The following is a 56790-nucleotide window of genomic DNA, read 5'->3' on the forward strand; positions in this document are numbered from 1 at the left end:
GCCTTGAGCAGTGATGTCTTGCCGGAACCGTTCGGGCCCAGCACCGCGAGAAACTCGCCGGGGCACACATCGAGGTTGAGGTTCGACCACAGCGTGCGGTCTCCAAAGCGAAGCCCGGCGCCTCGCAGGGAGACGACCGGGTCGCTGGGATGCTGATGGTGCTGCGTCACGCGGTGAAGACCTCGCTCAGGGCGTCAATGTTGGCGGTCATCCAGCTAATGTATCCCTCGCCATCGGGCAGAGTCTCGGTGAACGAGACCACGGGCACATCGGCTGCCTCGGCGGCATCCTTCACCTCATCGGTGATGGGGCCACTCGTCTGCTCATTGTATGCGAGCAGAGCGATGTCGCCCGACTCGACGAGATCGAGCATCTCCTGCATCGCGGATGCCGAGACATCTGTGCCTTCTTCGACGGCTTCGCTGAAGGCCTCCGGCGTCTTGTTGTCGAGACCGGCATCTTCGAGCAGGTAGAGCGGCACGGGCTCAGTGATCAACACAGACGTTCCCTCAGCGGTGTCGCCGATCGCGTGGAGAGACTCGTGCAGGCTCTCGAGCTGCGCCGAGAAGTCGCTGTAATTGTCGTCAAACGTACTGGCGTTGTCCGGGTCGATGTCGCTCAACTCTTCGGCGATGTGCTCAGCGAGGTGGTCCATGGCGTCGAAGTTGTACCAGACGTGCTCGTTGAAGCCCTCGATGTGGTCGTGGCCCTCGTGCCCTTCTTCGCCTTCGTGCTCGTGGCTGTCCTCGTCGCCATGCTCGTGCTCATCAGCATGCTCGTGCCCTTCGGCGTCGGGCATGAGGCCCGAAAGCTCAGAGGCGTTCAGGATGGCGGGGTCAGAGTCCCCGATGAGGGCATCCATGAAGCCGTCGTAGCCTCCGCCATTCTCAATCACGATGTCGGCCTTGCTGACCGCGAGGCGATCCTGCGCACTCGCTTCGTACGAGTGGGGGTCCTGCGCACTCGAGTCGATGATGGACGTGACCTCGGCAGCATCCCCGGCAATTGCTTCAGCGATGTCGCCGTACACGTTGGTCGAGGCGACAATCGAGATTCCGTCGCTCTGCTCTGAGGCCGTCGTCGACTGGCACCCGGCTAGGGCGAGGACGACAGCGGGGGCAGCAATGACGGCGGCGAGTGCGTGCTTTTTCATGAGCACCATCTAAGCACTAATGATAATGATTTTCAACATCGGCATGGGGATGCTGGTGGCCTGCACACAGCGAAACGGCGGGCCTCCCGAAGGAGCGCCCGCCGTTCGTTGACGAAGACCTACTTGGTGAGGCCGTCGACGTAGTCCTGGTTCTCAGCGATCCAGTCCTCGACGACGGGTGTGTAGTCCTCGATCTCCTCGTCGGTGTTGTACATGACGTTCTCGAGCGAGAACAGAACGTCTGAGTCCATCGTGAAGTTACTCAGCCACTCGTTGACCTCAGGGAAGTCATCCTCGAAGCTCGTGGTCGTGACCGTGTGGATCGACTCGGCTTCACCGAGGGCCTTCTTCGGGTCCTTAAGATCCTTGATGTCGAAGGCGTCATAGGCCCAGTGCGGACGCCACAGCGTCACGACGATGTTCTCGTCAGCGTCAAGCGCCTTCTTCAGCTCGGCGAGCATCGCCGGGGTCGATGACGTGATGTACTCCATGTCCTCGAGACCGTACTCGGGGATCACGGCGTCCTTGGTCGTCATCGTGAGACCAGCACCCGGCTCGATGCCGATGATCTTGTTGCCGAACTCGTCAGCGTGGTCGGCAAGCTCTTCGAGCGAGTCGATCGGGGCGTCGGCGTTCACGGCGAACGTCAGCTTGGCGTCTTCGTTCCATGCACCGAGGTCGACGATGTCACCCTCGAACTGCTCGAAGTACTTCTTGTGCGTTAGCGGAAGCCAGCCGTCGAGGGCGAAGTCGTAGTCGCCACTCGCGATACCGGCGAACACGGGGCCAGCGTCAGCATACTCAAGCTCGACGTTGTATCCCTTGTCCTCAAGAATCGACTTCCACAGGTACGAGGCTGCTTCACCCTCGGGCCATCCATTGAAGACGCCGATCGTGATGTCGCCCTTGTTTTCGTCGCCACCGGATCCGGAGCCGCCGGCATCACCGGAGCATCCCGTCACACCGAGGACAGCGGCCGTGGCCATTGCTGCAACAGCGAGAATACGCTTCTTCATTCTTTTCCTTTCTACGCCTCGGACGAGCCGAGGGTCACGCTTTTCAGTTGGAGAATCTCGGTCAGCTGATCCCAGCAGCCGGTGCCCGCTTGGGACCGGCTTCGGTGACCTCTTCTGCTTCGTCGGCAGCCTGCTTTGACTCGGCAGATGTCGACTCTGAGCTCTTCGCTCCCTTTTTCTTGTGAGCACCGCCCAGCGTCGCCGTCAGACGGTCAAGAACGATCGCGAGGATCACGACAGACAGACCGGCTTCGAAGCCCAGACCGATGTTGATCGAGTTCAGTGCCGCAATGATGTCCTTACCCAGACCGGGCGCACCCACCATGCTCGCGATGACGACCATCGACAGCGAGAGCATGATGACCTGGTTGACACCGGCCATAATGCTCGGGCGCGCCAGCGGCAGCTGGATCTGCAGGAGGATACGGCGCGGGGACGCCCCGAAGGCGTATCCGGCTTCAACAACCTCCGAGTCGACACCGCGAATACCGAGTTCCGTCAGCCGCACCCCCGGGGCAACGGCGAACAGGATCGTCGCAACGACGCCGGGAACCACGCCCACGCTGAACAGGAAGATCGCGGGGATCAGGTAAACAAAGGCGGGCATCGTCTGAAGGAAATCGAGAATTGGCCGAATGACCTTTGACGCCCCTTCTGACCGTGCCGCCCATATACCCACGGGAATGGCGATGATCACGGCGATGGCCGCGGCGACAAGCGTGAGCGCGAGGGTGTCCATCGCGTGCTCCCACTGGTTGACGCTGTAGATGACCACGAGCCCGGCCGCCGTGCCGACAGCGAAGACCCAGCCGCGCGCAAAGAACCCGATGACCACGATCACGATCATGATCACCCAGAACGGCGGGGTCGCGAGCACCCAGTCGACACCGTCATAGAAACCGCCGAAGATCGCGGCGATCACATCGAAGACGACCGAGAACGTATGGGTGACGAAGTCGCTGAATGCCTCGACCCAGTCACCGAGAGGAAGTCTGAAGTCCATCAGTTGGCACTCCCTTCACTGGCTGCCGTCTCTTCGTCGGCAGCGGCCCCGTCAGCAACGGCGTCTGCAACGGCCTCGTCGCCACCCGTTTCACGCAGCGTCTCGGTCATCGCCTCGACCGGAACGGTCACAGGCGGCTCGACCACGGGGATCTCTGTGGTGGTCGACGGAACATTGCCCAGCGAGGCGAGCAGCGTGACGCGCGGAATCGCTCCGAGCAGTCGGTTCTCATCGTCAATGACGGCGACGGGCAGCGTCGACTCGGCGGAAATTCCGAAGAGATCGACAAGGTGCTGATCGGGCCCGACCGTCGGAGTGTCGTGACGCAGGATCGACATGATGTCTTTCTCGTTGTCTTTGACAGCACGCATCACGTCCCGGTCGCGCACGACCCCGAGGAGCTTCCGGCCGTTGCCGACGACGAACACGGCGGAGGTCTGAAGATCACGCATCGTGCGCAGCGCGCCACGCGGACCAGCCGTCGCCGTGATGACCGAGCGGGCAGGTTCCATGACTCCGGATGCTGTCAGCACACGTGCCCTGTCGACATCCTGGACGAACTGGGCGACGTAGTCGTTGGCCGGGTCGGTGAGGATGTCGTCCGGCGCGCCAATCTGCACGATGCGACCATCGCGCATCACCGCGATGCGATCGCCGAGGAACATCGCCTCGTTGAGGTCGTGGGTGATGAAGATGATCGTCTTGCCGAGCTCCTGCTGCAGCTCGACGAGCTGTTCCTGCATCTCACGGCGGATGAGCGGATCAAGGGCCGAAAACGCCTCGTCCATGAGCAAGATGTCGGTGTCCGCGGCAAGAGCACGAGCGAGGCCCACGCGCTGCTGCATACCACCGGAGAGCTGACCCGGGAGCTTCTGCTCCCAGCCTTTCAACCCGACACGCTCGATCCACTCGAGCGCCTTCTGCCGCCGCTCGTCGCTCGACATGCCCTGGATCTCCAGGCCATACGCGGCGTTCTCCAGAACGGTGCGGTGCGGCAGCAGTGCGAAGTGCTGGAACACCATCGAGACATGCTTGGTGCGCACGGCACGCAGTTCCTTGTCTGGAATGCCCGTGATCGGCGTATCACCGATAGTCACAGAACCAGCACTGGGCTCCCAGAGGCCGTTCAGCATGCGAATGAGCGTCGACTTGCCCGAGCCGCTGAGGCCCATGACGACGAAGATCTCGCCCTGCTTGACGTCGAAGCTGGCATCAATAACGGCAGCGGTGCCCATCGAGGTCAGCGAATCGCGTGATTCACCGGCCTTGAGGCGCTTGATGACCTCTTTGGGGCGCCGACCGAAGACTTTGTAGAGATTCTGCGCTTGTAGCGCGACGGTATCTGACACGTACTCTCCAGGCACGCGACGGAGCAATGTAGTGCGACTCCGTCTGCGGCTATTGTATTTGCGGCCGGGTCGAGAACACGGACAGGTTCACCGTGATCAAGCGGTGACGGCAGCGGGTGGCCACCATGGCGAACTCGGGTGTCTGCCAAGGCCCCGACTGGGTAGTCGGCGCCGATATCCTCGACCATACGCCCTCGCGACTCCGACGTGTGCCGGCATCTCAAAGGCGCGGACTGGTTGAAATGGCCCGAAGGCCACAGATCAGTTTAACCGCCGTCGCACCGCAATGCGACACGCCGCCAAGCCTCTGGTCTACCCAACCTGCACTTTTGATCGCAAAATCCCCGATGATCCGGCAAAAATAGGAGTTACGGCTTTGTTATGTGCATTGTCGACAGGCAGACACTCCGTCACGACAGCCAGACACTCAGTCGAGCAGGAGCGCGGGCTCTTCGATGATCGAGGCAACATCGGCCACGAATCGCGAGACGACATCGCCGTCGACGACGCGGTGATCGAATGATCCGCCGATCGTCGTGACGAAGCGGGGTCGCACCTCCCCGTCCACGACCCAGGGCTTCTGCTTGATCGTGCCCATGGCCACGATGCCCACCTCGCCTGGGTTGAGGATCGGCGTTCCCGTATCCATGCCGAAGACACCGATGTTCGTCAACGTGATCGTGCCGTTCTGCATCTCTGCCGGCTGCGTTTTGCCGTCACGCGCAGTCAGGGTCAGCTGCTCAAGGGCCGTCGCAAGCTCGAGAAGCGACATTGACTGCGCTTCTTTCACGTTCGGCACCAGAAGACCCCTCGGCGTTGCGGCGGCGATGCCGAGGTTGACGTAGTGGTGAATGATGATCTCCTCATCCGTCCACGTCGCGTTAACGCTCGGGTTGCGGCGCACGGCCCACACCATCGCGCGTGCCATGATCAGCAGCGGAGACACCTTGACGCCCGCGAAGTCGGGTGACGCCTTGAGTCGCTTCACGAACTCCATCGTGCGGGTGGCATCCACATCGACGAAGACGCTGACGTGCGGTGCCTGGAACTTCGACGACACCATGGCCTGCGCAATCTGCTTACGCACCCCCTTGACCGGGACGCGCTCTTCGCGATCCTCACTCCAGTCAGGCGTCTCAATGTTGCGGAACACGCTCGCCTGCCCGGCGTGGCGCACGACGTCATCGCGGGTGATCTCACCGGCGAGCCCGGTTCCCTCGACAGCGCTCAGGTCAACATCGAGGTCCTTCGCGAGCTTGCGAATGGGCGGCTTGGCGATGATCGGTCCCGCCGAGGCCGCGGGCACGGATGCTGGCGGGCGCGGCGGTGTGTGCGGGCGCTTCCGGGCGCGACGACGGCTCGCGGCCCCGCCACCGGTTCCGTAGCCAACGAGCACGGACCCCTCACCCGATTCTTCGGGCTCGATCGTCGATTTGGTGTCTGCGGCCACGGCTTCCGCCTCGCGCACGGGCTCTGGCGCAGCATCCGCCCCGCTTTTCTCCACCGTCACGATGGGCGTTCCCACGTCGATGGTGGTTCCCTCGTCGACCAAGATCCGGCCGATCGTTCCCTCGAACGGAGACGGCAGCTCGACGAGTGATTTCGCCGTCTCGATCTCAACGAGAACCTGGTTGAGTTCGATGGAGTCGCCGGCGGCCACCTTCCACTGCACGATCTCGGCCTCAGTGAGGCCCTCGCCGACGTCGGGAAGGGAAAACTCTGACTCACTCATGTGCTCTCCTGATGGCTAGTAGGCGAGAGACCGGTCGACGGCCTCGAGAATGCGGTCGGCGTCGGGAAGGAAGTCGTTCTCGAGCCGTGCGGCGGGGAAGGGAACGTCGAAGCCCGAGACCCGCAGGACGGGCGCTTCGAGTGAATAGAACGCGCGCTCGGCGACCGTCGCGGCGATCTCCGAGCCGACGGAGACGAATCCGGATGCTTCCTGCGCGACGATCAGCCGGCCGGTCTTGCGCACGCTCGCGAGCACCGGCTCGAAGTCGATCGGGGAGATCGATCGCAGGTCGACGACCTCGAGACTGATCCCCTCGTCAGCCGCCAGCTCAGCAGCCTGCAGCGCCGTCGTCACCATGGCGCCGTGGGCGATAATCGTCGCATCGCTACCCTGCCGCACCACACGGCTGCTGTGCAGCGGGGCTCCGTGCGCCGACGTGTCGACCTCGCCCTTCTGCCAGTACCTGCTCTTGGGTTCGAAGAACACGACCGGGTCGGGTGAGCGGATCGCCTCCTGGATCATCCAATACGCGTCGTTCGATGTCGACGGGCTCAGCACGCGCAGCCCGGGGGTGTGGGCGAAGTAGGTCTCGGGGCTCTCCTGGTGGTGCTCGACGGCGCCGATGTGACCGCCATAGGGGATTCTGATGACAACCGGCATCTGCAGCGCGCCGGTGTGCTTGTTCGTCAGTTTGGCGAGCTGCGTCGTGATCTGGTTGAAGCCGGGGAAGACGAAGCCGTCGAACTGGATCTCGCACACGGGGCGGAAGCCGTTCATCGCCAGACCGATCGCCGTGCCGATGATGCCGGATTCCGCAAGGGGGGTGTCGAGCACACGGCTGCCACCGAACTCGGCATGCAGCCCCTCGGTCACCCGGAAGACGCCGCCAAGCGGGCCGATGTCCTCCCCCATGAGAAGAACGTTGTCATCGTCCGCCATCGCGGCGCGCAGCCCCGCGTTGAGAGCCTTCACCATCGGCATCGTTGTGACGGCAGGCTGCGTCTGCTCGTGCGCCTCGGTCTGCCCCTGAAGCGTGTCCGTCATTGCTCTGCACCGCCTTCCATGCTCTCCTCGTACGCGTCGAGCCACTCTGCCTGTTCGACGATCAGCGGGTGGTCGTCGCTGTAGACGAAGTCGAACATCTGGTCGCGGTCGGGGTTGGTGAGCTCGAGGCAGCGCCGACGAGCATCCGATGCGATGTCCTTGGCCTCGGCATCGACCTCGCCGAAGAACGAATCGGGTGCGCCCTGCGCGCGCAGCCAGGTGCCAAAACGGGCGATCGGGTCACGGGCGACCCACGAATCGAGTTCGTCGGCCGTGCGGTACTTCGTGGGGTCATCGCTCGTCGTATGCGCGCCGACGCGGTACGTCTCAGCTTCGATGAACTGTGGACCGTGGCCGCCGCGGGCATTCTCGAGGTGCTGTCGCGAGACCGCGTAGCTGGCGAGAACGTCGTTGCCGTCGACGTGGACGCTGTCGAGTCCGAAGCCCGCCGCCCGCTGAAACAGCGGAGTTCTCGACTGCCTCTCGACGGGCACTGAGATTGCCCACTGGTTGTTCTGCAGGAAGAACACCTGCGGCGTCTGGTAGCTCGCGGCGAAGATCATCGACTCGTTGACATCGCCCTCACTCGTCGAGCCGTCACCGAAGTACACCATGGTCGCTTTGTCTGTCTGGGGGTCGCCGGTTGCGGCCTCACCGCGGAATGTCGTTCCCATGGCGTAGCCCGTGGCGTGCAGCGCCTGCGCCCCGAGCACCAGCGTGTACAGGCGGAAGTTCCCGTTGGCGGGGTCCGTGGGATCCCACCCGCCCAGCGTGACGCCGCGATAGAGGGCCAGGATGCCGAGAGGGTCGACGCCGCGGATCAGCGCGACGGCGTGCTCTCGGTACGAGGGGAAGATGGTGTCCTGCGGGCGCGATGCACGAGCCGAGCCCACCTGCGCTGCCTCCTGCCCGTGGGACGGCGGCCACAGTGCCAGCTGTCCCTGCCTCTGCAGGTTCGTCGCCTCGACGTCGAGCGTGCGTGTCACGACCATGTCGCGATAGAACTGCTGGTGATCGTCGTCCGTCAGCCCGTCGAGCACCGGAAGGTACTTCTCGGCGGCCGGGCTGGGAGCAAACGTTCCATCGGCCGCGAGCATGCGCACCGTGAAGTTCTGGGTGTCGTTCACAGAAGCCACCGTTCTAACCTATGGCCCTCGCCGCGTGGCCGGACGGGAGGTGTTGCACAATCCATTCGGCTGCGGATAGGAGCTTATCGACAGATTCGGCTTCGCCGATGCTGATGCGGATGCCGGATCCGACAAACGGGCGCGCAACGATTCCGTGCTCGACCAACGTGTCCGCGGCGGCTTCGGTCTGCTCTCCTGTGGCGAGCCAGACGAAGTTCGATTGCGTCTCGGGAATTGCCCAGCCCTGGGCGCGCAGAGCGGAGACCACGGCGTTTCGTCGCTCGACGATGACGTCGACACGAGCCATCAGCTCGTCCGAACGATCGAGCGACGCGATGGCCGCTGCCTGGGCGACTCCGGTCACCGAGAGGGGAATGGCCGTGGCGCGGGCGGCGTCGAGAATCGGCTCTGGGCCAATCGCCCACCCGACTCGCAGCCCGGCGAGTCCGTACGCCTTCGAGAAGGTGCGCAGGATGACGAGGTTGGGGAAGCGGCCGAGAAGGGCGAGCCCGTTCACCGCAGACTCATCGCGAACGAATTCGGCGTATGCCTCGTCGAGGAGGACGAGAACGGTGTCGGGAACGGCTGCCATGAAGCGGAGGAACTCGTCTGTCGTGACAACGGGCCCCGTCGGGTTGTTGGGGCTGCAGACGATCACGGCACGCGTGCGGTCGGTGATTGCCGCGAGCATGGCGTCCAGATCGTGCCTGCCCTCTGCCGTGTCAGGAACCTGCACGCTCGTTGCGCCCGCAACGGTGACGAGGCCGGGGTATGCCTCGAAGCTGCGCCAGGTATAGAGAATCTCGTCTCCTGGCCCTGCTGCGGCCTGAATGAACTGCGCGAGCAGGGCGACCGATCCGGATCCAACATGCACCTCATTTGGGGTGACGCCGTGTTGGGCGGCGAGGCGCTCACGGAGCGCTGTCGCCGCGGCATCCGGATACCGGTTCACGTTGCTCGAGGCGGCAATGGCGTCAAGCACACCGGGAAGGGGCGGGAAGGGGTTCTCGTTGCTGGAGAGCTTGAAGGCGTCGGCCGCAGCGGGCTTACCCTGCCTGTACGGAGGTGTCGCGAGAATCTCGGGGCGCAAGCGCACGAGCGATGCATCGGGAAGCCGACTGGAATCTTCGGGGGCATTCACCTTCCCGAGTCTAGACATCGAGGATGCCGAAGCGGGCATACGCGCGAGTGTCGGCGATCACGATCGGAAAATTGTCGATTCACCCGGGAACTGCTGGCATCATGGGGGCATGCGCTTCCTCCTGCAGGTGATCATCAACGGCGTCGCGATCTGGCTGACCACGCTCATCGTCGGCGGCATCACCATGACGTCGTTTGGCGACGAGTGGTGGCAGATCGGGCTCAGCTACGGCATCGTCGGCCTGATCTTCGCAATCATCAACGGCATCATCCGCCCAATCATCAAGATTGTGGCGTTCCCCCTCTACATCCTGACTCTCGGCCTCATCTCACTGATCGTGAACGGACTCCTGCTTCTGCTCACGGCGTGGCTGAGTAGTCTGTTCGGTTTCGGGCTCGAGGTCGAGGGATTCTGGTGGGGTGTGCTGGGCGCCCTGGTCATCGCCATCATCAACTGGTTCATCGGACTGTTCGCACGACCCAAGCGACACGTGTCATAACGACCGCACGCACGACCCACGTCGATCGCACGAAGCCTCCGTTGCGCTCGGGGGAGTGCACGGTGACCAAGCACTCAGTAACGCACGACATCGTCGGGCAGTGGAAGCGGCGAGGGCTGCGGACCGAAGCTGTCGACGTGAGTCCCGTCAGCCTGCCCGGCCTCACGATACCCGTCACCGTCACCGTCACCGTGCAGGGTCTCGTCGTTCGGCGCACCGGGATCGTGCGCGCCGTCATGAGCTGCCCCGAGGTCATGCGCACCGCCCGCCTCAGGTGCGTCAAGATTGTGCTCACCGCTCTCCCCCAGGAGCTCAGCATCCGTTGCCGTTGAGGGCGGCATCGACTGCTCGGGAACGAGACGATCGGTTCTGAGCTCGGCGTCCTGCGGTCGCACCGCCATATCCGGACGGGTGGACCCATGCGGCGTCTCGACAGCGGACCAAGATCCTCCTCCCTGATCGGCATGCGCTGGCGGGATGGGATCGTCGATGCGCGTGGCATGATACGTCGTACTCGTGCCATCACCGTCGATCGCTCCGAGCGCCGAACGCAGCGGTCCAAATCGAGAGTCGAAGGAGGCGTCGACCTGCGATGCCGTCTGCTCGTATCCCGACATATGGTGCGGAGCCAACCAGTCGCCACCGCCCTCGGGAGCATCACCCGTCACGACAATGCGGTCACCACCGTCTGTGAAGCCGCCGAGCGCCGGAATCACGTCACCCGAGTGCTCGATCGCGTACGCGTTGACGCCATCGGGCAGATCCGCCCCAGTTGAGGGCGCGCCGAAGGTGACGAGAGTCTGCACGTTGTATTCGCCGGACTGCGTGATGCGCTCGGCGATCAAACCGCCCTGTGAATGCCCGACGATCGTCACGGAGTCGTCAGGGTCGATTCCCGCATCAGCCATCGCCTGCTCCACAGCGCGATATCCGCCGCCATCAGCATCCGCCATCAGGGCGACGTTCGACTCCATGTCGAACGCCTCCTCCCCCTCGCCGAACATGTCGACGGTTCCTCCCACATAGACAACCCAGGAGTCTCCGTCGCCATACTCGTCGATCCTGATCTGCGGAGCACCGGGCCGGGCCGCGGGAATGCGCGAGGCCAGATCGGAGACCGTCCTCGGAGCCGTGACGGCAGTGTGCCCCACGGGTGTCACCGTGACACGAGATTCCCCCAGCCCCGGCACCCCGAGCGCCCCGAGCCCCACGGCCATCCCCGGCACGCTGAGCGCGGGGTTGTTGATCATCGGCGACAGGAGAGGGGGCATGCCCAGCGCAGACTTGACCGTGTCATCGCTGCCCGAGACAAGGCCGCGCACCAGCATCATTGCGAGTGGACTCCGGGCAACGCCCGGATGGGCACCGAGCCATGTCGTCACCTTCGACCCGAGAACGGACGTCGCGCGCCCCATCGCATTGCGAGCAGTCGGGTTGAGAAAAGTCATCGCGATGGCCGGGGCCGCAGCGAACGCTGACGCACCGAGCAGCGGCAGCACCATGTGCCCGAAGAGCGCGCCGCCGACCGCACCCGTGACGGATGAGGCCGTGGCGAAGAGACCACTCACCGTCGTCTCCGTCTCGAGGTAGAGGGCAGCCGTCGCACCGAGCGCCCGAGAGACCGCGGCTGCCTGGTCCGAGGCCGTCGCGAGTTGCTCTGCGGCACGATCGATGCGCCCACCCGCGGTGCTCCACCGCGCCGAGCTGTTGGGCGGCGCAGTCATGACCCGCGCGGCCGAAGCCTCGGCGCTGGCGATTCCGCACTCAAGCGATACGCTGGCCAGCTGTTCGCCGAACGTTGTGATCTCGTCGGTGTCTACCATCGTCGGGCGTCCGATTGTGAGCGTCATCGTGATCCCTCCATCCGGTCAGAATCGATGCTCGCCGCGGCATCCGCCTGCACGCGGGCGATATCGTGGCGCACGGCGTCGAGCGCCGCGTTCAGACTCGATTCGCTCCACGACAGTTGCGCGCTCAGGTCGTCCAGGCGCAGTTCATACGCGCGAGATGATGCGCCGGACCAGTTCGCCGGCATGACCTCGGTGATGCCCTGTGCGGTGAGCGCCACGACGGTATCGCGCACGCGGTCGAGAGCGTTGTACTGCGCACGCAGCTCGCCGATCGCTCGCGATGCCTCTGCTTCGGTGACGGGATCCACGGATGCTCCTTTCACGATGTGCATCCAGGCTGCCCTGCGTGCAGCATCCGCCTCGACGTCGATCCGCAATCTGTGGACAGCCGCTGATTCTCGCGAGGTGTGGACGGAAAATCTCGCCCGGGGCTGTGATTCGCACCGGGCTTCCGAGACAATAGACGTCATGTCCCGTGGCTCCGAGGTCGTTCCCTTCTCGATCTGCTTCGTCTGCGCGGGAAACATCTGCCGCTCCCCCATGGCCGAAATCGTCTTCCAGACCCGCGTCGCTCAGGCGGGTCTGTCCCCGTGGGTGACAGCGACGTCCGCGGGAATCGGCGACTGGCACGTCGGCGAGCGCGCGGATCAGCGCACGCTCGATGCGCTTTCGGCCCGAGGCTACGACGGGGCACGACACCGTGCGAAACAGTTCGACTCTGCCTGGTTTCCGAACCTCGACCTCGTCGTCGCCCTCGACCGCAGTCATCTGCGCGCGCTCACGCACAGCGCGCCGACAGCATCCGACCGCGACAAGGTGGCGCTGCTGATGTCATTTGATGACGCAGCGGAGGGAATCTGGGAAGTTCCCGACCCGTACTATTCGGATGCGGAAACCTTTGACCAGGTTCTTGGGATGATAGAGAGAGCGAGTCTGGCACTGTTCCGCCAACTCGAACCCGCAATCCGACAGGGAGCCCTTCGATGACATCACTTCCGCCTCAGCCACTCAGCCCTCTCGACGGGCGGTATCGCGCCGCGGTCACCGAGCTGGGAGAGCACTTGAGCGAGGCGGGGCTCAACCGGGCGCGGGTTGCCGTCGAGGTCGAGTGGCTGCTGTACCTCACGTCGCACAGCATGTTCGGCTCGAAGCCCCTCAGCGATGCGGAAGCGGAGTCGCTGCGGGCGCTCGTCACAAACTTCGGTCAGGCCGAGATCGACAGGCTCGCTGAGTTCGAGGCGAAGACACGCCACGATGTGAAGGCTGTTGAGTACCTGGTGCGCGAGCGGCTCACAGAGCTCGGGCTCTCGTCGATCACTGAGCTCACGCATTTCGCGTGCACGAGTGAAGACATCAACAATCTGTCGTACGCGATCACGGTTCGGGATGCTGTGCAGAACGTGTGGCTGCCGAAGTACCGCGGTGTCATCGCCGCGCTGCGCGAGCTCGCCGACCGGTACCGTGACGCCGCAATGCTCTCTCACACGCACGGCCAGCCGGCCACGCCGAGCACGATGGGCCGCGAAATCGCTGTCACCGTGTATCGCCTCGAGCGCATCCTGACGCAGATCGACGCCAGCGAGTACCTCGGCAAGTTTTCGGGCGCCACGGGTGATTTCGCTGCCCACGTCGTGGCCGATCCGGATGCTGATTGGCCGCGCATCTCGCAGGAGTTCGTCGAGTCACTGGGGCTCACCTGGAACCCGCTCACCACGCAAATCGAGTCGCATGACTGGCAGGCTGAGCTGTACTCCCGCATCGCGCACGCCGGCCGCGTGCTGCACAACCTCGCGACGGATGTCTGGACGTACATCTCGATGGGCTATTTCCGGCAGATTCCGCAGGAGGGCGCAACCGGATCGTCGACCATGCCGCACAAGATCAACCCGATCCGTTTCGAGAACGCCGAGGCGAATCTCGAGATCTCGGCTGCGCTTCTGGACTCGCTCGCGTCGACACTTGTCACCTCCCGCATGCAGCGCGATCTCACCGACTCGACGACGCAGCGCAACATCGGCGTCGCACTCGGCCACTCGCTGCTCGCCCTCGACAACATCGGCCGTGGCCTGCGCGAGATCGACCTTGATCGTGAGGCGCTCAGTGCCGATCTCGACGGCAACTGGGAGGTACTGGGCGAGGCGATCCAGACCGTCATCCGCGCCGAGGTCGCTGCCGGGCGCTCGCAGATCTCCGACCCCTACGCACTTCTCAAAGAGCTCACGCGCGGCAAGCGCATCGGTCACGCCGAGCTCACCGAATTCGTGTCGGGCCTCGACATCGGCGACGAAGCGAAGCAGCGATTGCTGGCTCTCACCCCGCACACCTACATCGGTCTTGCCGCGTCGCAGGTCGACGCCGTCGGTGCGCCGCGCTGAGTGTGGTCGGGCCCGCTCCGGGCCCGCGAGAGAATGGATGAAAAACGTCGAAACCGAGCGTGAGGAAAGCACAACAACATGGACCCGCGGCTGCTGACCTCCTCTGCCGCTCTGCGACGTGAATCGGCGGCGCTCCCCGGGCACACGCGAGCGCACAACCGAGCGCTCGTGCTTCAGATGCTCTATCGCGGCACACCGCTCAGTCGCGCCGACATCGCTCGAGAGACAGGGCTGACGCGCGTCACGGTCTCTGACCTCGTGAATGATCTGCAGCGCGAGGGGCTGATCGTCGAGCGGGGCGTGCGCCCGGCAGACGGACCGGGTAAACCGGCGATGCTCCTCGAGATGGCACGTGACACCCAGCAGATCATCGCGATGGACCTCAGCGGCCACGATGTCTTCCGCGCCGTCCTCACCACCCTCGACGGCGAGATCACAGAAGAGGTATCGATTCCTTCCCCCGGAGTCACCGGCGACGAGGCAGAATCGCTCGTCCACGAGCTTCTCGAGTGGGCGCTTCAACTGACGACGGCCCCGGTCCTCGGTGTGGGAGTCGGGGTGCCCGGGATTGTGGGACGCGATCAGGTAGTGCGCCGCAGCATCTCGCTCGACTGGACAAACCGCGCGCTTGCCCCGGCGCTCTCTGCGCGCTTTGGCGTTCCCGTCTTCGTCGCCAACGACGCGAATGTGGCAGTGCTCGCCGAGCACAGCTTCGCTTCGGGAGGCGACGATCTGCTGCTGGTGAAGATCGGTCGCGGCGTTGGAGGCGGGCTGCTGCTCGACGGTCATCCGGTGTTGGGATCGCGGCTGACCGCGGGCGAGATCGGCCGGGTGCTCGTGCGCCCCGCTCCCGATGCCGAGCGTGTTCCGTTGGAGACGCTCGTCACGGCACCCGCACTGCGCACGCACATCGAAGAGTCCGTGGTGGCAGGCGAGACAGCGGATGCTGCCGTGCAGCGTGCCGGACGGTTGCTGGGCTCGGTAATTGCGCCCCTCATCACCTCACTCGGGCTCGCCACCGTCGTCCTCACCGGCCCCCGCGAGCTCTTCGGTGAAACGCTCATCGACGCCGTACGAGACACGGTGGATGACCACCTGGCAGACGACGTCGATCGCGCCGACATCCATCTGACAGCGCTGGGCCCAGACATCGTCTTGCGCGGCGCAGCAGCCCTCGTACTCTCAGAACGCCTCGGTGTCGTCTGACGCGTCGGTGTCGTCTGACGCGTCGGTGTCGTCTGACGCGTCGGTGTCGCCAGGGCCTCGCCCGTCGCCGTCATAAACTGGTGTGATGCCGACAGCACGCGAGATCACGACGTTTTCCGATGACGCTCCCCCGCCCGGCCAGACGCCCTGGGTCGTGCAGCCTTCTCCCGAGCCGATCGCCATCGTCGAATACGACGCGGCGTGGCCCGAGGTATACGCAGCCCGCGAGAGCGAGATTCGCGGATGCCTCGGTGCCCGCGTTCTCGATATCGTCCACGTCGGATCAACCTCGGTTCCGGGGCTGCCGGCGAAGCCCATCATCGACATCGACCTGATTGTCGCGGACCCCGCGCGAGAAGAGGCCTGGCTTGCACCACTGGAAACGCTCGGATATGTTCTGACCGTTCGCGAACCGTGGTGGCACGAGCATCGCTGCCTGAAAGCATCCGATCGGTCCGTCAACCTGCATGTGTTCGGCCCTGACTCGCCCGAACCGTGGAAGGAGCGCGTCTTCCGCGATCACCTGCGGCAGGACGCGTCCGATCGCGAGCTCTATGCCGAAACGAAACGGTCAGCGGCTGCCGCCGCAACCGAGAGAGGCGAATTGATGACGGATTACAACCGCCGCAAGCAGGCGGTCATCCGTGACATCTATGCGCGAGCGTTTCGCGCGGCGGGACTCCTGCCCGAGAGCTGATCTGGCCCAGCTGGGAACAGGGACGAGCCAGGGCTCGAGCGCGAGCTAGAGCTAGAGCTAGAGCATGGTTGGCGGTTTGGGGTTTCCGTCATCGTCGCGTTGAATCTCGTCACGCTCGATCTTGTTCGGTTTGATTGTCAGAGCGAAAAGCGCGAGGAACACGAGTCCGGCGATGAACGCGATGCCGGCGAAGACAACAGTGAGAAGAAAGTCGCGCGTCGACATCAGCGTGATCAGTCCCGCAAATATGGCGAAGACAGCGGCGATGCCGAGAAGCTCGAGCGGCTTCAGCATCTCGCGTTTGCTGGGCTTCGTCATGCTGATTCCTCCGTTGCCGCGTTTGCATCTGACTTCTGCCACTTCAGCGACAGCCCTCCGATGGCGAGGAACACCGCCATCACAGCGGCGTAGGCGCCGAATACTCCGACGGCCATGACCGATGAGTTCAATGCGAGAGGCGCATTGTCGATGCCGCCGTCCGTCTGCTGGAAGTCGGGCGGAAGAAGCACGAACACGATGGCGAGAAGCGCGGTGAGGCCGCCGGCGATCAGCAGGTCACGCGAGAGGGCGGAGCGTCGTACGAGCCGATAGCCCGAGTACAGTTCGAGAAGCCCCGTGAGGCCGGCCCAGATCGACACTGTGAGCAGGTAGGTGCCGAGTCCAGACGAATTGAACGCGAGTGCGACACCACCGGCGACGAGCGACATGACCGACTGTGCGATCACGAGGCGGCGCATCGGTCGATCACCGATCGTAACGAACGACAGCACACCGACCGTGATGCCCAATGCGACGGTGAATGCACCGAAGATCATGAGGCCCATGTGCGGGGAGTGGTCTCGAGAAAACGTCGTGAACAAGCCGGCGGCCGCGAAGATCACGGCGCGAACGATGTGCAGTACCCAGAACCGCGTCTGCGTAGGCTCGACGGCGTACGGGCGTGCAGGCGTAACCACGAAGACTCTGCCTCTTTCATGAAGATCGACCGCAGGGACACGGTCGGTGATGCGTCCATTCTATCGACCTCATCCTGAGCATGAGCCGCCATTCACGGAACAGGAATCCACGTGGGAGATCGGCTCACGTGCGTGTTCAGTCATTCGTCGCTGAGGCGTTCATGCCCAGGTGCAGGCGAAGAACGGAAGAGATGTCGTCAAGGTGGGTGAGCTGTTCCGGTGTGAGCGCGTCAACGAACAGCTCGCGGACGGCGCGGAGATGCGGAACGGAGCTGGCCCGCAATATCTCTCTCCCGGATTCAGTTGCTGTGACATTCACTCCATGTACGTCATCGATACAGGGGTCTCGTCTGACCAGCTGTCTCTTCTCCATTCGCCCCAGACGGTGCGAGAGCCGACTGCGCTCCCATCCGATCAGTACTGCAAGTTCGGACGACCGCAGGGTACCTCGAGGTGCCTCGGTCAGGGCGAGGAGCACCTGATAGTCACCCGCGGAGAGCACCGACTCATTCTGTAGGCGACGGCCCAGACGCGAAGTGAGTGCCTGCGACACCTCGATGTAGTCGCGCCAGATGCGCAGCTGCTCTCGGGTGGGCGTCGTCCGGTGGTTCTCTGTCATCTCGCTCCCTAGGAATAGACACGTCAATTCCATTGTTCCAGGTTGATATGTCAATCGGAAGGATCAACCGATGAGAAGGGCATGAGTCACGGTGAGGATGCTGCGCGGCGCGACAGCCATCTCCAGCACCCCATTATGACGCCGACCTCGTCACAACCCACACAGAAGGAGTTCCATCGCAATGACCAAGATCGCCATCATTCTCGGCAGCACCCGCCCCGGTCGCAACGGCAAGCAGGTCGCAGACTGGGTGTTCGAACAAGCCACTCGGCGCGACGACGCAGAGTTCGAGCTCGTTGACCTCGCGGACTACCCGTTGCCGCATCTCGACGAACCGCTGCCTCCGGCGGTTGGTCAATACAAGAACGAGCACACTCTGACGTGGTCCGACAAGATCGCTGGGTTCGACGGCTACGTCTTCGTAACCCCCGAGTACAACCACTCCACCTCTGGCGTCCTCAAGAATGCAATCGATTTCTTGCACAGAGAGTGGAACAACAAGGCAGCCGGCTTTGTGGGATACGGCGGGGTCGGTGGCGCTCGCGCGATCGAGCATCTTCGGCTCGTACTCGCCGAGCTCCAGGTGGCAACTGTGCGCCAGACTCTGACGCTTTCGCTCGCCACCGAGTTCGAGAACTACAGCTCCTTCGCCCCCAACGATTCTCAGGCGGTCTTCCTGGACACCTTGTTCACCCAGGTGATCGCGTGGTCTCAGGCTCTCGAAGACGTACGAAATCCGAGGCTCGCAGAGCACGCGGCTTGACTCAGCACATCGACTGAGGCCACAGCAGACGCCTCCCCGATCACAACGGATCGTCCGGCACGTACCTGCCGGTGGAAGGAAAGAAGAAATGGCAACTGTCACATTCTCACAGGCAACGCGAGAGTACGCCGGTGTGCAACGCCCCGCGGTGGACTCGTTGGATCTCGAAATCGCCGACGGCGAGTTCCTGGTGCTCGTCGGACCCTCGGGCTCGGGCAAATCGACGTCCCTGCGAATGCTGGCCGGCCTCGAAGAGGTCAACGCGGGTCGCATCTTCATCGGAGATCGCGACGTCACCGACGTCCCGCCGAAGGATCGAGACATCGCAATGGTGTTCCAGAACTATGCGCTCTACCCTCACATGACCGTCGCAGAGAACATGGGCTTTGCCCTGAAGATCGCTGGGATGAGCAAGAAGGAGCGTGCTCGGCGCGTGTACGAGGCCGCGGAACTACTGGATCTCGTCCCTCTCCTCAACCGCAAGCCAAAGGCGCTCTCCGGAGGCCAACGCCAGCGCGTTGCGATGGGCCGGGCAATCGTCCGCAGCCCCCAGGTCTTTCTCATGGACGAGCCGCTGTCGAACCTGGATGCGAAGCTGCGAGTGCAGACTCGCACCCAGATCGCGTCGCTCCAGCGCCGACTCGGCGTCACGACCGTCTATGTCACTCACGACCAGGTCGAAGCGCTGACGATGGGAGACCGGATCGCGGTGATCGCCGATGGAAAGCTGCAGCAAGTGGGTACCCCTCACGAACTGTATGAAGACCCTCGGAACGTCTTCGTCGCCGGGTTCATCGGCTCCCCGGCGATGAACCTGTTCACGACCGATGTGACCGAGCGCGGAGTGCACTTCGGCACCCAGACCGTTGAAGTAGACCGTGAGGTCAGGGATGCCGTGGGCAGCCGTGTCACGATTGGGATCCGACCTGAGGACATCACAGTTGCGAGCCCGTCAGAGCCAGGGCTCACCATGACTGTCGATCTTGTCGAAGAGCTCGGCGCCGATGGATACCTCCATGGCCACGCGCTCATCGACGGCAAGAGGGTGAACATCACGGCGCGCGTCGACGGGCGGTCGCACCCGGAGGCGGGCGATACGGTCTCTGCGACGTCCAAGTTCGGGCGCATCCACCTCTTTGATGTGGACAGCGGAAAACGACTCAACCGGGGAACGTGGGTGAAGCCGAGCGCGAACGACCGAGACGACAGCGTCAGCACGGCCGCCGCCTAGATGTTCTTCCCACTGACGTTATGGACGGCGTGGGCTGATGGAATGGGGTGAGGACCTCCGGTATCGATATAGGTAACCACACCTGATCGAGTCCACTGAGGTCCTCGTGTCTTACGTTACCCATGCTCGCGCCGCATTGAACCCGCAGGGCCGGTTGAAGCTCGTCCAGCTCGTCGTTCGCGATGGGTGGGCGCACGCGCGTGCCGCGGAGCGCTTCCAGGTCGCGCGCGGCACTGTCTCGAAATCGGCGCTGGCTTCTTCTAACGTTTCCCTACGCGCTGTGGCTTCCATATCGATATCTTCGTATTGCCGATGCCCACCGGGAATATCCAGACCTCGCTCACGTAGCATCACTCCAAGAACTCTTCCGGAGCGAGTGTCCACCGGCACAACCGCGACCGACGTCACTCTGTCAGGGTTCGGTATCTCAATGGCCCCCAGTGATCGCAGCCTGTCGCTACTCTCCCCGCTGCGATCATCTGCGTAGATGTCTGTCATTCACGCGACTTTCTCACAAGTCAATTCTGATTCCTAGCTGTGTCGCCCACTGGCTCATCCCCAAAGAGCTACGAACTTAGATAGCCCTCGACACTCAGACAGCCGATCAGGCAGGCGCCATGTCAGCAAAACGAGAATAGTGGCCCTGAAACGCCACAGTGATCGTCGCCGTCGGGCCATTACGGTGCTTCGCCACGATGAGGTCGGCCTCACCCGGACGCGTGTCCTTCTCATAGACCGACTCACGGTGCAGAAGGATGACCATATCGGCATCCTGCTCAATCGAGCCCGACTCACGCAGGTCGCTGATCGCCGGCATCTTGTCTTGCCGCTGCTCGGGGCCACGGTTCAGCTGCGACAGCGCGATCACGGGAACGTTGAGCTCCTTCGCCAGCAGCTTGAGCGCACGCGAGAACTCCGACACCTCCTGCTGACGGCTCTCGACCCGTTTGCCGCTGGTCATCAGCTGCAGATAGTCGATGACGACGAGCTTGAGCCCCACGCGCTGCTTGAGACGACGGCACTTCGCACGGATCTCGACAAGCGTCATATTGGGGCTGTCATCGATATACAGCGGTGCCTCATTGATGCGGCCACGCGTGGACGCCATTGTGGTCCAGTCACGCGAATCAAGCGTGCCCTTGCGCATGTTCTGCAGCGGAATAGCACCTTCGGCGCTGAGCAGACGCATTGCGATCTCGCTCTTGCCCATCTCGAGTGAGAAGAAGATCGAGGGCTCGTCGTTGCTGATGGATGCTGCTCGCGCAAAGTCGAGCGCAAGTGTCGACTTTCCCATCGCGGGGCGCGCCGCGATGATGACCATCTGGCCCGGGTGCAGGCCGTTCGTCAACTCGTCCAATTCGCGGAACCCGGTCGGGATGCCCGTCATGGTGCCGTCGCGACCGCTCGCCGCTTCGATCTCTTCGACAGCGGCGTCCACAGCCGTCGTCAGGGGCACGTAGTCTTCTGCCGTCTCGTCACCGGAAACCGAGTAGATCTCGGCCTGAGCGTTATTGACGAGGTCAAGAACCTCGCCCTCGCCTGAATACCCCATCTGCACAATGCGTGTTCCCGCCTCGACGAGGCGGCGCAGCATCGCGCGCTCGGAGACGATCGACGCGTAAAAACCGGCGTTCGCCGCCGTGGGCACCAGCGAAGTGAGCGTGTGCAGGTAGTCGGCACCGCCCGCACGCTGGAGCTCGCCCTGCTTGACGAGTTCGTCTGTCACCGCAATGACATCGGTGGGCTCACCATGCGAGTAGAGGGAGAGCATCGCATCGAAGATGATCTCGTGCTTCGGAATGTAGAAGTCGGCACCGCGCACGAGCTCAACGACGTCGGCAACGGCATCCTTCGACAGCATCATTCCGCCGAGAGTCGACTGCTCGGCGAGGAGATCGTGCGGTGGGGTGCGCTCGTAGGGACGCTCGGCGTCGGGACCTGCTCCGCCACCAGCCTCAAGATGCGCGATCGACACGAACTGACCTCCCCCTTTTCACCATTTGAATGGCACAGCCCATTTGAATGGCACAGCCCACGTGAACGACACAGCCCACGTGAGCGACACCGAAGTGCCTGACCTTGACCGCGGCCGGACGCCATCGTCCGAGCCACGAGTCAAGTGAATCAGCACCCGCTGACATCGGCCGCTGGCCTGCTTGCGCGTACGTTCGCGACCGGTCTGCTGACTAACCCTAGAGACCCCTCGCACATCCCCCAAATCAGCCTGTGGATAACTATGTGGAGAACCTGCGCGAAACGCCGAGAGTCCTGTGGGCAACTGATGTGGATAGCTGTGGACAACTTGGGGAGCAAAACTTTTTTAGCACCTCTGACCAGGGATTTCTAATTCCACACAGTGTGGACAGAGAAAGCGTTTGAAGCAGTGGTTGAGGGTTGGAGAATGGCACCGTGCCTGTGCACAAATGAGCGGAAAAATAGCATCACATTCGCGCGTGCGCAAGCCCTAAGCGCACATTTCGCGACGCATCACAGAGCGCGTTCTGCCCCCGGCGACGGGTGACGTCAACAGCAGCAGAGCGCGCAGCTTCAGGGCTTGCCTGCCCGCCCTGTGCGACTCATATGGCAGAGCCCTCCGGCGACGGCACAGAGTCGCCCAGGGAGACGCACAGACAAATGCCCATGCAGACATCTATGCACACAAAAACGCGAGGCGGCCCATCGGCCCGCCTCGCGTCTTCGTCAGTGCGCTACTTGGCAGCGACCACCCGAAGGGAGATCGTCGCCGAGACGTCCTCACGCAGGCGAAGCGTCGCCTCGTGGGAGCCCGTGGCCTTGATGGCGCTCGGGATCTCGACCTTGCGCTTGTCGATCTCGCCGATTCCGGCTTCAGCGATTGCCGCGGCGATGTCGCCCGGCTTCACCGAACCGAACAGACGGCCCTCGCGGCCCGCCTTGACGGTCAACGTGATCGCGTTCGCTTCGATGGCGTCCTTGAGTGCCTTCGCCTCTTCAAGGGTCTCGAGCTCGCGAGCGGCACGGGCCGCCTTGATCTGCTCGACCTGCTTCTCGCCACCACGCGTCCACGGGGTCGCGAAACCCTGCGGGACGAGGTAGTTGCGGGCATAGCCGTTCTTGACCTCGATGACATCACCGGGGGCACCGAGGCCAGTGACCTCGTGCGTCAGAATAACTTTTGACATTCGTGTACTCCTTAGCGGCCCGAGCCGGCGTAGGGCAGAAGAGCCATTTCGCGGGCGTTCTTGATTGCCCGTGCGATCAGGCGCTGCTCCTGCACGGAGACACCGGTGATGCGGCGAGCACGGATCTTACCGCGCTCTGAGATGAACTTGCGGAGCGTGGCGACGTCTTTGTAGTCAATGACGCCGACACGGATTGACTTCGCCGGGGCGGATGCCTTCGCACCCTTGCCGCGGGAAGACTTGCGGCCCTGGCCGCTCGACTTTCCAGCCATAGTGGTTTCCTCTTCGTGAAGATTCTGATGTGATGTCGCTTGGCGCCATCACATCCGTGTGATTAGAACGGGGTCTCGTCGCCGTAGCTTCCGGGGTTCGCCCATCCGTCTCCGCCACCCTGCGGCTGAGACGGCGCTGCGGGTGCCCACGGCTCGTCGTTCTGGTAGGTGGCCGCCTGGTTGCGGTTCTGCCCCCCGCCGGACGACTGTGCGCGCGTGACCTGAGCTGTCGCGTAGCGGAGGCTCGGACCGATCTCGTCAACGTCGAGTTCGATCACTGTGCGCTTCTCGCCCTCGCGGGTCTCGAACGAACGCTGCTTGAGGCGCCCCTGAGCGACGACGCGGCTGCCCTTGGTGAGACTGCCAGCGACGTGCTCGGCGAATTCACGCCAGACGCTCGCGCGGAGGAAGAGAGCCTCTCCGTCCTTCCACTCGTTCGCCTGACGGTCGAACGTGCGGGGAGTGGACGCGATGGTGAAGTTGGCAACCGCGAGCCCCGACTGTGTGTAGCGCAGCTCGGGATCGGCGGTGAGGTTGCCCACCACGGTGATGACGGTCTCGCCAGCCATGGGACTAGGCGCCCTTGCTTGCCTTGCGCGCGGCCTTGGCCTCGGCGCGCTTGGCCTCGGATGCGACCTGAGCAATGGCCTCTTCAGCGCGGAGCACCTTGGTGCGCATGACAGCCTCAGAGAGCTTGAGCTGGCGGTCGAGTTCCTTCGTGGACTCGCTCGTCGCGGTGAAGTCGACGACGGCGTAGATGCCCTCGGCCTTCTTGTTGATCTCGTAAGCGAGACGGCGACGGCCCCAGATGTCCACGTTATCGACGGTTCCACCGTCGTTGCGGATCACATTGAGGAACTTGTCGAGGCTCGGTGCAACCGTGCGCTCGTCAATCTCCGGGTCGAGGATGACCATGAGTTCGTACTGATGCGTCACTAACCCACCTCCTTCGGTCTTGATCGGCTGCAGGCGTTCTGCAACAGGAGGGTTGTAGCATCGTCCCCCGTATTCGGAACCGAACACAGGCAACTTGGCTATGATACCCGACCACGGGGCGTCATGCGAACGCGTGAATCAGCCGTCGGCGCCGATCGCCCCGTTCGCGGCTGCCTGCGCCTGTTCAAGACCGTCGAGCGGCTTCACCGTCCCCGCGAAGATCTCTTTGAAGATCGGGTCGTACTGCTCGAAGCCCTTGCTGTAGTTCGGGCCGGTCGGCGCGGGAATGGTCTTGCCGTCGGAGACAACGTCGAAGAATGGGGACACGTCGACATCCTTCTTCTTCCAGAAGTCGAAGTAGGTGTCCTGCGCGGCGACCACGCCAGGAACGGCAGCACCGTCAACCCCAAGATACGCGTTGCCCTCTTCGCTTCCGAGCCAGCCGAGCACCTTCTTGACAGCATCCTTATTCTCGCTCGCCGCATTGCCCGCGGCCACGATGCCGTTCGTCACCGACACACGCCCCTCGGGGCCGGCCGGAAGCATGGCGACCCCCCAGCCGAAGTCGGCGTTCTGTGAGACATTCTTGAGGTTGTAGAGACCGGACTGAAAGAGCGCCATCTTGCCCTGCGTGAACGTGTTGAGACTGAAGTCACCGTCGTCATTCGTGTCAGCGGCAGAGGGAGCGACGTGCTGCTTGTTGATCGCCTTCACGAGGTAGTCGATGGCCTGTGCAGACTTGTCATCGGCGAACGCGAACTCGTCGCCATCTTGGAAGTGCCCGCCGTTCGATCCGATGAACGGAAGCAGCACGGCCTGCAGGTCGTAGGCGAGGTTCGTGCCGTACTGGGCGATGTTCTTCTCATCGAACGCTTCAGTCTCGGCCGTTTTGCCGTTCGCATCGATCGTCAGCTTCTTCGCCATCGCCAGATACGTATCGTTCTTGGGCTCCTCTGGGTCCCACGTGAGATCGTCGAGAGCCTCAGGGTCAACGCCCGCTTTCTCGAGAAGATCGGCGTTGTAGTACACGGCGATCCCCGCGTCGTACAGCTGAGGCACGCCCCACAACGTGTCGTTGCGTGTGAACTGGTCGACGACGCTTGGCTCCCAGGCTTCGGCCGCCGAGGCGCCCATCACAGCACCGACGTCCATGAGGTTGCCGGAGTCCACATAGGCCCCGTAGTACGAATTGTTGATCCAGAACACGTCGTCCATGGTGCCGCCCGCGACATCGGTGCGCAGCTTCGTCCAGTAGTCACCCCAGGGCACGACGTTGATGTTCACCGTGATGTTCGGGTTCTGCTTCTCGAACTCGTCGAACGATGCCTCATACGCCTGCGCAACAGTCTCGTCCCAGAGCCGGAAGCTCACGGTCGTCGTGCTTGCCTCGGTGGTGTCAGACGCAGCGCAGGCAGACAGCATCAGGGCGGATGCTGCGGCAATCGCCGCGCTTTTCAGGATTCGCTTCGCCATTCGGGTCTTTCTCTATTTGAAACCGGTGATGGTGATGGATCTCACGATGTGCTTCTGAAAGATCAGGAACACCACCGCCAGCGGGACGAGGGCTATCGTCGTTGCTGCCATCACCAGCGTCCAATTGCTCGTGTACTGAGATTGGAGGCTCGCTGTCGCAACCGTGATCACACCCCACGTCTCACCCGTCGTGACCACGAGAGGCCAGAGAAAGCTGTTCCACTGCGTAACGACGGTGATGAGGGCCAGGGTGACGATGATTGGCCGTGACAACGGAACCACGATACCCGTCATTATGCGAAAATGCCCGGCGCCGTCAATGCGGGCGGCGTCGACAAGGTCGCGCGGAATGGTTCGGAAATACTCTCTCAACAGGAAGATTGCATACGGACTTCCGAAAAGGAACGGCAGAACAAGCCCCCAGAAAGTGTTGCGAAGTCCCAGCTCGACCATCATCAGATACAGGGGCACGACGAGCACGACGGGTGGAACCATGAGCCCCGACAGGTACGCCCAGAACAGGATGCTGCGCCCGGGGAACTCGATGCGGGCGAAGGCATACGCGGCCATGATTGAGAAGCACAGCTGGCCGACAAGCAGCACGACAGTCATGGCGACAGTGACCCCGAGGGCACGACCGAAACTGTGACCTCCGGCAAACAGCTCACCGATGTTGACCAGGGTCACCGGATTCGGCACGGACGCGGCTCCCTCCCGGGCGAACTGCGTCGGCGAGGTGAAGGCCGTGGTCACGCTGAACACGAACGGCAGGAGGGTGAGCGCTGCACCGACCAGCAGAACCACGTACACAGCCACGGCCTTCAGCGCACGGCGCGGCGTTCCTGGTGCTGCGGCCGGCAGCATCCGGTTGCGCCTCACGTCATGAGAGGTCATATGTCGTCCGCTTCCGGAAATACAGCTGCTGCGCCAGCGTAATGAGCACGAGCAACCCGAGCAGGATGACGGCGATCACTCCCGCTTTGCCAACATTGAACGTCGAGAACGCCTCGGTGTAGAGACGCATGGCGACGACGTCGGTGTAGCCCAGTGTGCCGGAGTCCGTAACCGCGTGGGGGCCGCCCTTGGTCAGTGCGTAGATCTGATCGAAGAGCTGAAAGACGCTGATCACGCTCGTCACGAGGACGAAGAACATCGTGGGCCTGAGCAGCGGCAGCTTAATGCGCCAGAAGAGGGCGATCGGGCCAGCGCCGTCGATGCGGGCGGCATCGATGATGTGCTGCGGAATGCCCAGCATCCCGGCGACGAAGAAGAGCGTGACGTATCCGACGTTCGTCCAGACCACGACGGCCGCGACACTGGGCAGCGCGAGCGCGGGGCTCGTCAGCCACTCGACACGCTCGCCGATCAGCGTGTTGAGCAGACCATTCGTCGGCGCGAGGATCCACTTCCACACGATGCCGAGAGCGAGCGGCGCACTGATCCACGGAAGCACATAGATGACGCGAAAGACGGCGCTGCATGGGAGACCACGAGTGAGAAACGACGCGGCTACGAGACCGAACGCGGTCTGCACGGGGATCACGAGGCAGACGAACACGGCGGTGACCGCAAGGGAGTTGAGGAAGGCGGCGTCGCCGAGGACCGTTCCGTAGTTGTCGGCACCGGCCCAGGTGGGGGTGCTGAGCAGATCCCAGTGATGAAAACTGAGCCATACAACGACGAGAATCGGGAACAGCAGAAACGCGGCGAACCCGAACAGGCTCGGAGCGAGGAGTGTGTACGCCGTCGTGGTGTCGCGTCGCCTTCGCCTTCCGGGAACCCGCGATGGGCGCATGCGCGGTTGTCGTGACACCGCGGGCTTCACGGTGTCGCTCACGCCAGGCATATCGTCAATCGTATCGACTGCCGACAGCAACAGGCTCCGGATGCCGCTCGGCTACGCGAGCGGGGCGGCCACGATCGCCGCCACATCGGCGAGCTTCGCGACGACGGCGTCCCGGAACTCTGTGTGCTCCGCCACGTCCGCTGGGACGATCGAACGAAGGGCGAAGACTCGATCGACGAGTCGCTCCGGGTCGCACTCAGGCGCATCCGGGTCTCTCACTGCCGCGTGCAGCATCTCGGCTTGCGGGTCATCGAGCGGTGGCGCTCCGTCACGCATGCTCTCGGCGACGAAGGCGATCCACGCGGCGAGCGCGAGAGCGAGCCCCTGCGGCACATGCCCCGAGGCCAGCCGCGAGCGCACGGTGCTGATGATGCGCAGGGGAACTTTCAGCGAGCCATCAGACGCGACCTGCCGTGTCGTGTGGGCGAGTGCCGGGTTTCCGAACCTGTCGAGCACGACGTCGCGGTAGGTCGGCAGGTCGAGCCCACGAGGCGCCGTGAGCGTCGGGAGCACGTCGACTGTGAGTGCCTCGTTGACGCGCTCGCGCAGGAAGGTGTCTGCCACGGCCTCAGCGATCGTGGCGTAGCCGGCGAGGGCGCCCAGATACGCGAACATCGAGTGTGCGGCGTTCAGCACACGGAGTTTGGCATGCTCGTATGGCCTGATGTCGTCTGTCAGGATCGCACCGACACGCTCCCATTCCGGGCGCGGCCCGGCAAACGCGTCTTCGATCACCCACTGGCTGTACTCCTCGGCTACGACAAGGCCTTCGTCGCGCAGACCGAGCAGCTTCTCGCCCTCCGCGAGGTCACGGGGCGTTGCCGCGGGAACCAGACGGTCGACGACGCTTGATGGGAAGGCGACGCCCCGCTCAAGCCACGTCGAGAACCCGGAGACGTCAACCGCAGTCGAGCGAGCGACGGCGGCGGCGAGCTCTCGAACGGCAGCGCGTGTGACGGCCCCATTCTGTGGAATGTTGTCGCAGGGCAGCACAGTGAAGGGCCGTGCGCCGTTGCGGTAGCGACGCGCGAGTCCCCGCACGAGCAGGCCCAGTGGAGTGAGGGAGGGCTCCGTGCACGGCGACCCGTCAGTGAGTTCGCGACAGATGACGGAGACATCGGCTCTGACCTCGGGGAGCGAGAAGTCGACGGTTCCTGCGGACGTCAGCCGGTACCCCTTCTCAGTGATCGTCAGGGTTGCGAGGTGAACAGCTGGCGACGCGAGCATATCGGCGATCTCGGCTGAGTCATCTCCTGGCCAGTGGACGGCACGCAGCGAGCCAACGATCCGTGCGGTGTCGCCCCTCGTTGAGCGGGTGATCACGGTGAAGAGCCCGTCTTGCGGTTGCAGCTGCGTCACAGCAGCATCCGTCCTTCCGGTGACTCCGAGGATGCCCCAGTTGCGCTGACCCGTCGCCGCCATCGCGTCCTCCGAGTAGACCGCCTGGTGTGCCCGATGGAACGCCCCGACGCCGAAGTGCACGATCCCGACGCTGACGTCGGCGGACCACGACGGAGGCCCACTGACGAGTGATGACCGGTTCACGGAGTCAAGCGTCGCCCGTGAGAGCCGCGGGACGCGCTCAGTCATCGTCAGAGTCACGCACACGCGCCACCAGCTGGGTCGGGTTCACGAATCGCAGAGCGATGATCAGGATGACGAGCATCATGACGGTGTACATGACGGCCATCGATGACACGAGCGGGCGGGGCTCAGCGCCCCCTGCCGAGGTCATCGCCCGGTAGATGGCGACAACGAGCGTGTCAGATCCTGGCCCGGAGACGAGGAACGTCAGCTCAAACATGCCGACCGTGCGCACGAGAACGAGGATGGCCGCCGCGAGGATGCCAGGAACGAGGAGCGGCCCGAGAATGCGCACGAAGACGTGACGCATTCCGGCGCCGCACATGCGCGCGGCGTTCTCGATTGTCGGATTGATCTGTTCGATGAACGGCGTCATCGTGATGATGACGAACGGCACAGACGGAACGAGATTGACGAGAATCACTGCGATCAGAGATCGGCCGAGGCCGAAGTTGTACATCACCGTGGCAAGCGGGATTCCAAACGTGATCGGCGGGATCAGCACGGGAAGAAGGAAGAGTGCAGTCACCACCCGTTTGAAGGGGAAGTCACGTCGGGCCAAGACGTACGACGCTGGCACGCCAATGAGAATCGAGATCGCGACGACGCTGAACGAGACGATGAGCGTCACGCCGATGACGTGGGCGAGCTCGAACCGCTCCCAGGATTCGCCGTACCAGTCCGTCGTGTACTCCAGAGGCAGCCACGTGGTGAACCAGCTTTTCCCAACGGAATCGACGAACACGCTGATGAGGATGCCGAAGAGAAAGATGAAGAAGGCGGCGATGCCGGCCCAGACGAGCCAGGTTCCCGGTGAGGCAGCAAGCGAGCGCTGGCCCGGGGCGCGGTCTGTGCGCCGGGAGGCGGTGTCCGTGCGTTTGCGGCTGCCTGGCGCGCGAGCGGCAGTGGCGGATTCAGACATCAGCCCTTACCTCCTGTTGATCCTTTGTAGAGAAACGACCGCCCGAGTAGGACGATGGCAATGACGAGGAGTTCGACGACGCCCATCACGATCGCGATGGTCGAGGCCATGCTGTAGTTCTGCTGCTCGCCGAATGCGCGATACGCCATCAGCGCCATCACGCGGGTGCTTCCGCCCGGATCACCGACAAGCCGGGCCGAGGGGAAGACGCTGAAGGCGAGGACGAACGTGAGAATGAACGTCGTCGCGAGACCCGGTGCGAGAAGCGGAAGCGTCACCCGGATGAACCGCTGACGCCAATTGGCCCCCAGAGTCTTCGCCGCCGCCTCAAGCGACGGGTCTATGCCCGATAAATACGACGACACGAGCAGAAAGGCGAATGGGAAACCCGAGATGATGAGCGAGAACATCACGCCGAGATAGTTATTGACGAGCTGCAGCGGCTGATCGATCAGGTTCATGTCGAGCAGGAATCGGTTCAACCATCCCTGACGACCCGCAAAGATCAGCAGCCCCTGTGCCGTGAGAACGGTGCCGAGCGTGATCGGGAGCACAAGGAGCGTCGACATCAAGCGCTTGCCGCGAAACTTTCCCCTGAGTTTGAAGGCGAGAGGAATCGACACCAGGACGTTGAAGAGTGCGGCGGGGAGCGCGAGCCTCATCGTCAACCAGATCGAATCAAAGATGAACGGATCGTTGAAGAACTGAACGTAGTTCGCGAAGATCCCTCCGCCCCACGCGTCGACCGTGCGATCGAGCGGCTGAACCGTCAGACCGATCCCGTAGGCGAACGGATAGATGAACAGAGCGACGATGAAGACGAGGGCGGGCAGCAGCATCCACAACCGCGCATCGATGCCGCGTTCGGCCAATCGGTGAGACAGGCTGGCCGTGCTGCGCTTCGCCGCGGTGTCGGCTGGCTTCTCGAGAGTCGCGCTCACGAGGCACCAGCCCCGACGGGCAGCGGCGCGAGCGCTGCCCCGTGTCCGGTCAATGACTCCGGGTAGACGAGCACACGTTCCGGAGCAACGGTCACCGTGACGGCGGATCCGGCTGCCGGAGCGGTCTCCGCCGTGACATGGAGCCGCTGGCCGTGATCCGTCTCGACCTCGAGCGCGAACTCGCGCCCTTGGTATTCGGACGCGATGACCGTGCCGGAAATCGCGTTCGGCCCGGTAGCGGACGTGCCGACGATCAGGTCATGGGGTCTGATAGCCACTCGAGCGCTCTCCCCTGGCGCGACAGATCCGACCCGGGTGCCGACCAATGACATTCCGCCGCCGGACACCGTTGCTGTCGTGTCGTTTACCACGTCGACGGCGACGTCGAGGAGGTTGCGATAGCCCATGAAGTCGGCGACGTGCCAGTTCGCCGGGCTGTCGTGCAGTTCCTGCGGCGTTCCGATCTGCTGAACATGGCCGTCACGAAGCACCACGAGACGGTCGGCGAGAGAAAGCGCCTCCTCCTGATCGTGCGTCACGTAAATCGTCGTGAGACCGAGAGTCTGATGGAGGCGACGGATCTCAGAACGCATTTCGATCCGCAGTTTCGCGTCCAGATTGGAGAGCGGCTCATCCATCAGCACGAGCCGAGGCTCGAGAACAATGGCGCGGGCAATCGCGACGCGTTGCTGTTGGCCACCCGACAGCTGCCCCGGCAGCTTCTTCGCGTGCGCGTCGAGCTTCACGAGCATGAGTGCCTCTGTCACGCGCTTGTTGACCTCGTCACGCGGAACACCCCGCATCTGCAGGCCGAACGCGACGTTCTTGTGTACGGAGAGGTGCGGAAAGAGCGCGTAGTTCTGAAAGACCATTCCGAAGTCGCGCTTCTCGGCGGGAAGCACGTCAACGCGCTTCCCGTCGATCAGCACCTGTCCATGAGTGAGGGGAAGCAGACCGGCAAGGCAGTTGAGCGCCGTCGACTTTCCGCATCCGCTCGGACCGAGGAGGGCAATGAACTCGCCTGCCTCGATCGTGAGGGACAGATCAGCCAGGGCGGCCTGGCCCCCGAAGCTGCGCCCGACATTCACAAGCTCGAGTGCACCAAATTTCGTCGCAGTGATACCCATGAATTACTCGTCCTCGTACTTTCCGACGCCGATCGTGCGGTCCCAGATGTCGAAGGCCTTGACCATTTGATCTGGCGTGAGAGGGGTCTCCTTCGGCATCTTCTCGATCAAGTCGTCGTACCAGTCACGCCCGAACTCGGCGATGACGTCCTGACTTTCCTGCGGTGCAAGATCGAGTGTGGCGTCCTTGACGGCCGGTCCCGGGTAGAAGTAGCCGTGGTCATATGCTTTCGCGTTCTGCTCGGGCGTCAGCATGTCCTGGAGCAGAAGCAGGATCGCCGACAGCTTGTCTGCCGACTGTCCTTTCGGAACGACGGCGTAGTGCGCATCGGTCACCCACGTGAAGTCGTCGAATGCCGCTGCCTCAATCCATTCAGGCAGGGAGCCTTCGGCGCGCGGATTGATGTCCCATCCCGTCGTCGTAGGAATGAGCGTCCAGGTGCCGTCTGCCATGTTGGAGACGACCTGTCCCGTCCCCGTCGGGTAGTTGGAGACGTACTCACCAAGCTGTTCCAGGTACTCCCAGGTCTTGTCCCAGCCGTTCTCCGGATCGGTGGGGTCGTCGTCTCCCAGGATGTACGGAAGCCCCATGAGGAACGTGCGACCGGGGCCCGAGTTCGCCGGCCGAGCATAACCGAACTTGCCCGGGTGTGCCTCCGCCCAGGCAAGCAGCTCCTCCGGCGTCGACGGCACATCATCGACTTCCTTCGGGTTGTAGTTGAGAAGTGGGCCGGACGGGTAGTACGAGACGACCGCCCCGAAACCATCGGCAAGCTCCTGCATGTTCGCTGCGGGTTCCAGGTAATTCTCTTGGTTGCTCAGGCGGTCACCATAGTCGGTAACCAATGGAACCCAGAGGTCTTGACCGATTCCCGCCGACAGCCCGTCGTTCCCGGTGAACACAAGATCAACCTGGATATCGCCGCTGTCGACCTGAGGCTTGATGGTTCCGACAAGGTCGGGAGACCCTCCGCTCTCCCAGTTGACGGCAGAGATGATGTCCGAGTGCTCCGCGACAAAGTCGTCAACCATGGCGCCGACCTCTTTCTGAGCGCCAGCAACGTCGAGGATGTTCAGAGTGACGGCCGCAGATGGTTTATCGGGCACGTTCCCCGCGTCTGCCGCAGCCGAGTCGTCTGACGACGACCCCGGTGCCGTGCAACTCGTGAGCATGAGAGCACCCGCCGCAAGGGCGGATACCATGACTGCTTGTTTCGTGACACGCATGCGTGTTCCTTCCGTGATGATTGTCGTGACACCTCTGTCACGACGCTGTTGTTGTGCCCGTTGCCCGGCGACTCAAGGGAGCCTCGCCTGTCGATTGCCGAACGACGAGGTCCACGGGAAGCTGCCGAGGGATGTGAGTGGATTCGGCATCGTCCGCGTCAAGAATGCTGAGCAGAAGATCAGCGGCCATGCGCCCCATATGCTTTCTTGGCTGGTCAATGGTCGTCAGGTTGGGGCGAACGAATGTTGAGACTGCCACGTTGTCGAACCCGACAATGCTGATCTGCTCGGGGACGGACACCCCTCGTTCTCGCAACCGGTCGAGCAGGCCGAGCGCGATCAGGTCGTTGTATGCAACGACAGCTGTTGCGCCGCTGGCCAGCGCAAGGTCGGCGGCTTGGACACCTCCACCGAAGTTCGGCGGGAAGCTTCCGAGTTCAATGAGTTCAGTCGTACCGTGAGCCTCGCCGAACTCCTGAAATGCCTCGGAGCGATGCCGGTGTGACCACGATTGCTCGGGACCTCCGGCGTACGCGATCGTCGTGTGGCCGAGTGCTGTCAGGTGTCGAAGCACGCGGAGCATGCCGCCGTTGTCGAAGACGATGGACGGAACGTCAGCGAACTTTCTGTTCGCGAGAACCGTCGGCACGAGTGAGGTCAGCCGCCCCAATTCGACGTCAGTCGAACGAGGCGAACACATGATGATGCCATCGACCTGTTTGGCGAGGGACCTGACAACTGTGCTCTCGATGCTTGGGTCTTCATCGAAGTCACCGATGTAGACCGAATAGCCGGCAGCGCGCGCACGCTCCTGCACGCCCTTGCTCACCGCTCCGAAGTATGGGTTCTCCAGGTCGGGGATGATGAGGCCGATCGTTCCGCTGCGGCCGGTGATGAGGCCGCGGGCGTTCTTGTTGGGGCGGTACCCGAGCCGCACGACGACGGATTCGACCGCCTCTCGCGTCGCGTCCGCAACCTTGTTTGGCGACGAGAGGGCGCGGGAAACTGTCGAGATTGAGACTCCGGCTTCTTTCGCCACGTCTCGGATTGTCACTGCCATGGGCACCGCCTTGTGCTGTCTTTCCCTGATTATGCAAACCTTTTCATTCTGGGTCAAGCGTTTCATTGATTTTCATTCGCACCCACTCGTTCCTGCCGCCAAATCTTCCTTTTGATCCTCGAAATCTCGCGCTATAGTGTGTGAATCTGCGGCGGCATCGTGGCTGTCGCATGGCACATCGTTATGAAACAAGAACAGTTCTTGTTTCATGAAAGGACGCAGAATGCCGAGAAAGCTGACTCTGGATCCCGACCGCGCGCTTCCACCAGAGCCCGCGCTGAGGGCCATCGCCCGCGAACTCTACGCCGGCATTGCCTCGTTGCCTCTGATCAGCATGCACGGCCATGTGGACGCGGGGGCGATCGCGCGAAACGACGCGTTCGGCGACCCGGCGGAGTTGTTCGTCATCCCCGATCATTATCTGAGACGGATGCTCGTCTCCCAGGGGCTCTCCCAGGCCGAGCTCGGAGTTCCCAACCGTGCGAGCCGAGGTGAAAACGCCGAGAGTACCCAGGCAGTCCATCGAGAGATCTGGCGCCGATTCTGCGAAAACTGGAGGCTCTTCCGCGGAACCCCGACGCGATACTGGCTCGAACATGAACTCGTCGCCGTCTTCGGCATCGACACCGAGCCGAGCGCCGACACCGCCGACGCGCTCTTCGACGAGCTCAGCGAGGTTCTCTCCCGCCCCGAGTCGCGTATGCGCCCGCTCTTCGACAGCTTCGGGATCGAGATTCTCGCGACGACGGACCCTGCTGCCTCTCCGCTCGACGACCACGCACGGTTGCGCGCAGACGGGTGGGGCGACCGTGTCATCCCGACCTTCCGCCCGGATGCCCTGCACGAGCTCACCCGCCCCGACTGGCCGGAGCAGATCCGAGCGCTCTCCGAAGCCAGCGGCATTGACGTCGTCGATTACCGTTCTTTCCTCGAGGCCGTGCGTCAGCGCCGATCCGCGTTCGCCGCGGCCGGCGCCCGAGCAAGCGACCACGGCCCGGCAACCGCCGACACGACGCCTCTCGATCCGGTCGACGCACAGGCACTGTTCGATGCGGCGCTTGCGGGCACGGCGGATGCTGCCGGGGCTGCAGCTTTCGGCGCGAACATGCTGTTCGAGAATGCGCGTATGTCGCTCGACGACGGCCTGGTGATGCAGATACACCCGGGGGTCTTGCGGGACCACAGCAGCGCCATCGCCACCGAGTTCGGCACGGACAACGGCTTTGACATTCCCGTGCAGGTGGAATTCACGCGTGCACTGCGCCCGATGCTTGACGCCTTCGGGCTCGATCCGCGGTTCCGTGTGGTCCTCTACACCATCGACGAGACCGTGTACTCACGAGAGCTGGCACCGCTCGCCGGAGCGTACCCGACTGTTCGACTCGGAGCCCCGTGGTGGTTTCTCGACTCCCCGGGCGGAATGGCACGATTCCGCGAGCTTACGACCGAGACCGCCGGCTTCTACAACACGAGCGGCTTCGTGGACGACACCCGGGCGTTCGCGTCGATCCCCGCCCGACACGACCTCGCACGGCGCATGGACGCCGGCTACCTCGCGAAACTCGTCGCCACAGGTCTGCTCAGCATCGACGAAGCCCACGAGACCGCGCGCGACCTCACCTACGATCTTCCGAAGCTCGCCTTCGCTCCTCGCACAACCGCTGCTCTGTAGCATCCGATTCCCTCAAGAAAGAGACGTCAATGTCGACAATCGAACGCGCCGAGGTGCTGATCACCAGCCCCGGCCGAAACTTCGTCACCCTGCGCATCACCACATCCGACGGCACGACCGGGCTGGGCGATGCCACGCTCAACGGACGAGAGCTTGCCGTCGCGTCGTACCTGCGCGATCACCTGGTTCCGATTCTGATCGGACGCGACCCGCAGAACATCGAGGACATGTGGCAGTACCTGTACCGCGGTGCATACTGGCGTCGCGGCCCCGTCACGATGGCCGCGATCGCCGCCGTCGACGTCGCCCTGTGGGACATCAAGGGAAAGATCGCGGGCCTGCCCGTCTACCAGCTGCTCGGCGGTGCATCCAGACGCGGGGCGCTCGCTTACGGCCACGCCTCGGGATCTGACATACCCTCACTGTTCACCTCGATCCGCAATCACCTCGACGAGGGCTTCGCCGCGATTCGCATCCAGACCGGCGTCCCGGGCCTCGGGCAGGTGTATGGAGTCGCCTCCGACCAGAAGCCGGGCCAGCGGTACGACTACGAGCCAGCCTCGCGAGGCGCCGCGCCTTCCGAAGAGTCTTGGGACTCGCGCGCCTACCTGCGGCACATTCCCACCGTCTTCGCCGCCGTCCGCGATGAGTTCGGGCCGGAGCTCCCGCTGTTGCATGACGGCCACCACAGGCTCACCCCCAATCAAGCGGCGATCCTCGGAAAATCGCTTGAGCCGTACGACGTGTTCTGGCTTGAAGACTGCACACCGGGCGAGAATCAGGAGGCACTGCGACGCGTGCGCTCGCAGACAACGACGCCCTTGGCGATCGGCGAGGTGTTCAATTCGGTCTTCGACTATCAGACCCTCATCACCGAGCAGCTGATCGACTACGTCCGCAGCGCCGTCACCCACACCGGCGGCATAACGGCCTTGAAGAAGCTCATGGATTTCGCCGCGATCTATCAGATCAAGTCGGGGTTCCACGGCCCGACCGATGTCTCTCCTGTCGGCCAGGCGGCTGCCCTGCACCTCGATCTGGCCATCCACAATTTCGGCATCCAGGAGTACATGAAGCACTCGGATGACACGCTCCGGGTCTTCCGCACCAGTTACACATTTGAGAACGGGCTGCTCCACCCCGGCGATGCACCTGGACTCGGCGTCGAATACGACGACGAACTCGCCGGTTCATTCGAGTACTCGCCCGCCTATCTCCCGGTGAATCGGCTGCAGGACGGCACTGTTCACGACTGGTAGGCGCTCGGGCACGACCAGTCGACGCCCGAGCTGCCACGCTGGGGCAGGGGCGGATGCCGTGCGGCTACGCGCTGCGGGTGCTCCACCACTCCTTCAGCCGGCGCTCCGCCTCGTCTTCGCCGAGCGTGCCCTCGTCAAGGCGCAGCTCAAGCAGCCACTTGTATGCTTCGCCGATCTCGGGTCCGGGGCGAATGCCGAGGACCTCCTGGATGCGATTGCCGTCGAGCTCCGGGCGCACAGCTTCGAGCCCTTCCTGCTCCTTGAGCTCGGCGATGCGCTTCTCGAGGTCGTCGTAGGCGAACGCGAGACGCTCGGCCTTGCGGGTGTTGCGGGTCGTCACGTCAGCACGCGTCAAAATGTGCAGTCGCTCGAGCAGATCGCCCGCATCGCGCACGTAGCGACGCACGGCCGAATCGGTCCACGCACCTTCGCTGTATCCGAAGAAGCGCAGGTGCAGTTCGATCAGGCGCGCCACCGAGGTGATGGTCTCTTTATCGAATCGCAGCGCCTTCAACCGTTTCTTCGCCAGCTTCCCCCCGACCACATCGTGGTGGTAGAAGCTCACGGCACCGCCCGGCTCAAGCTTGCGTGTCGCCGGCTTGCCGATGTCGTGCAGCAGCGCGGCCAAACGCAGCACGAGGTCGGGCTGCGCACCCGGATGCCGGCGCCGCTCGTGGCCGATCGCCTGATCCAGCACGGTCAGGGAGTGTTCGTAGACGTCCTTGTGGTGATGATGCTCATCGGTTTCGAGGCGCAGAGCGGGCACCTCGGGCAGGACGATCTCGGCAAGGCCTGTGTCGACAAGCAGCCGGATGCCGCCGCCGGGGGCATCGGTGCAGAGCAGCTTCGCCAGCTCACCCTGAACCCGCTCGGCCGAGACCATCCGGATGCTGTCAGCCATCGCCTGCATGGCATCCTGAACCTCGTCGGCTACGTGGAACCCCAGCTGACTGGAGAACCGCGCGGCGCGCAGCATGCGCAGGGGATCGTCGCCGAAGCTCACCTCGGGCGACGACGGCGTGCGCAGTGTCGCATCGAGCAGATCTTCGACGCCGCCGTGTGGGTCGACAAGCTTCACGTCGGGCACACGAAGCGCCATGGCGTTCACGGTGAAGTCGCGGCGCTTGAGGTCGTCGTCGAGCACGTCGCCGAACGCAACGAGTGGCTTGCGCGTCTCGCCGTCGTAGGCATCGGCACGGTAGGTGGTGATCTCGACGGTGTCGGAGACAGCATCCGTTCCCTCGCCCGTCGTGATGCGCGCGCCGATCGTTCCGAACTCTCGGCCGATGTCCCACTGCGCCGTCGAGATGGGTGTGACAATCTGGAGGATCTCGTCCGGCCGGGCGTCGGTCGTGAAGTCGTAGTCGTGCACCGGCACACCGAGCATCGCATCGCGCACCGGACCGCCGACGAGCGAGAGCTCGCGCCCGGCTGCGGAGAACGCCTGTGAGACACGCTGCACGATCGGTGAGTCGGCGAGCGTCTGAAGTCGTTCAAGGGCCTCGGCCATATTCACCATGAACACAATCGTAAATGAGTGCCGGGGCCTCCGCGTGAGAACATGTGAGGCGTGACACTCGACGCGCTTCCCCGCATCGCCCCCGATGCCGCGGCGACGTTCGTCTCACCCGCGATGCTTCAGCGTGCACGCTCATACGCCGCAGGCGGAGCCGTCACCGACATGACCTGGAATGCCGATGCGCGGGTTCTCACCTCGGCGGTCTCGGGCAACGCCCGGCACCCGTATCGCTGCACCATCGCTCTCGTTCCCTCGAGCACCGTGTATGCCGTCGAGCGAGCATCCTGCACCTGCCCGGTCGGTCTGCGCTGCAAGCACATTGCCGCAACGCTTCTCGTCTGCGCGGAAACTCAGCAGTTGCGCGCGGCCCAGAAGCCGAACGAGCCCGCGTGGAAATCGGCGCTCGGGCCGGTCGAGCGCACCCCCGGGCGCAGCGTCCCGTCGACACCTCTCGCGCTCGGCTTCGAACTTCGGCGGCGCCCTGTCTCGACGTCGCGACGTTCCCCGCAAACTCCCGCGACGGCCGCCGATGTCGCCGAAGGCGTCTCGCTGCGTCTGCGCGCACGACCGCTTCTGCAGGGCAAACGCGGCGCGTGGATCAAGAGCAACCTCTCGTGGCGCACGCTCCCCCATCAGCAGCACCGCCTCGGCCTGGATTCGCAGCAGATCCTCTGGTTCGCCCAACTCCTCGGCCTCTACGACGCCACACGGGGACCCTCGCTGTTCGGCGACACCGAGACTGTGCCGTTCGACGATTTCCAGAGCCCGCTTCTCTGGACGCTTCTCGCCGATGCCGAGCGCGTCGGGGTGACGCTCACCGGTGTCACGCGCGGCCTCTCGGTCTCACTTGCCGCCGAGGCGCGAGTCAGCCTCGACGTCACCGGCGCCGGTAGCGGGCTCTCACTTCAGCCGCGCGTCGACATCGACGGTGCGACAGTTCCGCCCTCGAGCGTCTCGCCCATCGGCACCCGCGGCCTCTATGCTGCAGCTCCCACGGGGCGCAGCAGCATACATCTGACGTTGGCGCCCGTTCAGACTCCTCTGGGGCCCGAAGCACTTGCCCTTCTCGCCCACCGGGATGCCGTCGAGGTCCCGAGCACAGACGTCCCCGAGTTCTTCGGCGAGTACTATCCACGCGTCAGCGCCGCGCTGCCCGTCCTCAGCAGCGACGGCACCGTTGAGCTCCCTGAGGTGGCGCCTCCCCTCCTCGTGCTCACGGCGACATTCGGTACGCGGGACGCCCTGACGCTGTCCTGGCAATGGGAATACCACGACCCGCCGCGCACGCTGCCCCTGCACGAACGAGCGGGCGAACGGCGCGATGCCGATCGAGAGGCCGAGATCATCGAGCGCGTCGAGCGCTCCTGGCCCGGCGGCACGACAACCGGGTCGCGAGAGCTGCGCGACACCGACACAGCCGAATTCACCGAGCATGTGCTTCCCGTGCTTCAGTCGCTCGACGGGCTGCGCGTCGACGTCAATGGCTCCCCTCCGGCATACCGCGAGCTCACCGAGTCGCCGCACGTCGCCATCTCGACGGTGGAGACCGACAAGAATGACTGGTTCGACCTCGGCATCGTCATCACGATCGAGGGACGCACGATTCCCTTCATCGATCTCTTCAACGCTCTCGCCCGCGGCAAGAAGAAGCTGAAGCTCGTCGACAATACGTACTTCTCGCTCGCGCATCCTGCCTTCGACCGCCTGCGCGATCTGCTCGCCGAAGCCGACACGCTCGACGAATGGGAGCCTGACCACCCGACGATCAGCCGCTACCAGGTCGGGCTCTGGTCCGACTTCGAAGACCTCGCCGACGAGACGGATGAAGCGGCCACCTGGCGGGCCTCGGTATCGGCGCTGGGCGGCGGCCGCATCGACGAGATCGACGTGCCACCCGAGGTGAACGCCGAGCTGCGCCCCTACCAGGTGCAGGGCTTCCAGCGGCTCGCGTTCCTGTGGCGGCACCGCCTCGGCGGCATCCTGGCCGATGATATGGGGCTCGGCAAGACGCTGCAGACGCTGACGCTGATCGCGCATGCGCGAAACGTGCATGGGGCGGATGCTGGTGAGCCGCCGTTCCTGGTCATCGCCCCGACCTCCGTCGTGTCGACCTGGAAGTCCGAGGCGGAGCGCTTCACCCCACACCTCGATGTGCGGGTGATCGGCCAGACCCAGGGCAAACGGCGCACGCCCCTCGCCGACGAGGTCGCCGGTGCCGACGTCGTGATCATGTCGTACGCGGTGATGCGCATCGATTCCGCGCCCGTCTCCGCGCTGCCCTGGGCCGGTCTCATCCTTGACGAGGCGCAGTTCATCAAGAATCCCGACTCAAAGGCGCACCAGGCGGCGACGAGCATCGCTGCCCCGTTCCGGCTCGCGATCACGGGAACACCTCTCGAAAACACGCTCCTTGATCTGTGGGCGCTGTGCTCCATCACGGCGCCCGGTCTCTTCCCGTCTCGACGCCGCTTCACCGAAGAGTATGTGCGCCCGATCGAGAGCGGCGAGGGTCCGGAGCGCCTCGCCCGCCTGCGGCGACGCATCCGCCCGTTCATGATGCGACGAACGAAGGAGATCGTCGCCTCCGACCTTCCCGAGAAGCAGGAGCAGACCGTCGTCGTCGAACTGGCTCCCGCGCACCGCAGCCTTTACGACACGGTGCTGCAGCGTGAGCGCAAGAAGCTGCTCGGGCTCATCGACGACATCGACCGCAACCGGTTCATCGTCTTCCGGTCGCTCACGCTGCTCCGGATGCTGGCGCTCGACCCGGCGCTTGTCGACGATGCCTATGCCGATGTTCCGTCCAGCAAGCTCGACGCCCTGTTCGAGCAGCTCGACGACGTTCTCGCCGAGGGCCACCGCACGCTGGTGTTCAGCCAGTTCACGTCGTTTCTCGGCACGGTTGCCGAGAGGCTCGACGCTCGCGGCATCCGGTATTCGTACCTCGATGGGTCGACGCGTCGGCGTGGAGAGGTCATCGACGAGTTCCGCTCGGGCGACAATCCGGTGTTTCTGATCAGTCTCAAGGCGGGCGGCTTCGGGCTGACGCTGACCGAAGCCGACTACGTCTTCATGCTCGACCCCTGGTGGAATCCGGCGAGCGAGTCGCAGGCGATCGATCGCACGCACCGCATCGGGCAGACGAAGAACGTGTTCGTCTATCGACTCGTCGCCGAGGGGACGATCGAAGAGAAGGTGATGGCGCTGCAGCGCAAGAAGGCGGCGCTGTTCGACGCCGTCGTCGATGACGATGCCGCGTTCAGCAGTGCGCTGACGGCAGACGACATCCGGATGCTGCTCGACGAGGCATGACGGGTGAGGGCCTGATCCTGGCCCCGACCCGTCATCTCATGCCAGACTCACACCAGACCCACAAGGGACAGGGGAGGCACAATGGTCACGGTTGCAGAGAACATCGTCGAGACTCTGAAGGCAAGCGGAGTCGAGCGGATCTACGGGATTCCAGGAGACTCGCTCAACGGGTTTACCGATGCGCTGCGCACACGCCCTGAGATCGAATGGGTCCAGGTGCGACACGAAGAATCCGCGGCCTTTGCCGCATCCGCCGAGGCATCCCTCACTGGCGAGCTCGCCGTCTGCGCCGGCAGCTGCGGGCCGGGCAACCTGCACCTGATCAACGGACTCTTCGATGCCCAGCGCTCGCGCGTTCCGGTCCTCGCCATCGCCGCGCAGATCCCCAGCCAAGAGATCGGCAGCGGGTACTTCCAGGAGACACACCCGACCGAGTTGTTCCGTGAGTGCAGCGTCTACACGGAACTCGTGTCGAGCGTTGATCAGATGCCGCGCGTTCTGCACATGGCAATGCGCGCCGCGATCGAACAGCGCGGCGTCGCCGTGATCGTGCTGCCCGGTGACGTCGGACTCGCCGAGGCCGTCAGCGATCTCGTCACGCCGATCAGGGCAACCACATCGACGGTCGTGCCCGATGGTGCATCGTTGGACCGTGCTGCAGAAGCGCTGAACGCCGCAGGAAAGGTCACGATTCTGGCGGGCGCGGGCTGCGAGGGCGCGCACGATGAGCTCATGCGCTTCGCGGGAACGCTTAAGGCGCCGATCGTCCACGCAATGCGCGGCAAGGAGTTCGTCGAGCACGACAACCCGTACGACGTCGGCATGACCGGTCTTCTCGGCTTCGCCTCCGGATACCGGGCCATGGAGTCATGCGACACGCTCGTGATGTTGGGCACGGACTTTCCCTACCAGCAGTTCTTCCCGGAGAACACCACGGTGATCCAAGTGGACATCCGCGGCGAGCATCTGGGGCGCCGCACTCCCATCGACGTGGGGCTGCGCGGCGGTGTACGCGAAACCATCGAAGCTCTGCTTCCTCGGCTGTCGGCGGCGAAGAACAGCAAGCATCTCGACGCCATGCGCAAGCACTATGCGAAGACACGAGACAAGCTCGACGACCTGGCGACGCCGAGGCGCGGTGCTCAGGCCCTGCACCCACAGTACGTCGCGCGCATCGTCGACGAGCTCGCCGACGACGACACCATTTTTACTCCTGACGTCGGCTCGCCCGTCGTATGGGCGTCGCGCTACCTGACGATGAACGGCAAGCGCCGACTCATTGGCTCGTTCACGCACGGGTCGATGGCGAACGCGCTCCCCCAGGCCATCGGCGCGCAGTCAACGTTCCCCGGGCGCCAGGTCGTGACGTTCTCGGGCGATGGTGGCCTCTCGATGCTGATGGGCGACCTCATTACGCTGACGCAGAGTTCGCTGCCGGTGAAGCTCATCGTCTTCAACAATTCATCCCTCAACTTCGTCGAGCTCGAGATGAAGGCAGCCGGCATCGTGACCTTCGGGACGGGGCTCGAGAACCCGAACTTCGCCGATGTCGCGAACGCACTGGGAATCAAGGGCTTCCGCGTCGAACGTTCCAGCGATCTGACGGATGCTGTGAAGGACGCGTTCGCCCACGATGGACCGGCGCTCGTCGATGTCGTGACGGAGCGCCAGGAGCTCTCGATGCCGCCCGCGATCACGGCTGAGCAGGTCGGCGGATTCGCACTCTACGCGATTCGCACGGTCATGTCGGGGCGCGGAGACGAGCTGATCGACCTGGCGCGCACGAACGCCCGCCAGATTCTCTAGATATCAGTTCGGGCACGGGTCTTGTTTGTCGGCGCCCTGTGGGCCATTCTTGATCGCAGCGGAGGATGAGCATGCCCAAGAAGTATGTGCTGGCGAACGATGAGATCGAAGATCTCGCGCCCGGCTACGGCACGGCTGTGGTCTCTGACCAAGTCACGGTCTCCGGCCGCGCCGTTGGATACATGTATCGCGAGGATCCCGAGGGCGACGGTGACAGCGGCTGGAGATTCCTCTCCGGCGACGAGACCCAGGAGTATCTCGACGACGACCGCCATATCGGCGTCTTCGATGTGAACGAGATCGCGAACATCGATGACGCGATCGTCGACTATCTGGATGCCGAGCCCGGCACTCGGCTGGTGCGCATCGACGACACAGACGACTTCGCCGACGCCGATGATGATGACGACGAAAACCTGGAATACGACGACATCGACAGCGATGAAGACTGGGAAGAATTCGACGTGGATGCCGTGGACGCCATCGACGACCTCAGGGACGATGATCGGCTCTGAGGCTCTCCCCGCGACAGGTCACCGCTGAAGCAGGCCGATCAGTGGATGCCCGTGATGATGTCGTCGACGGTGCGCTCGGCGAACATCGTGACAGTTGTGTCATCGAGTGCCGACAGCGGGCCATGAAGGACCAGCTGGGCAAAGCCGTGAACGGCACTCCAGCACGCCCATTCAGCACCCACGCGTCGCGTCTGGCTGAGAGCTCCCGCCGCCACAAGCGCGTCGAGGGCGTCAATCAGCAGCTCAAACGGCGGCGGGACTCGCGCTGACAGGTCACCCGTCACCGTCTCACTGCCGTCCCGGACTCCGAAGAAGGCTGTGTCGAACCAGCCGGGCTCCGCTCGTGCGAAGCCGATATACCCGAGCCCGACAGCACGGAGCTGCGCTCGGGCACGCTCATCGGGTGGGCCCGCTTCGATTGACAGCATCCGCTCGTGCATCGCGGCCGCCATCTTGCTCTGGATCGACTCGGCGACGGCGTCGATCAGAGCCTGCCGATCGGCGAAGTGCCGGTAGGCGGCGTTCGGCGACACGCGAAGCTGCCGCGTGATGCTGCGCAGCACGATGGCATCTGGCCCGGAGCGACGAGCCGCGGCGAGCGCCGCCTCGATCAGCTCTGCTCGCAGATTGCCGTGATGGTATGAATCTTTCGACGACACCCTTGATTCCTCATTCGAGTCATGTGTACGGTGTTTACATCTTAGGTGTTCACACCGTCCACATGTCACTCGAAACGCACGGAGGCCGCGCTATGCGATTGCTCGCTGTCACGCAGAACATCACGCTCGACGGCTCCATCGAGATGCTCGACGACTGGTTCGATCCCATTGCCGATCCCGACCCCGCGTACCAAGCACTCAACGCTCGACAAGATCAGGATGCCGACGCCTGCCTCCTCGGCCGACAGACGTTCGAGGACTTCCGCGGCTTCTGGCCGCACCAGGTTGACGACGCCCTGGGAGTCTCTGACTATTTGAATACCGTGCAGAAGTACGTGGTGTCGACGACGATCGGAGACCCAGCGTGGCAGAACACCACGGTGGTGAGCACGGATCCGATCGAGCAGATTCGCTCTCTCAAAAATCAGCCGGGAAAGAATATCGTGTGCACCGGCAGCATCCAGCTCACGCACGCGCTGATCGACGCCGGTCTCGTCGACGAGTACCGATTGTTCACGTACCCCGTCGTGCAGGGGCGCGGCCGCAGGCTCTTCCCCGTGGGCACGCAGATGCCAAGGCTTCAGCTCATCGACTCGCAGTCGTTCGCCGACGGAGTTGTCTTCACCGCATACCGTCCCGCCCAGAAGGATCACCGATGAATTCCGCACTGCCGCGCACCATCGAATCCCAGACCTGGCGGAGTGAGCGTGCTGTACCGATGGGTACCGTCACTGCGTCGCCCCTGGTGCCGAACGGACTTTCGCGAATGTTAATCTGAAAAATCTTGCCAAACCGGCAATTCGATGGTGGAATAGTTCGGCTCAGCGCACGGTTACTTCTCTCATTGCCGCGATTCCACGTCGCACGATCCTCTCGCCTTTTGCGCTTCACTGCGCCCGCACACAACGAACGGAACACTCTTGACTGACCGCACCTCTGTCCCCGCGCCAGAGTCCGGAGCCACAACCCTGCCTGCTCACATGAAGGTGATCTGGCTGCTTCTCGGCGCTGCATTCGTCGTGATCCTCAATGAGACGATCATGAGCGTCGCTCTCACCGATCTGATGCACGACCTCAACATTTCGGCACGCCTCGCTCAGTGGCTGACGACGGCGTTCATGCTCACCATGGCCGTGGTGATCCCCATCACTGGGTTCCTGCTGCAGCGGTTCACGACACGGCAGGTCTTCATCGCCGCGATGTCGCTCTTCACCCTCGGCACGGCACTGGCCGCGGTCGCACCAGGATTCTGGATGCTGCTGGGCGCACGCGTCGTGCAGGCCTCGGGCACCGCGATCATGATGCCGCTGCTCATGACGACGATCATGACACTCGTTCCTCCGGCATCACGGGGAAAGACGATGGGCAATGTGTCGATCGTCATGTCCGTCGCCCCTGCGATCGGCCCCACCGTCTCGGGAATCATCCTCGATTCACTTGGCTGGCGCTGGATGTTCATCATCGTCCTGCCGATCGCCCTCACCATGCTCGTTGTCGGAACGAAGTTCATCACCAACGTGAATGAACCGCGCAAGCTTCCGATCAGCGTGCCGTCCATCATCGTCTCGGCCATCGGATTTGGTTCGCTCGTCTACGGCCTGAGTAACATCGGCAGCGGAGACGGCGAAAACCCGCAAGGTACTCCCACCTCTGTGTGGGTCACCATCGCCGTCGCTGTGGTCGCTCTGGTCATCTTCGTCTTCATGCAGAAGCGCCTCGAGAAGAAGGACGATGCACTGCTCGACACCCGCACGTTCTCATCGAAGAACTTCTCAACCTCTGTCGTCATGATGGTCGTGGCCATGATGGGTCTCTTCGGAACCATCATCCTCCTGCCCATCTACCTACAGCAGGCCCTGCACCTTGAGCCACTGTTCATCGGACTGCTCGTTCTGCCTGGCGGACTACTCATGGGCGTCATGGGTCCGTTCGTCGGCCGCATGTACGACCGGGTCGGGACGAAGCCGCTGCTTGTTCCCGGAACGATCATCGTGGCAGCCGTGCTGTGGACGCTCGCAATGACGGTATCCGCGTCGACATCACCGTTCTTCATTCTGGGGGCACACCTCGTGCTGAGCCTCGGCCTGTCGTTCCTCTTCACGCCGCTGTTCACCTCGAGCATGGGGTCGGTCCGTCCGCACTTGTACTCGCACGCAAGCGCAATCGTTGGCACCGTCCAGCAGGTGGCAGGTGCTGCAGGAACTGCGCTTTTCGTGACGGTGATGGCCACCGTGTCCACCGGGCTCATGGCCGATGGTGTTGCCGACGATGCGAGTGTGGCGAGCGGTGTTCGTGCCGCCTTCCTCGCCGGTGCGATCATCTTCTCGTTCGCGATCATCGGCGCCTTCCTCGTGAAGAAGCCGCAGGACGACGGCACCGAGGGCCCGGAGAGCGTCGAGCCCTCGGAAACGTCACCGACGGAGACGATCGGCGTCGTCGAGTAAGCGATGCACGACCGCGTCTGAGAGGACGCGAGGGAGGCTCGCCCTGGCTCAGGACTCGATGGGAGTCTGCTGATACAGGGCGAGCCTCCACTCTCCGTTGAGATGGACATACGTGCTCGACATGAGTGCGCGAAACTCCACATCGGGCCCGCGCGACGCACAACCGACGTACACTAGCGCCCAGGTTCCCTCCGACAGCGAGATGAGCCGCTCGCCACTGATGCTGTAGCTCTCCCATCGCGGGGCATCTCTCAGCGACGCAATCACGCCGTCGCGGTCGAGGGCGAATCCACCGGCGAGAACCATTTCGCCGTCAGCCGTCATGATCGCGCCGTAAAACGCGTCGCCCGTGCCCTCGCACAGGGAACGCCATCCGCGATGCTCTGCCGCCAGCAGTTCTTCTCTGATGCTTCCGCTCTCAGCCATGCCGTCACGGTAACAACTGGACGGCTCCACTGTCGACAGCGCGACGATCAGCTCAGCATGCGGTGCTCCCGCGCACGTATGGTGCTGCGCGAGCGCTCCAGCACTGTCCCGACATCCCACTGATGTGCGATCGACAGCGAGAGGCGTGCAATGTCGCGCGCGCAGTCCGGGCAGCACCAATGTTTCAGCCCCTGCATCACGGCGGCCCGATAGCCGTCACCGTCAACAGCGATGCCGTCGACGACCTTGGCCGTCGTCGTCAGCTGTCCAGACGAGACTCCCACGAAACTGCGTGAGCACGCGCAGCTCCAGTCGTCGGTCGCCGTCGCGTCTTGACAGGGACCGACATCAACGACGAGTTCTCCGGGAACCGTCCGGCTGAAATCCTCGGAATCCAGCCCCTGAAGCTCCGTGGTCGCGATGAGTACTTTCATGATCTTCTCCCGCCATTCGGATGGAAGATCCGGCACGTCATCGACCATAGGGTCGACCACCGACATGCCTTCCTGAGCATCCCGTCTCAGACCGTGCACGCTCCTCAATTTTCCAATATCCTATAGGAATACCTGGATGTGATTGAGCTCGACGACGAGGAGACATGCAATGACTCGGCTCTGGAACGAACCGGCTGATTTCGCCGACGAAATGGTGGAGGGCTTCGTCCGCGCGAACGGCCGCTGGGTGCGTAAAGTGCACGGAGGGGTCTCGCGATCAACTCAGTCGGCAGAACCGGAGACGGCAGTCGTGATCGGCGGTGGCTCCGGACATTACCCCGCATTCGCCGGGCTTGTGGGCCCGGGCCTCGCCCATGGGGCAGCTATGGGCAATCTCTTCGCCTCGCCTTCGGCACACCAGGTGGAGTCCGTCATCCGCGCAAGCGATCAGGGGAAGGGTGTCCTCCTGAGCTACGGCAATTATGCCGGTGACGTTCTGCATTTCTCGGCCGCTCAGGAGGCCGTACGCAATGACGGAATCGACTGTCGCACAGTGACTGTCACCGATGACATCTTCAGCGCTCAACCGCACGAGCACGAGAAGCGCCGAGGCATCGCCGGCGATCTCACCGTCTTCAAAACTGCGGGAGCGGCGGCATCGGCAGGCTACGATCTCGAAGGCGTCGAACGTGTGGCAACGCTCGCGAATACGCGTACTCGCTCCATGGGCGTCGCTTTCACCGGCTGCACACTACCCGGTGCTGACGAGCCCCTGTTCACCGTTCCCGAGGGGCGCATGGCGATCGGTCTCGGGATCCACGGCGAGCCGGGAATCGACGAGACGGACATCCCCACCGCCGCTGGCCTCGCCGGCTTGTTCATCGAGCATCTGCTCGCGGATGCAGAGGTTCCCGACGGCGTCGCCCGTGACGGGGCGCGCGTCGTCCCGATCCTCAACGGTCTCGGATCGGTGAAGAGCGAAGAGCTCTTCGTCGTCTTCAGCCGCATCGCTGATCTTCTCGAGGAAGCCGGTCTTACCGTCGTCGACCCGCAGGTCGGTGAGTTCTGCACGAGCTTCGACATGGCGGGCGTGTCGCTCACGCTCTTCTGGCTCGACGACGAACTCGAGTCGCTCTGGATTGCCCCAACTGATACTCCGGCGTTCCGCCGAGGGGCGTTCGACGAGTCACGTCTCCACGCCGTCGAAACGACCGCTGATGACGACGTCGAAACCGCCATCCCCGACGCGTCTGCGGAATCCCGTCGCGCGGCCGAGCGACTCGCAGTGATCCTCGAGAGCGTGCGCGAGGTCATCGATGACAACGCCGAGGAACTCGGACACATCGACGCGGTGGCCGGCGATGGCGACCACGGCATCGGCATGAAGCGAGGAGCACGTGCGGCCGCGGAAGAAGCGGCAACTGTGGCTGAGAGGGGCGGCGGAGCTCAGACGCTTCTGGAGCGCGCGGCTGACGCGTGGTCCGACCGAGCTGGCGGCACGTCCGGCGCGCTCTGGGGCGTGATTCTCCGAACGGTCGGCACCGCATTCGGCGACAGTGCCGCTCCGGATGCAGCGACAGTGAGCGACGGCGTCACTGCCGCCACGGATGCAGTCATGGCGTACGGGAAGGCGAAGGTTGGCGACAAGACGATGGTCGACGCCCTCGTGCCGTTCGCCGACACCCTCGCCGGGCTCGTCGGCGAGGGGGCATCGCTCGCCGACGCCTGGGCTGACGCGAGCACCGTCGCGAAGAGCGCGGCCGACAAGACCGCTGACCTCGTGCCCAGCATCGGACGCGCTCGTGCTCACGGAGCGAAGGCTGTCGGCGTCACCGACCCGGGTGCGGTTTCGCTCGCCCTGATCGTCGACACGATCGGGCACCAGCTTCACGATGACCATTACAGAAACCCTAAAAAGAAGGAGTGATCATGGCAAAGGCATGGCGCGTTGTCGTCGGGTCTGACGACGCAGGATTCGATTACAAGGAAGCGATCAAGGCCGACCTCGAAGCGAACGATCGCGTTTCGTCAGTCACCGATGTCGGAGTGGACGCCGACGGGCACACGAACTACCCAACAATCGCGACAACGGCTGCAGAGCTGATCGCGCGTGGTGACGCCGACCGCGCGATATTGATCTGCGGCACCGGCCTCGGGGTCGCGATTGCCGCGAATAAGGTGAAAGGCATTCGCGCCGTCACCGCGCACGACAGCTACTCGGTTGAGCGCAGCGTGCTGTCGAACGACGCACAGGTGCTGTGCATGGGCCAGCGCGTGGTCGGCCGTGAGCTGGCACGTCGCAATGCACGCGAGTGGCTGACGTACGAGTTCGACACATCGAGTGCGTCGAACGAGAAGGTGCAGGAGATCTGCGCGTACGAAGGCGACTAGGGCGATGTCCGCTTCTCCGTACCTGATCGGTGTCAGCCTCAAGATGTACTTCAGTCACGCTCGCACCATCGAGTGGTGCCACGCCGTCGCCGACATCGCCCGGAATCATCCAGCGGTGTCAGACGGAGAAGCTGAGCTTTTCGTCATTCCCTCCTATCTGTCGATCCCGGCGGCGCGTGAGATCCTCGATGGGCTGGCTTCGGTCGGCGCACAGGATCTCGCGACGGAGGACACCGGTGCCTACACCGGTGAAGTCTCGGGCACACAGATCGCCGAGCTCGGCTGCACGCTGGCCGAAGTCGGCCATGCGGAACGACGCCGTCTGTTCGGTGACACCGATCACGTTGTTCGGTTGAAAACCGACGCTGCGCTGCGCAACGGCCTCTCACCCATGCTCTGCGTTGGAGAGTCGACACCTCAGGACCCGGCGGATGCTGCAGCCGAATGCATCCGCCAACTCGACGACGCGCTCGCAGTCGCTCGCGAAAGGAGGCGAACGGGACGCATCGTCGTCGCCTACGAACCGGTGTGGGCAATCGGCGCAGATAAACCAGCATCCTCCGACGTTATTCGAGCAGTGTGCGGCCAGCTGCGCGAGCATGTTCACTCGCTGGCGGACTTCTCGGAGTCACGTGTCGTCTACGGGGGCAGCGCAGGACCGGGGCTCCTGACGAGCGTCGGCGACACGGTTGACGGCGTGTTTCTCGGGCGACTGGCCCATGACCCCACGGCTCTCCGCACGATTCTCGATGAGGCGCGTAAGCTGTTAAGCGGCGGCGCGCCCTCGATCATCTGACCCTGCGGAGACCAGTCATGGCTGAAACCATATTTTCCCCAGCCGCGACGACGTCACTGGAGCGGCGTGGGTTGCGCGATCGTGTGTACGACCTAGTTCTCGATATGCTCATGAGCTCGTCGATCGAGGCAGGAACACGTCTATCGATCGATGCGATCGCCCGCGACCTCAACGTCTCGCCGACGCCAGTTCGCGAGGCTCTCGTCCAACTCGAGCGCACAGGTCTTGTCACACGCGAGGCACATAAGGGGTACCGGGTCGCTCCGCCCATCGCCGACGATCAGCTGGAGGCCCTCTTCGACGCTCGGGTGGTGCTCGAGAGCGGAGCCACTGCTCTCGCGGCGCGGACGCCTGAAACCCTGATCCCTGTTCTCGAAGACGCCCTCGCGGACCACACCACCGTCATGGAGCGCGTGCAGAACTCACCGGGGAGCGGCGAGATGCCCGTCGAACTCATTCGCGAGTATTTCGCCGTCGACTGGAACTTTCACCATCTCATCTTCGAAGGAGCGCGCAATCCGTTCCTCTTAGACATGTCCGAGGCGATTTCAACGCGCGTGCACCGAATGCGCCAGACCGTGAAGACAGGTGTGAGCGATGCCCTCGAGGCGGTCACGGAACACCGTGCAGTCCTCGATGCGCTCACGGTGAGCCCGGATGCTGCGGCGCAGGCCATGCGCGAGCACATCGATAAGGTGCGCGAAAGATCTCGGCGCGATGCCGCACGCCAGGCGTCGAACACGGCGCGCTGACAGCATCCGATCGAACGTCCGTACTCCCGGCAATCGCCCCACGTTCATGCCCCGCGCCCCGTGGCGCACCTCAGAGCTCAGCTGGTCGGGTGAATGGGTGCGGGTCCCAGATCGTCCATGAGCTTCTTGATCGCGACATATGCCTTGTTGCGGTACGCCACGAGCTCTGGTGTGCGTTCCGCCGGAACGTCCAAGTAACCTGCGCCCGACTTAGTGCCGAATTTGCCTGCGTCGACGAGTTCCTTCAGCGATTCAGGCGTGGCGAAACGTTCGGGCCACCGCGTCTGCAGCGAGGCGTAACAGAAGGAGTACACGTCGAGCCCGGCCATGTCGGCGATGGCGAATGGGCCAAACACGGGCAGGCGGAACCCAAATGTCGTGCGCACGATCGTGTCGATGTCTTCCGGCGTAGCGATTCCCTCTTCAACGATCTGCGTTGCCTCGTGGAAGAGCGCGTACTGCAGTCGATTGAGGACGAAGCCTGTCGAGTCTTTGACACGTGCCGTCTCTTTCCCCGTGGCCGCGACGAGCTCCTCGGCGGTCTCGATCGCCGTTTCCTTCGTCGTCTCGTGCGGGATCAGCTCAACGCCGGGGATGAACGGTGCTGGATTCGAGAAGTGCACGCCGAGGAATCGCTCGGGTTTGGACACTGCTTCGGCAAGCGACCCGATGAGAATCGTCGAGGTGTTCGAGCCGATGACGGCGTCGGGACGAGCAGCGGCACTGATGCGGCGCAGCGTGTCGTGCTTGATCTCGATCTTCTCGGGGACGGCCTCCTCGATGAAATCGGCATCGGCGACGGCATCTTCAATGGACGCCGCGGGCTCGACGTTCGCCTCGATGCGCTCGACGGCGTCGGCGGGGAAGAGATCGTCGGCGACGAACTGTCTCGCCTCATCGATGAGGCGCTCGTAGTTCTTCCGTGCGATCTCTTCAGAGATGTCGGCGATGCGGACGGTCGCGCCCGAAAGCGCCAAGACCTGAGCGATGCCGCCGCCCATGTATCCCGAACCGACAACGGCGATGGTTTGTGTGGACATAATGTGTCTCTCCTTACCGTGCTATGCGCGAGGCAGCAGCGTGCGGACGTACTTCTGGTTTGTGGCGCAGACGCCGAGACTGTCGCCGCCGTACTGTTCCATGAGAATGATTCCGTCGAAGCCGAGCGCAATGGCATCGCGGAAGACCTGACGGTAATTGATAAGTCCCGCCTCCATCGTCGACGGGACGGACGTTGACCAGCTGAGATCTGAGGCCTCGTCCCGCGTGTAGTTCTTGACGTGCATGTAGTTGGCATATGGAAGCGTCTTTGCGAACAGCTCACGCCAGTCTTCAACGGGACGATGCAGTCGTATGAGGTTGGCGACGTCGGGGTTGAGGCCGACGTTGTCGAGCCCGATCTCTTCGACGAGGCGAACGGCGCTGTCTGCCGTGCCAAGGTAGGTGTCTTCGTAGAGTTCAAGCGACATCCGAAGCCCGACATCAGCCGCGTGCCGTCCAAGCTCACGCAGGCGAGTGACGGCAGCGTTCCACACCTCGGGGTCGTCTGGATCCGTCGGGCCCTGCGCCGTCCAGAACCAGAGCGCCTTTTTCTGCGCGTCGTTGAACGGCTGATGAAGGCCGGTCGAGAACACCTCCATGCCCCACTCAGCTGCGGCATCGATCGTGCGATGTGCGTACTCAAGATTGCGCTCTTCGTGGCCAGCCATGATCACGCTCTGCCGCTGCAGGTGAACGGAGGGGATGCCGACCCCGTGAGCCCGGGCGATCGAGAGAAACTCGTCACGCCGCGATGACGTCAGGTCTGCCGGACGAACGTGACTGTCCGCAAGCTCTGCAAGGCTGAAACCCACATCCTCAATCTGGGTGAACATGTCGTCCCAGACCTCGGGCGCGGCATCGTGCATGGCGACACCATTCCTGTCGATGGGTGGGAAACCGTGCAGGCACGTGGCAATCGGCCAGGTGTCTGCAGTGAATGGTGCCGTGTCTGACATAGTGCTCCATTGCGGATCGGGGTGTTCGAGCGTACCGGGTGGACAGAGGGTCGACGGGAACCCTCCTGACTTCCCCTCAACACCCTATCGTCTTTTCCACATATCCTATAGGCTCTAGGATGTTTGGTTCCACACCTCGCAACAAAGGAGATGCGAATGCCCCTTGGAAATCACACTCACCTGTGCGTTCACACGAGACACCGCGTGGGCGCATTCGTTGCTCTGTCCCTGTCCAGCTGAACCGTCACACCGACGGACTCACTCCCCCAAGGAACTCACTCCATGAATATTGCGCTCGACGCTGCGGTCGAGACCACGCGCTCTGTGCCCGTGCTTCTTGCCATCGCGGCCATCGCCATCGCTGTCCTTCTGATTCTCATCATCAAAGTGCGATTACACGCCTTCTACTCACTCGTCATCGTGAGCATCCTGACGGCACTCGCCGCCGGGGTCTCGGCCACCGATCTGCTCGACACCGTGACCGGCCCGTTCGGCGAAACGCTCGGAGGCGTCGCCCTACTGATCGGCTTCGGCGCCGTACTCGGGCGCATCATCGAGATCTCGGGCGGCGCACAGGTGCTCGCTGAAAGTCTCATACGCCGCTTCGGCGACAGGAAAGCACCATTCGCACTATCGCTCGCGTCCTTTCTCTTTGCGTTTCCGATCTTCCTCGACGCAGGCTTCATCGTCATGCTGCCGATCATCTACCAGGTGGCACGACGGCTGAAGGGCGGCCTGCTGCTCTATGCTCTGCCCTCGACTGGCGCGTTCCTCACCATGCACGCGCTTGTGCCCCCTCACCCAGGCCCGACGGCGGCATCAGGCATCATGGGCGTGGACGTCGGCCTCGTCGTCCTCACGAGCGTCCTCATTGCCATACCCGTGTGGTACCTCGCCGGATATCGGCTCGCTCTCGTCATCGCACGCCGCTTCCCTGAGTTTCCCGTTCCGAATTTCCTCGGCAGCCCTCGAGACTTCGCGAAAGAGGGCGTAACTCTGCCAAAGTTCAGCACCGTCCTCATGATGCTCCTTCTGCCGCTCATACTCATCACTCTGAACACCGGTGCCGCTGCACTGCAGACGAACGGGACCGTGAGCGGCGACGAATGGTGGTTCCCTGTCCTCACCGCCATCGGGGCGACACCGATCGCCCTCCTCATCACGTCGATCGTCGCCATGATCGTGCTGGTTGTCATTCCCGCGAAAGACAAGATCGGCGGAGCCATCGAGACCATCGTCGACGATGCACTCGCCCCCGTCTGCTCGATCATTCTGATCACCGGCGCTGGGGGCATGTTCGGCGGGGTGCTCACTGCCACGGGGATCGGAGGCGCCCTCGCGGACATCTTCAACTCGTTCGGTCTGCCGCTGATCGTGGCAGGCTTCCTCATCGCTGTCGTCATGCGCGTCGCTCAAGGGTCAGCGACCGTCGCCACAACCACCGCTGCCGGCCTCCTTGCGCCCGCCGTTGCTGCAACCGGAGGTCAGAGTCCGCTGCAACTCGCGCTGATCGTCGTCGCGCTCGGTGCGGGCGGAATCTCGTTCTCACACGTGAACGACTCGGGCTTCTGGCTGGTCAGCCGCTTCCTCACCCTGTCAACCAAGGACGCCCTGAAGTCGTGGAGCGTGATCTCTACGGCCGTCGGCTTCCTTGCCTTCGCGATCGCCTGGGCTCTCTACGCCATCGTGTCTGCCGTCGGAATCTAAGAGCAGTCCCTGCGGAGGCCTCACGCGGAGGGCGAGAGTCGCGTGACTCGACTCTCGCCCTCCGCGTGCGCAGGAAGCCGGACGTAATGATTATTCAAGCGAATCGCGCGAGTCCGCGACAGACCCCTGGGAAGGGGGACCCTGCGCGGGAGGCTGCTGACCAGCATCCTGAGCCGGCAGCGGCGGACGCGGCGGCGGGACCTGCTGCCAGCCCGGAGTCGGACGCTCGTTCAACGACGGGTCCACCGGCTGCGGCTCCGTCGGGGGCGCTCCAGCAGCACGCGCTGCACGCTCCTGCTCCTCGCGCTCAGCAGCCGCTCGCTCGTCCTCGGCCTCCTGCTCGCGCTCTTGAATGGCGATCGCTCCCGTGAACATGCTGCCGCGTGCTTCAGCCTCCGGGGATCCGGAGAACATTCCCGAGTTGTCGCGCTCGGCGTCGGCGTCGACGCCCTTCGGCCCGGAACGAGCCAGCTTGCGATCCATCGCCTCGCCGTCGATCATCTGTACACGCGTCACCGGCAGCGAGAAGTTACCCGTCTTCTGCAGCCAGGCAATCATCTCTTCGCGTACGAGACACTGCAGGTCCCAGAGCTTACCGGAATCCACGGCCGATACCGTCGAACGTGCGCGGACGAACCCGCCTGTCGCGTCAATGATCTGCAGGGAACCGCTGCGGCCGTCCCACAGGTCAGTGCTCTCAAGGACCTCGTGCAGCTTCACGCGCATTGCGGCGATGTTGACACGCCAGTCGATGTCGAACGCGATCGTGCCCAGGATCTCACTGGCATTGC

55 protein-coding genes (2 of these 55 only partly in view) are annotated in these 56790 nt (G+C 63.5%); 19 read left to right on the plus strand and 36 right to left on the minus strand.

Features of this window, described 5'->3' with window-relative positions; all coding sequences use genetic code 11:
- The 9 genes from OK352_RS12640 to OK352_RS12680 form a co-directional block, all read right to left on the minus strand.
- Positions 1-170 carry the beginning of a metal ABC transporter ATP-binding protein gene (locus tag OK352_RS12640; RefSeq protein ID WP_265141841.1) on the minus strand. The gene continues 661 nt to the left of window position 1, outside the view, so only the first 170 of its 831 coding nucleotides appear in the window; it begins with the start codon at positions 168-170; its stop codon lies beyond the left edge, outside the window.
- A complete protein-coding gene (locus OK352_RS12645) occupies positions 167-1153 on the minus strand; it encodes a metal ABC transporter solute-binding protein, Zn/Mn family (protein WP_265141842.1) in 987 nt (328 codons plus the stop codon). The genes OK352_RS12640 and OK352_RS12645 overlap by 4 nt, the downstream gene beginning before the upstream one ends.
- Positions 1154-1272: 119 nt before the next feature.
- Entirely contained in the window at positions 1273-2169 is an 897-nt protein-coding gene (locus tag OK352_RS12650; RefSeq protein ID WP_265141843.1) for a glycine betaine ABC transporter substrate-binding protein, read from the minus strand.
- 61 nt (positions 2170-2230) lie between these two features.
- Positions 2231-3172 carry an ABC transporter permease gene (locus tag OK352_RS12655; protein WP_372338107.1) on the minus strand — a complete coding sequence of 314 codons (942 nt, stop codon included), beginning with the start codon at positions 3170-3172 and terminating at the stop codon, positions 2231-2233.
- The gene (locus OK352_RS12660) at positions 3172-4521 is read right to left on the minus strand and encodes a quaternary amine ABC transporter ATP-binding protein (RefSeq protein WP_265141844.1); all 1350 of its coding nucleotides are present in this window, start codon (positions 4519-4521) and stop codon (positions 3172-3174) included. Before OK352_RS12660 ends, OK352_RS12655 begins: the two co-directional genes overlap by 1 nt.
- A 427-nt stretch (positions 4522-4948) precedes the next feature.
- Positions 4949-6253, minus strand: a complete 1305-nt coding sequence (locus OK352_RS12665; RefSeq protein ID WP_265141845.1) for a dihydrolipoamide acetyltransferase family protein — start codon at positions 6251-6253, stop codon at positions 4949-4951.
- A 15-nt stretch (positions 6254-6268) separates the two neighbouring features.
- Positions 6269-7297, minus strand: coding sequence for an alpha-ketoacid dehydrogenase subunit beta (locus OK352_RS12670; protein WP_265141846.1), 1029 nt, complete (start codon positions 7295-7297; stop codon positions 6269-6271).
- Positions 7294-8394 carry a thiamine pyrophosphate-dependent enzyme gene (locus OK352_RS12675; protein WP_265142033.1) on the minus strand — a complete coding sequence of 367 codons (1101 nt, stop codon included), beginning with the start codon at positions 8392-8394 and terminating at the stop codon, positions 7294-7296. Before OK352_RS12675 ends, OK352_RS12670 begins: the two co-directional genes overlap by 4 nt.
- 43 nt (positions 8395-8437) lie before the next feature.
- The gene (locus tag OK352_RS12680; protein WP_265141848.1) at positions 8438-9565 is read right to left on the minus strand and encodes a pyridoxal phosphate-dependent aminotransferase; all 1128 of its coding nucleotides are present in this window, start codon (positions 9563-9565) and stop codon (positions 8438-8440) included.
- Positions 9566-9674: 109 nt separating this feature from the next.
- Here OK352_RS12680 and OK352_RS12685 point away from each other — a divergent pair, with 109 nt between their 5' ends.
- Positions 9675-10064, plus strand: coding sequence for a phage holin family protein (locus OK352_RS12685; RefSeq protein WP_265141849.1), 390 nt, complete (start codon positions 9675-9677; stop codon positions 10062-10064).
- 74 nt (positions 10065-10138) lie between these two features.
- On the opposite strand, the gene OK352_RS12690 is transcribed toward OK352_RS12685, so the two are convergent.
- Together OK352_RS12690 and OK352_RS12695 are read right to left on the minus strand one after the other, a co-directional pair.
- Positions 10139-11914 (minus strand): lipase family protein, encoded by a 1776-nt coding sequence (locus OK352_RS12690; protein ID WP_265141850.1) that lies wholly within the window; start codon positions 11912-11914, stop codon positions 10139-10141.
- On the minus strand, positions 11911-12222 hold the full coding sequence (locus OK352_RS12695) for a hypothetical protein (protein ID WP_265141851.1): 312 nt from the start codon (positions 12220-12222) through the stop codon (positions 11911-11913). The genes OK352_RS12690 and OK352_RS12695 overlap by 4 nt, the downstream gene beginning before the upstream one ends.
- A gap of 160 nt (positions 12223-12382) precedes the next feature.
- Here OK352_RS12695 and OK352_RS12700 point away from each other — a divergent pair, with 160 nt between their 5' ends.
- The 4 genes from OK352_RS12700 (at position 12383) to OK352_RS12715 (ending at position 16192) form a co-directional block, all read left to right on the plus strand.
- Positions 12383-12901, plus strand: coding sequence for a low molecular weight protein-tyrosine-phosphatase (locus tag OK352_RS12700; RefSeq protein WP_265141852.1), 519 nt, complete (start codon positions 12383-12385; stop codon positions 12899-12901).
- Positions 12898-14289, plus strand: a complete 1392-nt coding sequence (gene purB, locus OK352_RS12705) for an adenylosuccinate lyase (RefSeq protein ID WP_265141853.1) — start codon at positions 12898-12900, stop codon at positions 14287-14289. Before OK352_RS12700 ends, purB begins: the two co-directional genes overlap by 4 nt.
- Positions 14290-14367: 78 nt before the next feature.
- The gene (locus OK352_RS12710) at positions 14368-15495 is read left to right on the plus strand and encodes an ROK family transcriptional regulator (RefSeq protein WP_265141854.1); all 1128 of its coding nucleotides are present in this window, start codon (positions 14368-14370) and stop codon (positions 15493-15495) included.
- Positions 15496-15580: 85 nt separating this feature from the next.
- The gene (locus tag OK352_RS12715; protein ID WP_265141855.1) at positions 15581-16192 is read left to right on the plus strand and encodes a GrpB family protein; all 612 of its coding nucleotides are present in this window, start codon (positions 15581-15583) and stop codon (positions 16190-16192) included.
- Positions 16193-16249: 57 nt separating this feature from the next.
- Here OK352_RS12715 and OK352_RS12720 read toward each other — a convergent pair whose 3' ends face one another.
- From OK352_RS12720 to OK352_RS12730, 3 genes are all read right to left on the minus strand, one after another.
- Positions 16250-16510 carry a hypothetical protein gene (locus OK352_RS12720; protein ID WP_265141856.1) on the minus strand — a complete coding sequence of 87 codons (261 nt, stop codon included), beginning with the start codon at positions 16508-16510 and terminating at the stop codon, positions 16250-16252.
- Entirely contained in the window at positions 16507-17148 is a 642-nt protein-coding gene (locus OK352_RS12725) for a hypothetical protein (protein ID WP_265141857.1), read from the minus strand. The genes OK352_RS12720 and OK352_RS12725 overlap by 4 nt, the downstream gene beginning before the upstream one ends.
- 136 nt (positions 17149-17284) lie before the next feature.
- Positions 17285-17767 (minus strand): MarR family winged helix-turn-helix transcriptional regulator, encoded by a 483-nt coding sequence (locus OK352_RS12730; protein ID WP_265141858.1) that lies wholly within the window; start codon positions 17765-17767, stop codon positions 17285-17287.
- Between the two features lie 181 nt (positions 17768-17948).
- On the opposite strand from OK352_RS12730, the gene OK352_RS12735 reads away from it, so the two are divergent.
- Together OK352_RS12735 and OK352_RS12740 are read left to right on the plus strand one after the other, a co-directional pair.
- Positions 17949-18530, plus strand: coding sequence for an NADPH-dependent FMN reductase (locus OK352_RS12735; protein ID WP_265141859.1), 582 nt, complete (start codon positions 17949-17951; stop codon positions 18528-18530).
- Positions 18531-18618: 88 nt separating this feature from the next.
- Positions 18619-19761, plus strand: coding sequence for an ABC transporter ATP-binding protein (locus OK352_RS12740; RefSeq protein WP_265141860.1), 1143 nt, complete (start codon positions 18619-18621; stop codon positions 19759-19761).
- A 111-nt stretch (positions 19762-19872) separates the two neighbouring features.
- Here OK352_RS12740 and OK352_RS17710 read toward each other — a convergent pair whose 3' ends face one another.
- From OK352_RS17710 to OK352_RS12810, 15 genes are all read right to left on the minus strand, one after another.
- Positions 19873-20259: an NUDIX domain-containing protein gene (locus tag OK352_RS17710; protein WP_372338108.1), complete on the minus strand. Its 387-nt coding sequence runs from the start codon at positions 20257-20259 to the stop codon at positions 19873-19875.
- 106 nt (positions 20260-20365) lie between these two features.
- Positions 20366-21736 (minus strand): replicative DNA helicase, encoded by a 1371-nt coding sequence (gene dnaB / locus OK352_RS12745; RefSeq protein ID WP_265141861.1) that lies wholly within the window; start codon positions 21734-21736, stop codon positions 20366-20368.
- Positions 21737-22469: 733 nt separating this feature from the next.
- Complete coding sequence (gene rplI, locus OK352_RS12750) at positions 22470-22922, minus strand: 50S ribosomal protein L9 (protein WP_265141862.1); 453 nt, start codon at positions 22920-22922, stop codon at positions 22470-22472.
- An 11-nt stretch (positions 22923-22933) separates the two neighbouring features.
- Positions 22934-23194, minus strand: a complete 261-nt coding sequence (gene rpsR, locus OK352_RS12755) for a 30S ribosomal protein S18 (protein ID WP_098406698.1) — start codon at positions 23192-23194, stop codon at positions 22934-22936.
- Between the two features lie 62 nt (positions 23195-23256).
- Positions 23257-23763 carry a single-stranded DNA-binding protein gene (locus OK352_RS12760; protein WP_265141863.1) on the minus strand — a complete coding sequence of 169 codons (507 nt, stop codon included), beginning with the start codon at positions 23761-23763 and terminating at the stop codon, positions 23257-23259.
- A gap of 4 nt (positions 23764-23767) precedes the next feature.
- On the minus strand, positions 23768-24130 hold the full coding sequence (gene rpsF / locus OK352_RS12765; protein WP_265141864.1) for a 30S ribosomal protein S6: 363 nt from the start codon (positions 24128-24130) through the stop codon (positions 23768-23770).
- A 138-nt stretch (positions 24131-24268) separates the two neighbouring features.
- Positions 24269-25603, minus strand: coding sequence for an ABC transporter substrate-binding protein (locus tag OK352_RS12770; RefSeq protein ID WP_265141865.1), 1335 nt, complete (start codon positions 25601-25603; stop codon positions 24269-24271).
- Between the two features lie 12 nt (positions 25604-25615).
- A complete protein-coding gene (locus tag OK352_RS12775) occupies positions 25616-26497 on the minus strand; it encodes a carbohydrate ABC transporter permease (RefSeq protein ID WP_265141866.1) in 882 nt (293 codons plus the stop codon).
- Positions 26484-27449, minus strand: a complete 966-nt coding sequence (locus OK352_RS12780) for a carbohydrate ABC transporter permease (RefSeq protein WP_265141867.1) — start codon at positions 27447-27449, stop codon at positions 26484-26486. Before OK352_RS12780 ends, OK352_RS12775 begins: the two co-directional genes overlap by 14 nt.
- A gap of 51 nt (positions 27450-27500) precedes the next feature.
- Complete coding sequence (locus OK352_RS12785; RefSeq protein ID WP_265141868.1) at positions 27501-29039, minus strand: mannitol dehydrogenase family protein; 1539 nt, start codon at positions 29037-29039, stop codon at positions 27501-27503.
- A complete protein-coding gene (locus OK352_RS12790; protein ID WP_265141869.1) occupies positions 29032-29955 on the minus strand; it encodes an ABC transporter permease in 924 nt (307 codons plus the stop codon). Before OK352_RS12790 ends, OK352_RS12785 begins: the two co-directional genes overlap by 8 nt.
- On the minus strand, positions 29955-30896 hold the full coding sequence (locus tag OK352_RS12795; protein ID WP_265141870.1) for an ABC transporter permease: 942 nt from the start codon (positions 30894-30896) through the stop codon (positions 29955-29957). Before OK352_RS12795 ends, OK352_RS12790 begins: the two co-directional genes overlap by 1 nt.
- Positions 30893-32023 carry an ABC transporter ATP-binding protein gene (locus tag OK352_RS12800; protein ID WP_265141871.1) on the minus strand — a complete coding sequence of 377 codons (1131 nt, stop codon included), beginning with the start codon at positions 32021-32023 and terminating at the stop codon, positions 30893-30895. Before OK352_RS12800 ends, OK352_RS12795 begins: the two co-directional genes overlap by 4 nt.
- A gap of 3 nt (positions 32024-32026) precedes the next feature.
- Positions 32027-33250 (minus strand): extracellular solute-binding protein, encoded by a 1224-nt coding sequence (locus tag OK352_RS12805; RefSeq protein ID WP_265141872.1) that lies wholly within the window; start codon positions 33248-33250, stop codon positions 32027-32029.
- 37 nt (positions 33251-33287) lie between these two features.
- Complete coding sequence (locus tag OK352_RS12810; RefSeq protein WP_265141873.1) at positions 33288-34310, minus strand: LacI family DNA-binding transcriptional regulator; 1023 nt, start codon at positions 34308-34310, stop codon at positions 33288-33290.
- Between the two features lie 223 nt (positions 34311-34533).
- Here OK352_RS12810 and uxaC point away from each other — a divergent pair, with 223 nt between their 5' ends.
- Complete coding sequence (uxaC, locus tag OK352_RS12815) at positions 34534-35982, plus strand: glucuronate isomerase (RefSeq protein WP_265141874.1); 1449 nt, start codon at positions 34534-34536, stop codon at positions 35980-35982.
- Positions 35983-36011: 29 nt separating this feature from the next.
- Entirely contained in the window at positions 36012-37241 is a 1230-nt protein-coding gene (gene manD / locus OK352_RS12820; protein ID WP_265141875.1) for a D-mannonate dehydratase ManD, read from the plus strand.
- 64 nt (positions 37242-37305) lie between these two features.
- Here the strand turns inward: manD and OK352_RS12825 are convergent, their stop codons facing one another.
- Positions 37306-38760 (minus strand): CCA tRNA nucleotidyltransferase, encoded by a 1455-nt coding sequence (locus tag OK352_RS12825; RefSeq protein ID WP_265141876.1) that lies wholly within the window; start codon positions 38758-38760, stop codon positions 37306-37308.
- Positions 38761-38811: 51 nt separating this feature from the next.
- Here OK352_RS12825 and OK352_RS12830 point away from each other — a divergent pair, with 51 nt between their 5' ends.
- The 3 genes from OK352_RS12830 (at position 38812) to OK352_RS12840 (ending at position 44393) form a co-directional block, all read left to right on the plus strand.
- Positions 38812-42072 carry a DEAD/DEAH box helicase gene (locus OK352_RS12830; RefSeq protein WP_265141877.1) on the plus strand — a complete coding sequence of 1087 codons (3261 nt, stop codon included), beginning with the start codon at positions 38812-38814 and terminating at the stop codon, positions 42070-42072.
- An 81-nt stretch (positions 42073-42153) separates the two neighbouring features.
- On the plus strand, positions 42154-43878 hold the full coding sequence (poxB, locus tag OK352_RS12835) for a ubiquinone-dependent pyruvate dehydrogenase (RefSeq protein ID WP_265141878.1): 1725 nt from the start codon (positions 42154-42156) through the stop codon (positions 43876-43878).
- 71 nt (positions 43879-43949) lie between these two features.
- A complete protein-coding gene (locus OK352_RS12840; RefSeq protein WP_265141879.1) occupies positions 43950-44393 on the plus strand; it encodes a DUF2185 domain-containing protein in 444 nt (147 codons plus the stop codon).
- 38 nt (positions 44394-44431) lie between these two features.
- Here OK352_RS12840 and OK352_RS12845 read toward each other — a convergent pair whose 3' ends face one another.
- On the minus strand, positions 44432-45052 hold the full coding sequence (locus OK352_RS12845) for a TetR-like C-terminal domain-containing protein (RefSeq protein ID WP_265141880.1): 621 nt from the start codon (positions 45050-45052) through the stop codon (positions 44432-44434).
- A 92-nt stretch (positions 45053-45144) separates the two neighbouring features.
- Between OK352_RS12845 and OK352_RS12850 the strand changes: the two genes are divergently transcribed.
- Positions 45145-45711, plus strand: a complete 567-nt coding sequence (locus tag OK352_RS12850; protein ID WP_265141881.1) for a dihydrofolate reductase family protein — start codon at positions 45145-45147, stop codon at positions 45709-45711.
- A 321-nt stretch (positions 45712-46032) separates the two neighbouring features.
- On the plus strand, positions 46033-47496 hold the full coding sequence (locus tag OK352_RS12855) for an MDR family MFS transporter (protein ID WP_372338111.1): 1464 nt from the start codon (positions 46033-46035) through the stop codon (positions 47494-47496).
- Between the two features lie 48 nt (positions 47497-47544).
- Here the strand turns inward: OK352_RS12855 and OK352_RS12860 are convergent, their stop codons facing one another.
- Positions 47545-47922, minus strand: coding sequence for a nuclear transport factor 2 family protein (locus tag OK352_RS12860; protein WP_265141883.1), 378 nt, complete (start codon positions 47920-47922; stop codon positions 47545-47547).
- A 47-nt stretch (positions 47923-47969) separates the two neighbouring features.
- Positions 47970-48422 carry a DUF7715 family protein gene (locus tag OK352_RS12865; RefSeq protein ID WP_265141884.1) on the minus strand — a complete coding sequence of 151 codons (453 nt, stop codon included), beginning with the start codon at positions 48420-48422 and terminating at the stop codon, positions 47970-47972.
- A gap of 103 nt (positions 48423-48525) precedes the next feature.
- On the opposite strand from OK352_RS12865, the gene OK352_RS12870 reads away from it, so the two are divergent.
- Genes OK352_RS12870 through OK352_RS12885 form a run of 4 tightly spaced genes read left to right on the plus strand, consistent with a single transcriptional unit; the run spans position 48526 to position 52295 of the window.
- Positions 48526-50283: a dihydroxyacetone kinase family protein gene (locus OK352_RS12870; RefSeq protein WP_265141885.1), complete on the plus strand. Its 1758-nt coding sequence runs from the start codon at positions 48526-48528 to the stop codon at positions 50281-50283.
- A 2-nt stretch (positions 50284-50285) separates the two neighbouring features.
- Positions 50286-50747, plus strand: coding sequence for a ribose-5-phosphate isomerase (locus tag OK352_RS12875; protein ID WP_265141887.1), 462 nt, complete (start codon positions 50286-50288; stop codon positions 50745-50747).
- A gap of 4 nt (positions 50748-50751) precedes the next feature.
- On the plus strand, positions 50752-51543 hold the full coding sequence (locus OK352_RS12880) for a triose-phosphate isomerase family protein (RefSeq protein ID WP_265141888.1): 792 nt from the start codon (positions 50752-50754) through the stop codon (positions 51541-51543).
- 17 nt (positions 51544-51560) lie between these two features.
- The gene (locus OK352_RS12885; RefSeq protein ID WP_265141889.1) at positions 51561-52295 is read left to right on the plus strand and encodes a GntR family transcriptional regulator; all 735 of its coding nucleotides are present in this window, start codon (positions 51561-51563) and stop codon (positions 52293-52295) included.
- 77 nt (positions 52296-52372) lie between these two features.
- Here the strand turns inward: OK352_RS12885 and OK352_RS12890 are convergent, their stop codons facing one another.
- Both OK352_RS12890 and OK352_RS12895 read right to left on the minus strand, forming a co-directional pair.
- Positions 52373-53335 (minus strand): 3-hydroxyacyl-CoA dehydrogenase family protein, encoded by a 963-nt coding sequence (locus OK352_RS12890; RefSeq protein ID WP_265141890.1) that lies wholly within the window; start codon positions 53333-53335, stop codon positions 52373-52375.
- Positions 53336-53356: 21 nt separating this feature from the next.
- On the minus strand, positions 53357-54292 hold the full coding sequence (locus OK352_RS12895) for a sugar phosphate isomerase/epimerase family protein (protein WP_265141891.1): 936 nt from the start codon (positions 54290-54292) through the stop codon (positions 53357-53359).
- Positions 54293-54574: 282 nt separating this feature from the next.
- Here OK352_RS12895 and OK352_RS12900 point away from each other — a divergent pair, with 282 nt between their 5' ends.
- Complete coding sequence (locus tag OK352_RS12900; RefSeq protein ID WP_265141892.1) at positions 54575-55999, plus strand: GntP family permease; 1425 nt, start codon at positions 54575-54577, stop codon at positions 55997-55999.
- 90 nt (positions 56000-56089) lie between these two features.
- Here the strand turns inward: OK352_RS12900 and OK352_RS12905 are convergent, their stop codons facing one another.
- Positions 56090-56790, minus strand: partial view of a mechanosensitive ion channel family protein gene (locus OK352_RS12905; protein ID WP_265141893.1) — the 3' portion only. The gene runs 727 nt beyond the window's last position; 701 of the gene's 1428 nt are visible here — the last part of the coding sequence; the start codon falls outside the window, past its right edge; it ends in the stop codon at positions 56090-56092.

The organism is Microbacterium sp. MPKO10 (genome assembly GCF_026107415.2).
In the GTDB taxonomy this organism is placed as follows: Bacteria; Actinomycetota; Actinomycetes; order Actinomycetales; family Microbacteriaceae; genus Paramicrobacterium.

Excerpts from the sequence above, each read along its gene's own strand:
- OK352_RS12645 (WP_265141842.1), bottom strand. The coding sequence starts at position 1,153 with ATGAAAAAGCACGCACTCGCCGCCGTCATTGCTGCCCCCGCTGTCGTC.
- rplI (WP_265141862.1), bottom strand. The coding sequence starts at position 22,922 with ATGTCAAAAGTTATTCTGACGCACGAGGTCACTGGCCTCGGTGCCCCC.
- OK352_RS12790 (WP_265141869.1), bottom strand. The coding sequence starts at position 29,955 with ATGTCTGAATCCGCCACTGCCGCTCGCGCGCCAGGCAGCCGCAAACGC.
- purB (WP_265141853.1), top strand. The coding sequence starts at position 12,898 with ATGACATCACTTCCGCCTCAGCCACTCAGCCCTCTCGACGGGCGGTAT.
- OK352_RS12675 (WP_265142033.1), bottom strand. The coding sequence starts at position 8,394 with ATGCTCGCGGCCGATGGAACGTTTGCTCCCAGCCCGGCCGCCGAGAAG.
- OK352_RS12805 (WP_265141872.1), bottom strand. The coding sequence starts at position 33,250 with ATGCGTGTCACGAAACAAGCAGTCATGGTATCCGCCCTTGCGGCGGGT.
- OK352_RS12800 (WP_265141871.1), bottom strand. The coding sequence starts at position 32,023 with ATGGGTATCACTGCGACGAAATTTGGTGCACTCGAGCTTGTGAATGTC.
- OK352_RS12710 (WP_265141854.1), top strand. The coding sequence starts at position 14,368 with ATGGACCCGCGGCTGCTGACCTCCTCTGCCGCTCTGCGACGTGAATCG.
- OK352_RS12825 (WP_265141876.1), bottom strand. The coding sequence starts at position 38,760 with ATGGTGAATATGGCCGAGGCCCTTGAACGACTTCAGACGCTCGCCGAC.
- manD (WP_265141875.1), top strand. The coding sequence starts at position 36,012 with ATGTCGACAATCGAACGCGCCGAGGTGCTGATCACCAGCCCCGGCCGA.
- OK352_RS12850 (WP_265141881.1), top strand. The coding sequence starts at position 45,145 with ATGCGATTGCTCGCTGTCACGCAGAACATCACGCTCGACGGCTCCATC.
- OK352_RS12895 (WP_265141891.1), bottom strand. The coding sequence starts at position 54,292 with ATGTCAGACACGGCACCATTCACTGCAGACACCTGGCCGATTGCCACG.
- OK352_RS12780 (WP_265141867.1), bottom strand. The coding sequence starts at position 27,449 with ATGCCTGGCGTGAGCGACACCGTGAAGCCCGCGGTGTCACGACAACCG.
- rpsR (WP_098406698.1), bottom strand. The coding sequence starts at position 23,194 with ATGGCTGGAAAGTCGAGCGGCCAGGGCCGCAAGTCTTCCCGCGGCAAG.
- OK352_RS12690 (WP_265141850.1), bottom strand. The coding sequence starts at position 11,914 with ATGACGCTCACAATCGGACGCCCGACGATGGTAGACACCGACGAGATC.
- OK352_RS12860 (WP_265141883.1), bottom strand. The coding sequence starts at position 47,922 with ATGGCTGAGAGCGGAAGCATCAGAGAAGAACTGCTGGCGGCAGAGCAT.
- OK352_RS12655 (WP_372338107.1), bottom strand. The coding sequence starts at position 3,172 with ATGGACTTCAGACTTCCTCTCGGTGACTGGGTCGAGGCATTCAGCGAC.
- OK352_RS12740 (WP_265141860.1), top strand. The coding sequence starts at position 18,619 with ATGGCAACTGTCACATTCTCACAGGCAACGCGAGAGTACGCCGGTGTG.
- uxaC (WP_265141874.1), top strand. The coding sequence starts at position 34,534 with ATGCCGAGAAAGCTGACTCTGGATCCCGACCGCGCGCTTCCACCAGAG.
- OK352_RS12735 (WP_265141859.1), top strand. The coding sequence starts at position 17,949 with ATGACCAAGATCGCCATCATTCTCGGCAGCACCCGCCCCGGTCGCAAC.
- OK352_RS12840 (WP_265141879.1), top strand. The coding sequence starts at position 43,950 with ATGCCCAAGAAGTATGTGCTGGCGAACGATGAGATCGAAGATCTCGCG.
- OK352_RS12855 (WP_372338111.1), top strand. The coding sequence starts at position 46,033 with ATGAAGGTGATCTGGCTGCTTCTCGGCGCTGCATTCGTCGTGATCCTC.
- OK352_RS12810 (WP_265141873.1), bottom strand. The coding sequence starts at position 34,310 with ATGGCAGTGACAATCCGAGACGTGGCGAAAGAAGCCGGAGTCTCAATC.
- OK352_RS12885 (WP_265141889.1), top strand. The coding sequence starts at position 51,561 with ATGGCTGAAACCATATTTTCCCCAGCCGCGACGACGTCACTGGAGCGG.
- poxB (WP_265141878.1), top strand. The coding sequence starts at position 42,154 with ATGGTCACGGTTGCAGAGAACATCGTCGAGACTCTGAAGGCAAGCGGA.
- OK352_RS12865 (WP_265141884.1), bottom strand. The coding sequence starts at position 48,422 with ATGTCGGTGGTCGACCCTATGGTCGATGACGTGCCGGATCTTCCATCC.
- OK352_RS12785 (WP_265141868.1), bottom strand. The coding sequence starts at position 29,039 with ATGACTGAGCGCGTCCCGCGGCTCTCACGGGCGACGCTTGACTCCGTG.
- OK352_RS12670 (WP_265141846.1), bottom strand. The coding sequence starts at position 7,297 with ATGACGGACACGCTTCAGGGGCAGACCGAGGCGCACGAGCAGACGCAG.
- OK352_RS12890 (WP_265141890.1), bottom strand. The coding sequence starts at position 53,335 with ATGTCCACACAAACCATCGCCGTTGTCGGTTCGGGATACATGGGCGGC.
- OK352_RS17710 (WP_372338108.1), bottom strand. The coding sequence starts at position 20,259 with ATGACAGACATCTACGCAGATGATCGCAGCGGGGAGAGTAGCGACAGG.
- OK352_RS12875 (WP_265141887.1), top strand. The coding sequence starts at position 50,286 with ATGGCAAAGGCATGGCGCGTTGTCGTCGGGTCTGACGACGCAGGATTC.
- OK352_RS12715 (WP_265141855.1), top strand. The coding sequence starts at position 15,581 with ATGCCGACAGCACGCGAGATCACGACGTTTTCCGATGACGCTCCCCCG.
- OK352_RS12685 (WP_265141849.1), top strand. The coding sequence starts at position 9,675 with ATGCGCTTCCTCCTGCAGGTGATCATCAACGGCGTCGCGATCTGGCTG.
- OK352_RS12700 (WP_265141852.1), top strand. The coding sequence starts at position 12,383 with ATGTCCCGTGGCTCCGAGGTCGTTCCCTTCTCGATCTGCTTCGTCTGC.
- OK352_RS12770 (WP_265141865.1), bottom strand. The coding sequence starts at position 25,603 with ATGGCGAAGCGAATCCTGAAAAGCGCGGCGATTGCCGCAGCATCCGCC.
- OK352_RS12650 (WP_265141843.1), bottom strand. The coding sequence starts at position 2,169 with ATGAAGAAGCGTATTCTCGCTGTTGCAGCAATGGCCACGGCCGCTGTC.
- OK352_RS12730 (WP_265141858.1), bottom strand. The coding sequence starts at position 17,767 with ATGACAGAGAACCACCGGACGACGCCCACCCGAGAGCAGCTGCGCATC.
- OK352_RS12665 (WP_265141845.1), bottom strand. The coding sequence starts at position 6,253 with ATGAGTGAGTCAGAGTTTTCCCTTCCCGACGTCGGCGAGGGCCTCACT.
- OK352_RS12870 (WP_265141885.1), top strand. The coding sequence starts at position 48,526 with ATGACTCGGCTCTGGAACGAACCGGCTGATTTCGCCGACGAAATGGTG.
- OK352_RS12775 (WP_265141866.1), bottom strand. The coding sequence starts at position 26,497 with ATGACCTCTCATGACGTGAGGCGCAACCGGATGCTGCCGGCCGCAGCA.
- OK352_RS12880 (WP_265141888.1), top strand. The coding sequence starts at position 50,752 with ATGTCCGCTTCTCCGTACCTGATCGGTGTCAGCCTCAAGATGTACTTC.
- OK352_RS12900 (WP_265141892.1), top strand. The coding sequence starts at position 54,575 with ATGAATATTGCGCTCGACGCTGCGGTCGAGACCACGCGCTCTGTGCCC.
- OK352_RS12760 (WP_265141863.1), bottom strand. The coding sequence starts at position 23,763 with ATGGCTGGCGAGACCGTCATCACCGTGGTGGGCAACCTCACCGCCGAT.
- OK352_RS12720 (WP_265141856.1), bottom strand. The coding sequence starts at position 16,510 with ATGACGAAGCCCAGCAAACGCGAGATGCTGAAGCCGCTCGAGCTTCTC.